Genomic DNA, 47,203 nt, shown 5'->3' on the forward strand with positions numbered 1-47,203 from the left:
GATGGTGGTCAGGAACTTCGTCAGGGTGCGGCGGGCCTCGTCGGCGTGGCGCAGCTCGCGGTCACGATCGATCTCCTCCTCGTAGAGGTACTTGGCGATCTCGAAGACGGCGATGGACAGCACGATCAGCCCCACCCCGTCCAGCAGGGCGGAGGTGAGCTGCTCGGGGTGCATCGACACCGCCCCCTCCACCACGGTCAGCGCCGCCACGCCGATGAACACCAGCGCGAACAGCGCCAACGTCGTGGCCGCCAGCAGATACATCGCCCGCGACGCAATCTGGAACATGCCTGTCCACCCCGCTTCCGCCATCCACGCCGACAGGGAAACGCGCAGGGCGGCGGTTCCGCCCGGCGGAAGCGCGGGAATTCCGGGGCAGGCCGCCCCGCCGATCGGTGGAACCGGCGGGGTTCGCGGGCCCGCTCAGCCCCGGTGCGCGCCGGTGCGGACGATCGTCCCGACATGCTCGCCGCGCAGCGCGGCGGTCAGCCGGCCCGGCACCAGCCCGTTGACGATCTGCACGCGCTCGATGTGGCGGGCGTTCGCCATGATCTCGGGCAGCGAGCGGTCCACCGGCAGCGTGCCGTCGAAGCCGGCGAGATCGGCGGCGGACACCTCGCGGATCAGTTCCGCCGTCTCCCCATCGGGGCCGTTGGGGTCGGCGGTGCAGACGCCGTCGACGTCCTCGACGATCGTCAGCCCGGCCGCGCCGAGCGCGTCGGCCAGCAGGAAGGCGCCGGCGTCGGCCCGGTGCGGCGGGATGCGCGAGCCCGGAAACTCGTGGTGGTGATAGGGCGGGAAGGCGCTGCCCACCACGGCGCGGGCCGCCGCCAGATGGATGGCGAGCTGGCTGGCGATGGTCGGGTGCTCGACGTAGGACACCCCTTCCGGCGCCAGCAGCGAGGCGAGGATGTGGCCGTTCTGCCCGGCCTCGCTGGCGGCGAGCGGCGCCAGCGACCCGACCGGCAGGCCGAGGTCGAGCCCGACGCCGTAGAGATGGCGGGCGCGGATGCCGGCGCCGGTCAGGATGAGCAGACGGTGCTCGGGCAGCAGCCGGCGGATCTCGTCCACGACCGGAAGGATGGCCTCGGCGCCGCGGTCCATGATGGAACGGCCGCCGATCTTGACGACCTGCAACCAGGGCAGCAGCCGGATCGGGCGCACGCCGGCCACCGGGCGGGTCAGGTCGCTGTCGAGCAGCGTCTGGCGCGCGAGCGGCGAGGCCACATGCTTGATGCTGGTGGTGGTGTCGGGCATGGCGATGGTCCCTCAGCTCGCGGTGATGATGGTGCCGACCGGCTCGCCGGCGAGCGCGCGGGTCAGGTTGCCGGGAACGAGGCCGTTCACGATCTGCACCTGACGGACATGGCGCGCCTGCTTCAGCAGGTCGAGCACCGGGAATTCCAGGATCGAATCCTGCAATCCCCTGGCCTTCATCTCGTCGACCGAGATTCGCGGGATGAAGGTGGCGTCCCTGGAGGTCTTCGGGTTGGCGGTGTGGAGACCGTCCTCGTCCTTCACGTAGATCATCGCCTTGCAGCCGAACTGCTCGGCGACCAGGAAGCAGCCGGCGTCGGTGCGGTAGGGCGGGATCACGCTCTCGGCGGACGGGCGGATCCACAGCTTGTACGGGGGCATGCCGCCGAAGACGACGCCGTTCACCTCGGCGAGGTAGAGCGGCACCGCCGAAAGCCCGGCGCTCTCCACCGCGGAGATGCCGTGCCTGGCGAGCAGCTGCCCCAGCATCGCGGCGTTCTGGTCGGCCACCGAGGCGCCGAGCTGCGCCAGCACGCCCGCCGGCAGGTTGAGCCCGGCGGCGATCGAGTAGAGGTGGCGGGCGCGGGTGCCGGCGCCGGTGCCGATCAGCAGCTTGTGCGCCCTGCGCGCGGCGACGATCTCGTCCACCAGCGGGTAGACGGCGGCGCGGCCACGGTCGATGACGCTCTGCCCGCCGATCTTGAGCACCGTCGCGTCGGGCAGGATGCGGAAGTCCGCCGCCGCCTCCGCCGCCGCCTGGAGCTGCGCGTCGGTCAGGGACCGCTGCATGAGGAGCGCTTCGAGCGCCGCTGTCGTCTCGGTCATCCGGGAGCTTCCCTTTCTTCGCTGCGCGCCGGCGCCGTCCGCCACCCCCGCCCAACCTCATAGCGGGACCGGCCTTTCGCCCTAGGCGCTGAAGGGAAAATGCTCCCCTCCCGCTCGCCCGTCAATGGAGAAACGGCCAAACATCGTTGTATTTCATAGCGTTATAAAGACAGACCATATAACGGTCGCGGGGGGCCTCAACCGCTTCGCCCGCCCCGTTGCGTCGGCCTGCATCCGACGCAGGCCGGCGCGGCGGCCCCCGTCAGTTCGCCGCCAGGATGACGTGCGAGGCGTCGATCAGCGCGCAGGCCCGGTCGCCGACCGACAGGCCGAGCTCCTTCGCCGCCGCCAGCGTGACGAGGGCGACCAGCGTCTTGCCGTCGCCGATGTCGAGCGTCACCTCGCTGTTGACGGCGCCGTCCTCGCGGCGGGCGACGACGCCCTCGATGCGGTTGCGCGCCGAGGTGCGGCGCGCCTCGTCGGCCGCCGCGAGGATGACGAAGGAGGCCTTGATCAGCGCCGTCGCCTCGCGGCCGGGGAACAGCCCCAGATCGCGCACGCTGTCGCGGGTGATGACGGCGGTCAGCGCCACCCGGTCCGACAGGGCGAGCGTCACCTCGGCGCTCACCGTCCCGTCGGCGATGGCGGCAACCGTCCCGCCGAGCGCGTTGCGCGCGCTGGTCCGCATGAAGAGCCCCCACATCAGTGTCGCCGCCGACAGGCCGGTCCCGTCCGGTCCCGGCTGCATCGCGCTCAGCGCCCGCGCCATCTCGCCTTCCAGATGATGGAAGACCGCCACCACCCGCGCGCCCTCGGCCGTCAGCACGGCGCCGCCGCCCTTGCGCCCACCGGCCCGGCCGTCGACCAGGGGCCGCCCGAACAGGTTGTTCATGGCGTCGACGGCGTCCCAGGCGGCCTTGTAGGTGATGCCGGCCGCCCGCGCCGCGGCGGAGATGCTGCCCTCCCGCGCCACCGCCTCCAGCAGCCGGATGCGCTCGGCCCCGACCGGCGACCCATTGGCCGCGGCAAAGGAAAGCTGGACGCGAACCGGCATGGCCGACCTCGTGAGCGACGCTGTATGGCAGAACTATATAACCGCTATATTTGCGTGTGTATATCCACCTTTCCCGGCTGTGGACCAGACCGCCGCCGCCCATGGACAATCCGCCGCCGCAAGCTGGGTCGCATGGTGGGTCGCGGGGTGGTTTCCCGGCCCAGGGCGGGCCTGCCGCATTGTGTTCCCATGAATACAAAGGGACTGCGCCCCGATCCTCGCCGATCCCCGCCGGCATTCCGCCGGCGCGGTCGGCCCCCTGCCCTACGTCACGGCCTCCACGGGTCGCGCCGCCGTCGCGGGCGCCGCCGTGGCGGCGTGGCGGCCGGCCAGCCGGCCGGAGGTGAAGGCCCAGGCGAGATGATGGCCGTGCCCCTCCAGCAGCAGCCCGCCCTGCCCGACCGAACCCACCGCGTAGAGCCCCGGAATCACCCCGCCGTCGGCGCGCGTCACCTGATGGTCGCGGTTCACCGTCAGCCCGCCGTCGGTCAGGATGATCCAGCTCTTGACCGGCCCCAGCGCGTGGTACGGCCCCTTGCCCAACGGCGGCCGCCCGCCCGGCGCGGCGTTGTGGGCCTCCACCGCCCCGCGCAGCGCCTGGACCGGCACCCCCATCGAGGCGGCCAGATCCCCGACCGTGGCGCCGCTGTGGTAGAGATCCGGCCGCGTCCGCTTGTAGTCGCCGAGATAGGCGTAGGCGACGCCGGGCGCGGTCGAGATGAAATAGGGCCAGGCGCGGAACTTGCGGGCCACGCTGTCGTCGAACACGATGTAGCCGACCTTGTCGGGCTGGTCGGCCAGCGCGTAGTTGGGCGTGCCGAGTTCGTCGGTGAAACGCTCGCCGCGCTTGTTGACCAGGATGGCGCCCTCGCGGAACAGGCTCGGCTCCGGACTGAGGTAGGTCGTCACGAAGGACAGGATGAAGGGCCGCAGCATCCAGGCCGGCAGCCGTTCCAGGGCGACGCGCATCGCCCCGGTCAGCCAGCGGTGCGGCGGCAGGCGCAGCAGCACGCTGGGCTTGGCCGGCGGCATGAAGCGCAGGTTGGGACCATAGACGATCTCGCCGAACCGCACCTCGGCCCCGAGTTCCTCGCCGAAGCGGTGGCCGTCGCCGACGTTCGTGGTGTTCACCCCGTCCACCGCGGCCACCGCCGGGTTGAAGCGGCGCTTCCAGTCGGGGCTGGAGGAATAGTCGCCGGTCGCCAGGATCACCGCGCGGCGCGCCCGCAGCTCATGCGGCACCCCGCCGATGCGGGCGGCGACGCCGACGACACGGCCGTCCTCGACCAGCAGCCGCTCGACGGCGGCGCCGACCCGCGCATCCACCCCGACCCGGCGCGCCTCGCGCGACACGAAATAGATGTAGGCGCGCGAGTTGGGGAGCACATTGTGCATGCGCGGCTGGCGGTGCGGCGGCTCGGGCATCGGCCCGTGGAAGGTGACGCCCAGCGACATCAGCCACGCCACGCTGTCCGGGACGTTCTCGACCAGGATGCGGCGCAGCTCCTCGTTGTCCTTGGCCGCCAGTTCGCCGGCGAATTTCGCCATGTCCTCGAAATGCGCCTGGGTGTCGTCCTTGATGCCGGCGCGGCGCTGGTGCCAGGTGCCGGTCGATGTGATCGAGCCGATCGACAGGCCGGTGCTGCCGCGCAGCTCCGTGTGCTTTTCCAGAAGGACGACCTTCGCGCCCTCCTGGCGGGCGAAGATGGCGGCGGTCAGGCCGGAGCCGCCGCCGCCCACGACAACGATGTCGGTCTCTTCCCGGACGGTCCGGTCGCGGGTGTCCGTGGTGCTGGTCATGTCACGTCTTCTCCCATGGGGGTGCCGTCCGGCGCGCGGGGTGCGCGCGGCCGGCGGCGAACTCGTCGGTCCGGTCGATAACCCCGGTCAGCCCGCCTTGCGGTCGAGCGTCCGCGCCCGGCGGCTCAGCCACCAGCCGGCCTGCTCGGGCCAGCCGGTGAAATCGCCCTCGCCGGTCAGTTGCTGACGGGCGCGCAGCGGCCAGTTCGGGTCGGCCAGCGCCTCGCGCCCGACGGCGACGAGGTCGGCCTGCCCGTCGCGCAGGATCGCCTCCGCCTGCGCCCCATCCAGGATCAGCCCGACCGCCATCGTCGCCACGCCCGCCTCGCGCCGGATCGTCCCGGCGAAGGGCACCTGGAATCCGGGGTGGCGCGGCACGGCGGCGGCCGTCGCCGACACCCCCACCATCCCACCCGACGAGCAGTCGACGACGTCGACGCCGATCCCGGCCAGCGCTCGGGAGAAGGCGACGCTGTCCTCCAGCGTCCAGCCGCCCTCGATCCAGTCGGTCGCCGAGATGCGGACGAACAGCGGCCTGTCCGCCGGCCACGCCGCGCGCACCGCCGCCGCCACCTCCAGCGGAAAGCGGCAGCGCCCCTCGAAGTCGCCGCCATAGCCGTCGGTCCGCCGGTTGCTCAGCGGCGACAGGAACTGGTGCAGCAGATAGCCGTGGGCGCAATGCAGCTCCGCCACCGCGAAACCGGCGTCGAGCGCCCGCAGCGCCGCCGCCCGCCACGCCTCGACCAGCGCCGCGAGGTCGTCGCGGTCGAGTTCGCGGGGCGTCGGCCAGCCCTCGGCGACGGGGAGCGGGCTCGGCGCCACCACCGGCCAGGGCGGCTCGCCGCGCGCGGCGTCGTCGGGCCCAAGCGGCCCGTGCCCCTGCCAGGGGCGCTGGCTGGCCGCCTTGCGCCCGGCGTGGCCGAGCTGGATGCCGGGCACCGCGCCGAACTCCGCCAGCATCGTCGCGATGGCGCGCAGGCCGGGGATCTGGCGGTCGTCCCACAGGCCGAGGTCGCCCGGCGTGATGCGGCCCTGCTCGGTCACCGCCGTCGCCTCGACGAAGACCAGCCCGGCCCCGCCCATGGCGAAGCGGCCGAGATGGACCCGGTGCCATTCCCCGGCCACGCCATCGACGGCGGAATATTGGCACATCGGCGAGATGACGATGGGGTTGCGCAGCGTCACCGCCCGCAGGGCGAGCGGCGAGGCGATGCGGGGGACGCCCTCTTGCGCGACGGCGCTCACCGGGCGGTGACCTCGCGGCCGAGGGCGCGGGCGGCGGCCTCGGCGGCGCGCAGGCCGGTGACCGCCGACTTGGTCAGGCCGCCGACATAGCCGATGGCGTCGCCGCCCTCCAGCCCGCCGGTGGTCGCTCCCGCCGCGAACAGCCCGTCGATCGGGCTGCCGTCGGCGCGCGTGACCCGGCTGTGGTCGTCGATGGCGATGCCACCCATCGTGTAGGTCATGCCGGCGACCAGCCGGATCGCCTGGAAGGGGCCGGTGCGGATCGGGAAGGGCCGCGCCCGGCCGGTGCCGCGCGGCGGAGCCAGATCCTCCGTGCGGCCCCCGTCCACGGCGGCGTTGTAGGCGGCGACCGTCGCCGCCAGCCGGTCGGGGGGAATCCCGAGCTGGCCCGCCAGCCCCTCCAGCGTGTCGGCCTGGACCACCGTGCCGCCGACGCGCGGCAGGTGCGGGTTGGCCGGGATGATCGATTCGGTGGCCGGCCCGTCCCAGATCGGGCGGTCGAAGATCACGGTGGCGCTCAGCGGGTCGGCGAGCTTGGCGATCCTGTTGGTGACGTAGACGCCGCCCCGCCCCTCGTCGACGAAGCGCTCGCCGTCGCCGTTCACCACGACGCCGGCCATGACGATCTCGTCGAGCCACGGGTAGGGCCAGAGCCTGTCGTTGCGCAGCGCGTCCTGGCAGAGGATGTGGCCGTACACATAGGGCGTGCCGAGCGTCGCCGCCCCGGCCCGCACCGCCATGCGCAGCCCGTCGCCGCCGCCGGTGCCGGCCCCGCGCTGGCGCACGCCGTCGGGCGCCGGGGAGACATGCTCGCGCACCAGCTCCGGGTCGCCCTGGAAACCGCCGTCGGCGATGACCACGCCCGCCGCCTGATAATGGACGCTTCCGCCGTCGCGCTCGGCGCGCAGCCCGACGACACGGCCGTTCTCCACCATCAGCTCGCGGACGCGGACGCCGCGCTGAAGGCTGCCGCCGCGCTTCTCCAGGTTGGCGCCCAGCGTGCGCAGCAGCGTGTCGCCGCCCCGCCCCTCCCAGTTCAGGCCCGGCTGCGGCAGGGCCGGCGGGGCCAGCACGGTGTCCTGCCAGTCGCGCGGGCCGGCCTTCAGGAAGCGGATTCCCTGCTTGCGCAGCCAGTCGACGGCGCGCGGCGCCTCGGTGGCGATCATCGTCACCAGCGGCTCGGCGACGAAGTTGCCGGTCTCATCGCGGATGGTCGCCTTCACCTCCTCCACCGGGCGGTGCAGGCTGCGCATGCCGATGTGGAAGGCGCCGCCGGTGAAGCGCGAGTTGCACAGATAGCGGTCGTCCGTGCCCTTCTCCAGCACCAGCACCTTCAGGCCCAGCTCGGCGGCGCGGTTGGCCGTGACCAGCCCGGCGATGCCGCCGCCGACGACGATCAAGTCGGCGCTCAGATCGGCTTTCATCCTCGTTCCCTCCCAGGGATTTGTTTTTGGGCGATTGCTTGAGCGATTGTTCCCGTGCCCGCCGTGCGGCGGCTATTTCGGCAGCAGCATGTCGGAGATGATGGCGACCAACTCGGCGAAGGCCTTCATCACCAGGAACAGCAGCGGCGCGCTCAGCGCCAGCACCAGGGCGGCGCCGCCGCCCCAGCCGGACAGCAGGGCGACCACGGCGACGAACAGCGGCGCCAGCCCGGCGACGACGGCCAGCCAAAGGCCATATTGGACGACGAAACGAACCGCCGGATAATTCTGCTCTGGCGACATGTCCCTAACCCCGTGTTTGCGGTGATGGCGACGGAAGCGTGGCCCGGCGGCGGAGCGCCCTGTCCCGCGGCGGGTCCCGCGGCGGGTCCGGCCGGGCCGGCAAAACTTCAGACGCCATATTGTTGACAGTTCACAATCATGATGTACACTGATAATACGTATGCTGTCAATATGCGGCGAGAGACGCAAGGCGGGCGCAGCGGGAGGGGACGGGTCGAACCGGCGCCGCTCCCGATCGACGATCCGCCAAGCCGCGGCAGCCTGCGGGCGCCCCACACAACGAACGCGCGACCGCACCAAGCGCGTTCATCCCAAGGGAGGGAAAGCATGAACACCCGCAACTCGGCGCTGGCCCTGGGAACGACCGCCCTCGGCCTGACCCTGCTGGCCGGCGGCCCGGCCTTGGCCGCCTTCACCGACAACGTCGTCCGCATCGGCGTCCTCAACGACCAGTCGGGCCTCTACGTGGACATCATGGGCCACGGCTCGATCGCCGCCGCCCGCATGGCGGTGGAGGATTTCGGCGGCAGGATCGGCGACACGCCCATCGAGGTCGTCGCCGCCGACAACCAGAACAAGGCCGACGTCGGCTCCGCCATCGCCCGGCAATGGTACGACGCCCAGGGCGTCGACATGATCGCGGAGATCGCCAACTCCTCGGTGGCGCTGGCGGTGGTCGACATCGCCAAGCAGAAGAACAAGGTCGCCATCGTCTCCGGCTCCAACACCAACCGGCTGACCGGCGATTCCTGCACGCCCAACCACGTCCACTGGGCCTTCGACAACTACGCGCTGGCCAACGCCACCGCCCGCGCGGTGGTCAAGCAGGGGGGGACCTCCTGGTTCTTCATCACGTCGGACTACGCCTTCGGCCATGACATGGAGAAGCAGGCCGGCGACATCGTGAAGCAGTCGGGCGGCACGGTGGTCGGCTCGGTGCGGGCGCCGCTGAACACGGCCGACTTCGCCTCCTATCTGTTGCAGGCGCAGGGATCGGGGGCCAAGGTGATCGGGCTGGCCAACGCCACCGCCGACTTCACCAACACGGTCAAGCAGGGCAAGGAGTTCGGCATCCTCGACGGCGGCCAGCGCTTCGCCGGCCTGACCGTCTATCTGACCGACATCGACGGGCTGGGGCTGGAGGCGGCGCAGGGAACCCTGCTAAGCGTGCCCTTCTACTGGGACCTGAACGACCGCACCCGCAAATTCTCCAACCGCTTCTTCGAGCGCCACGGCAAGATGCCGACCGCCTATCAGGCGTCGGTCTATTCGCAGGTCACGCATTACCTGAAGGCGGTCAAGGCGCTGGGCAGCGACGGCGACGGCCGCGCGGTCGTCGCCAAGATGAAGGAGCTGCCGACCGACGACGACGCCTACGGCCAGGGCTCGGTCCGCGTCGACGGGCGCAAGCTGCACCCGATGTACCTGTTCCAGGTGAAGACTCCGCAGGAATCGAAGGGGCGCTGGGACTATTACAAGCTGGCCGGAACGATCCCGGTCGAGGAGGCGTGGAAGCCGCTCGACCCCGCCTGCCCGCTCGTCCCCCGCACCTGACCATCCCCATTCGACGGAGGTTCCGTTGGTCGTCGAAGAACGCACCTATGTCCTGCACACCGGCGTCAGCCTCGCCGACTACCTGCGCATCTACGAGACGGAGGGGCTGCCGGCGCAGAAGCCGATCCTCGGCGGCTTCCTCGGCTATTTCGTCACCGAGTTCGGCACCCAGAACCAGCTCGTCCATCTCTGGGCCTACGCCGACCTGGAGGACCGACGGGCGCGCCGGGCGGAGTTGGCGACGAACGCGCAATGGCTGGGCTGCCTGGCAAAGATCCGGCCGATGATCATGACCATGGAGAACCGGATCATGTACCCGACCGGCTTCTCGCCGATCCGCAGCCTGCCGGTGCGGACGGGACAGCCGGACACGGCGCTGGCCTGACCCTTCTTTCGGGGAAAAACGTTGCAGGGGCTCGCCCAGTCCCTGCACGTTCCCGTTGCCGCCGCCGCATCGGATCACTAGGTTACATGAAACCAGCGGAGGGAACGGTGGATGACCGGTCGCCGAACATCGGGCGCCAAGTCGAGCGCCACCACGTCGAACGCCACCACGTCGAACGCCAAGGTGTCTGCGCACCGCAACCGGCTTCGGGCACAGGGGCTCCGCCCGGTCCAATTCTGGGTTCCGGACACCCGCAACGGAAAATTCGTGGCGGAGGCCCATCGGCAATCCCTCAACGTCGCCGCGTCCCACGGTGAGGCCGAGGACCAGGCGTTCATTGATTCCATCTCGATCCTCGACGACGAATGAAGCGGGGAGAGATTTGGACGGTCGCTGGCGGTGGCGGCCCGTATTCCGGCAAGCCGCGTCCCTGCGTGATCGTGCAGAGCGATCTCTTCGACGCCACGACTTCGATCACCGTCTGCCTGCTCACGGGTGAGGACGCCGACGCACCGCTCCTGCGACCGAAGATCGAGCCCGCCTCGGAAAACGGCCTGCGGGAAGCCTCGTGGGTGGAGGTCGACAAGATCGTCACCACGCGGCGCGCTAACCTGGGCAAGCGCATCGGCGTGCTGACGGACAGGAACATGGCGGCCATCGGAACGGCGATGCTGGTTTTTCTTGGAATCGCTTGACGCGGCGCCATCCGCAAGGCGGCGAGCCGGGTGCCCCCCGCAACCGGCGCATGACAGCCACGCCCAACCCCCAACGCCATGGCGCCCGGCTTCGCGGTTAAGCTTCAGGCCCTTAACCGTTCACCGCAACCCTTCACCGCCGAGCCGCCGCCACGCCATGCGCCTGATCCTCCTTCTCGGCCTCGCCGGTTTCGCGAGCGCCTTCTCCCTGCGCACCACCGATCCCATGCTGACGATCATCGCCGCCGACCTCGACGTGTCGGTGCGGCAGGCGGCGCTGCTGGCCTCGGCCTACACGCTGCCCTACGCGCTGATGCAGATCGTGCTGGGGCCGGTCGGCGACGCCATCGGCAAGTCCCGGCTGATCCGGCTGGCGCTGATGGTGCTGACCGTCGGGCTGGCGCTGTCGGCCATCGCGCCCTCCTACGGCACGGTGATGGCCGGGCGCATCCTGGCCGGGGCGTTCGCCGGCGGCATCATCCCGGCCTCGATGGCGCTGATCGGCGACCGCGTCGCCTACGGGGAGCGCCAGATCGCCATCAGCCGCTTCCTGCTGGCGGTCATCCTCGGCCAGATGTCCGGCTCGGTGGTGGCCGGAATCATGGCCGAGGCGTATGGCTGGCGCGCCGTCTTCGGGCTTGCCGCCGGGCTGACCGCGCTGATCTGCGCCGCCGCCCTGGTCGGCCTGCGCGGCGAGGTGGAGGCCCGCTCGCCGCTGTCCGTCGCCGACGCGCGGCGGCGCTACGCCACCGTGCTGACCAACCCGGCCTCGCTGTTCGTCTTCGCCACCGTGGCCGGCGAGGGGCTGCTGATCTTCGGCATCTTCCCCTTCGTCGCCCCGGTCCTGATGGCGCACGGCGCGTCCGGCGCCTTCGAGGCCGGGCTGACCATCGCCGCCTTCGCCATCGGCGGAGTCGCCTACAGCGCGGTGGTGCGGCGGCTGATCGCCTCGCTCGGGCAATGGGGGATGATGCAGGCCGGCGGGCTGCTCGCCGGGCTGGCCTATCTGGTCATCGCCTTCCCGGTGCCCTGGCCGGTGGTCAGCGCCGCCTTCCTGGTCGCCGGCTTCGGATTCTACATGCTGCACAACACCATGCAGACCCAGGCGACGGAGCTGGCGCCGACCGCGCGCGGCTCGGCGCTGGCGCTGTTCGCCTCCTCCTTCTTCCTCGGGCAGGGCATCGGGCCGGTGCTGTACGGCGCCGTCGCCGACCACACCGGCTTCCCGCCGCTGTTCCTGGGCGTGGGGGTGCTGACCGCCCTGCTCGGCTTCGCCTCGGTCCGGCTGATCCGCCGCCCCCGAGCCGCCTGAATCCTCAGGCGGCGTAGTAACGCCCGAAGCGGTTGGCGAGGAACAGGGCGAGCGGCACCTGTTCCTGCCGGACGAAGCCGGCCTGCGGGATCGAGCCCTCGCGCAGCAGGTCGAGGATCGCGCAGATGCCGGCGGCGGTGGTCACCTGGATGGCGCTCCAGGTCTGGCCGCCGCCCATGGGACCCGGGATCACCTTGCTGTAGATCTTGGTCACGAAGGTCTCCTGCCGCAGCTCGCCCTCCTGCATCCCGGTGGCGGTGGCGACGACCAACACGACGTCCTGCAACGTCAGCGGGACCGCCGTCTCCAGAACGTCCTTCAGCAGATGGCGCCGCTCGCCCAGCCGCAGGTCGCGGATCAGCAGGCGGACGATGTCGCGGTGGCCGGGGTAGCGCACCGTCTTGTAGTCGAGGTTGCGCACCTTGCCGGCCAGCGTCGCGCACAGCGAGCCCAACCCGCCCGAGGTGTTGAACGCCTCGTAATCGACTCCGTCCAGGGCGAAGCGCTCGTCGCCCTCCAGCGGCATCACCTCGCGCGGGACGCCGTCGACGATCGCCTCGCACGGGTTGCAGTATTCGTTGATCAGCCCGTCGGTGCTCCAGGTCAGATTGTATTTCAGGGCGTTGGTCGGGTATTGCGGCAAGGCGCCGACCCGCAGATGCAGGTTGTGCAGCTCGTCGAAGCGGCGGGCGAGGTCGTGGCCGACGACCGAGATGAAGCCCGGCGCCAGCCCGCATTGCGGAATCAGCGCGCTGCCGGCGGTCTCGGCCAGCGCCTTGACGGCGCGGGTAGCGGCGACGTCCTCGGTGAGGTCGAGGTAATGGGCGCCGGCGGCAACGGCGGCGGCGGCGATGCGCGGGGTCAGGCTGAAGGGACAGGCGCTGACCACCGCCTGCTGCCCGGCGACGGCGGCGCGCAGCGAGGCGTCGTCCTCGACATCGACGCGCTGAATTCGAAACCCGGACCGCTCGGCGCGGGCCAGCAGCCCTTCGTCGCGGTCGCCGACGGTGACGGCGAAATCGCTGGCGCCGTTGCCGGTCTGCGTCAGCAGCGTGGCGATCATCGAGCCGATCTTGCCGGCGCCCAGAACCAGAACCTTCATCGTGCCCATGGCTTGTGCCCTTCCCTGTTCCCTGGTTGGCGACGGTGACGCCGCACTCCAAAGGTGGCCGGCAGGCACGCCGGGCGACAGCGGGCAAAGCGCCGGATCGCCGGCCGATTTCCGTCGAAATGACGGAACTGCCGACGAATCGCCGGATCATGGTTTCCCCGTCGCGCCGGCCCGGCGGGCGGGTTATGGTTTCAGCCATCCGTTCGGCAACCACGGCACCGGCCATGACCCAGACCGCCCAGACCCGCCAGCTCACCGCCCCGCACGCCGTCCTGCTGGAGGAACCGCGCGACGGCGTTCCCCAGACCAGCGAGATGATCCTCGGCGAGCGCTTCGACGTGCTGGAGGAGTGGGAGGGCTGGCTGCGGGTGGCGAACCGCTTCGACGGCCATGTCGGCTGGTTGCCGCCCGGCACGCCGCACGCAGATCCGGTAACGCCGACCCACCGGGTCCGCGCCCTGCGCGCCGACCTGCACCCGGCGCCGACCCACAAGGCGCCGCCGCTGGCGCCGCTCAGCGTCGGGTCGCTGGTGACGCTGGACGGGCGGGCCGACAATGGCTGGGTCGGCGTCGGCGACGGGCTGTGGCTGTTCGGCAAGGGACTGGAGCCGGTGGAGGCTCCCCCCGTCGCCGACCACGTCGCCACCGCGCTGCGCTTCCTGGAGACCCCTTACGTCTGGGGCGGGCGCAGCGCCTTCGGGATCGACTGCTCCGGGCTGGTGCTGACCGCGATGGCCGCCGCCGGGGTGGTGTCGCACCACAGCAGCGGCAAGCAGCGCCAGGACGGGCGGCTCGGCGCCTGGATCTCCGACGATGGCCGGGACGTCGCCTACGAGCGCGGCGACATCGTCTTCTTCCCCGGCCATGTCGGGATCATGCTGGACGGGACGCGGCTGCTGCACGCCACCGTCTTCACCATGTCGGTGGTGGTCGAGCCGCTAGCCGACGTCGCCGCCCGCGCCGAGAGTATCAACGGCGTGCGCCGCCCCCACGCCCACGCCCACGGTGCCAGCGCCGCGCGGGCGTAGCGCCTCGCCGACCAGCAGCAGCGTCGGCCCCCTCCCGGCGGCGACACCGTCCGCCGCCATGGCGCCGAGCGTGGTCCGGTGTTGGCGCTCGTCGGGGCGGCAGCCGTTCTCCACCGCCAGCACCGGGGTGTCGGGCGGCAGGCCGGCCCCGGTCAGCCCCTGCCCGACCGCGCGGGCCTGCTCGCGCCCCATGTAGATCGCCAGCGTGCCGTTCGGGTCGGCCAGCCGCGCCCAGTCCGGTTCGAACCGCTCGCCGTCCCGTCCATGGGCGGTGACGAAGGTGACGGCCCGCGCGACGCCGCGCCTGGTCAGCGACAGCCCGGTCGAGGCGGCGCAGCCCAGCGCGGCGGTGATGCCGGGGACGACGCGGACCGGGATGCCGAGGCCGTCGAGATGGTCGATCTCCTCGCCGGCCCGGCCGAAGATCATCGGGTCGCCGCCCTTCAGCCGGACGACGCGGCGGCCCATCAGCGCCTGCGCGCCGATCAGCGCGTTGATCTCGTCCTGCGGCAGGGAGTGTCGGCCGGACCGCTTGCCGACGCAGATCCGCTCCGCCTTCGGGTGGGCGAGGTCGAGAATGCCGTCGCTGACGAGGTGGTCGTAGAGCACGACGTCGGCCGCCGCCAGCGCCTTGACCGCCGCGACGGTCAGCAGATCCGGATCGCCCGGCCCGGCGCCGACCAGCGTGACGGAGCCGGTGGCGGGACGGGGCATCCCCTTCCCCACCCGCGCGCTTTCCCCCTCTCCCCCCCGGAGAGAGGGGCGGGGTGAGGGGGAAAACGCCGCCGACAGACGCGCGAAGGTCTGCAACAGGGGGTTCAGCCAGTCCCGCAAAATCCCGCCACGCACCCCCCTCACCCCAACCCTCTCCCCGCCTATCGGCGAAGCGATGCTTCGCCTGTCGGCATCGCAAGCGATGCTTGCGATGGGGGGGAGAGGGAGCGGCTCGCCAAAATGAAGCTCACGCCATTTCGCGCCGATGAGCATGACGAAGCACCTCCTTGAGTTCGGGAACGCAGGATCCGCAGTTGGTGCCGGCCTTCAGGGCGGCGCCGATCTCCTGCACGCTGGTCATGCCCTGGTCGCGGATCGCGGCGATCAGGCGGTTGACGCCGACGCTGAAACAGGAACAGACGATCCGCCCCTCGTCGGCCCTGGCCCCCGGCGCCCGGCCGGCGAGCAGCGCGCCGCGCAGGCCGTCGTCCACCCCGTCCGCCTCCAGCAGCCCGGCCAGCCAGTCGCGGCCCGGCAGGCGGGAGGCGGCGGCCGTGGTGGCGGTGACGAACAGGCAGGCTTCCAAACGGTCGCCGCTCAGCCACGCCTTGCGGTACCCGCCGCGCGCCGCGTCGCTGAATTCGATCACCGCACCGTCAGGCGCGAAGCCCGGCAGCCAGCCCGTATCAAGATCTGCGGGGATCGCGCCGGTGCCGGCCATCTCGATCAGGTGCCCGCCGGCCACCGCGCGCCGCGCCCAATAGCCGCCATGGGCCGGCTCGACCGGCCGGCGGGTCAGCAGGAAGGCGGTCCAGCCGGGCCGGTAAGGCTGGACGGTCGCCGGCATCCGCTTCAGGTCGGGCTGGCCGGATTGCGGATCGACCGCCTCGTCATCGACCAGACGGCCGATCACGCAGGATCCGGTGAAGCGGTCGGTCCAGTGCATCGGCAGGAAGGCGGTGCCCTCCCCCTGCCCGTCGGTGACCCGGACCCGCGCCAGCGCCTCGCCGGCCACGGTGACGACGCGCGCCAGCCCGCCATCCTCCAGCCCGCGCGCGGCGGCGTCGGCCGGGTGGACGTCCAGGCACGGCTCCGGCGCGTGGGCCGACAGGCGCGGCGCCAGCCCGGTGCGGGTCATGGTGTGCCACTGGTCGCGCAGCCGCCCGCTGTTCAGCAGCAGGGCGCCGTCGGGCAGCGAGCGCGGCAGCGCCCGCGTCGTCACCGGGACGAAGCGCGCCCGCCGGTCTTCGGTGAGGAAGCGGCCGTCGGCGAACAGGCGCTGCCGGGGCGCCTCCCCCGCCCGCCACGGCCAGGGGAAGGGGGCGAGCGTTTCAAATTCAGCGTCGCCGATCCCGGCCAGCGCGCCGATGTCGAAGGCGCGCTCGCTCATCCAGTCCGCGCCGTTCTCGAAGGCGGACAGCGCGGCGTGCTCGCGGAACACGCCGGCGGCGCTCTCATAGGCGAAGGCATCCGCGAATCCCATCCGCCGTGCCACCTGGGTGAGGATCCACCAATCCGGCCGCGCCTCGCCCTCGAACGGGCGGAAGGCGCGCTGGCGCGAGATGGTGCGGTCGGAGTTGGTGACGGTGCCGTCCTTCTCGCTCCAGCCCGCCGCCGGCAGGCGGATGTGGGCGAGGCGGCCGGTGTCGGTGTCGCGGATGCAGTCGGAGACGACGACCGTCGGGCAGTTCGCCAGCGCCCGGCGGATCCGGCCGGCGTCGGGCATGCTGACGGCCGGGTTGGTCGCCATGATCCACACCGCCTTGACGCTGCCGCGCTCGATGGCGCGGAACAGGTCGACCGCCTTCAGCCCCGGCTTCACCGCCATGCGCGGCGCGTCCCAGAAGCGGCGGACGCGGTCGACCTCCTCCACCGTGAAGCCCATGTGGGCCGCGAGCTGGTTCGCCAGACCGCCGACCTCGCGCCCGCCCATGGCGTTGGGCTGGCCGGTGACGGAGAAGGGCCCCATCCCCGGCTGGCCGATCCGCCCGGTCAGGAAATGGACGTTCAGGATGGCGTTGACGGTGTCGGTGCCCTGGGACGACTGGTTGACGCCCTGGGAATAGACGGTGACGACCCGCTCGGTCGTTGCAAATTCAGCGTAGAAGGCAGCGACCTCCGCCTCGCTGAGTTTGCAACGCCGCGCGACGGTGGCGATGTCCGGCGCCTCGGCCCTGGCCGCGGCCAGCGCGTCCTCCGATCCGCTGGTGCGGCGGCCGACGAAAACGGCGTCGGTGCGGCCGGTGGCGTGCAGATAGGCCAGCAGCCCGTTGAACAGCACCGAATCCGTGCCGGCGGCCAGCGCCAGATGGCGGTCGGCCCCGTCCACGCTGGCGGTGCGGCGCGGGTCGACGACGACGATCCGCGTCCCCTGCGCCGCCCTGGCGGCCAGCAGACGCTGGTTCAGCACCGGGTGGCACCACGCCAGATTGGACCCGACCAGAACCACGAGCTTGGCCGTTTCAAAATCAGCGTAGGTCCCCGGCACCGCGTCGGCGCCCAGCCCACGCTTGTGCCCGGCCACCGAGGAGGCCATGCAGAGCCGGCTGTTGGTGTCGATGTTGGCGCTGCCGATGAAGCCCTTCATCAGCTTGTTGGCGACGTAGTAGTCCTCGGTCAGCAGCTGGCCGGAGACGTAGAAGGCGACCGAGTCCGGGCCATGCTCGGCGATGGTGTCCTTGAAGCGCGTTGCGACTTCAGCGAGGGCCGTGTCCCAGGCGACGCGCCGCCCGCCGATCTCCGGATGGAGCAGCCGGCCGCCGGCCTCGCCCGGCACCAGCGTGTCGGCCAGCGCCGAGCCCTTGGAGCAGAGACGCCCCCGGTTGGCCGGATGGTCGGAGTCGCCGCGCACGGCAACGCGGCCATCCGCCGCCACGCCGGCGACCACGCCGCAGCCGACCCCGCAATAGGGGCAGGTGGTGCGGACCTCCCGCGCGGCGGCTCCGGAGGCGGCCGGCTCCGCCCCGTCAAACATGGCAGGCGCCCTTGCAGCCGCCGCGCGCCGGCCTGGCGAGGCCGAGCGCGATGGTGATGGTCCGGCCGACCAGCCGCACCGGGATGTGGCCGGCGTTGCCCTCGTCGGGGGCGACGGCCTCGCCGGTCGCCAGCTCGATCACCCAGTTGTGCAGCGGGCAGGTGACGCGGCGGCCGTGGACGATGCCCTGCGACAGCGGGCCGTTCCTGTGCGGGCAGCGGTCCTCCAGCGCGAAGACCTCGTCGGAGGCGGTGCGGAACAGGGCGATGTTGCCGGTGGCGGTGCGGACCACGCGGGATCCCAGCACCGGGATGTCGTCCACCGTGCCCACTTCGGTCCACAGGACGCTCTGGCTGTCGATGTCGGCGATGATCTGATCCATGGTCCTTACCCCACCTCGGCGAGCAGCGAGAATTCGTGACGGTCCTTGCCCTGGGCGGCGCGCTCCGCCCACGGGTCGTCCTGCGAGAAGCTCTGCGAGAAGACGAAGCGCGCGTTCAGCGCCCGGCGCTGCTCGGGGTCGTCGACCAGGACCGCCTTGATGTGGTCGAGCCCGACCCGCTCCAGCCAGGGGGCGGTGCGCTCCAGATAGCGGGCCTCCTCGCGGTAGAGCTGCATGAAGGCGCCGGTGTATTCGAACACCTCCTCCTCGGTCGCCACCTTGACCAGGAAGTCGCAGGCCCGCACATGCAGGCCGCCATTGCCGCCGACATGCAGCTCGTAGCCGCTGTCGACGCAGACGACGCCGAGATCCTTGATGGTCGCCTCGGCGCAGTTGCGCGGGCAGCCCGACACCGCCAGCTTGACCTTGTGCGGCGTCCAGGTGCCCCAGGTCAGCCTCTCCAGCTTGACGCCCAGCCCGGTCGAATCCTGCGTGCCGAAGCGGCACCATTCCGAGCCGACGCAGGTCTTCACCGTGCGCAGCCCCTTGGCGTAGGCGTGGCCGGACACCATGCCGGCGGCGTTCAGGTCGGCCCAGACGGCGGGCAGATCCTCCTTCCTCACGCCGAACAGGTCGATGCGCTGGCCGCCGGTGACCTTCACGGTGGGGATGGCGAACTTGTCGACGACGTCGGCGATGGCGCGCAGCTCCGACGCGCTGGTCAGCCCGCCCCACATGCGCGGCACGACCGAATAGGTGCCGTCCTTCTGGATGTTGGCGTGGGCGCGCTCGTTGATGTAGCGCGACTGGTAATCGTCGGCGTATTCGCCCGGCCAGGCGCACAGCAGGTAATAGTTCAGCGCCGGCCGGCACGAGGCGCAGCCGTCGGGAGTCGTCCATTCCAGCGCCTGGAAAACGTCGGTCATCGTCCGCAGCTCCTGCCCGACGATGGCGGCGCGCACCGCGTCGTGGCCGTGGCTGGTGCATTTGCACATCGGCTTGACCGTCGGGGCCGCCGTGAAGGCGTCGCCGGCGGTCAGCGCCAGCAGCGTCTCCACCGTGCCGGTGCAGGTGCCGCAGGAGGCCGATGCCTTGGTGTGGGCGCGCACCTCGTCCAGGCTGGTCAGGCCCTTTTCGGTGATCGCCTTGACGATGGTGCCCTTGCAGACGCCGTTGCAGCCGCAAATCTCCGCGCTGTCGGGGAGGGCGGCAACGGCGGCCTTAGGGTTTCCGGCGTCGGCCCCCCCGAACCCCTGGCCGAAGATCATGGTGTCGCGCTCGGCCCCCAGCTCGGCGCCGTCCTTGAGCAGCGAGAAGTACCAGCCGCCATCCTTGGTGTCGCCATAGAGCACGGCGCCCAGCAGCCGGCCGTCCTTCAGCACCAGCCGCTTGTAGACACCGCGCGCCGCGTCGCGGAAGACGATGTCCTCGGTCCCCTCGCCGCCGGAGAAGTCGCCGGCCGAGAAGACGTCCACCCCGGTGACCTTCAGCTTGGTCGAGGTGACGGAGCCGGCGTAGCCCCCGCCCCCTTCGCCCTCGGGCCCGGCCGCAAGGTCGCCGGCCAGCACCTTGGCCATCTCGAACAGCGGGGCGACGAGGCCGTAGGTCAGGCCGCGATGCTCGACGCATTCGCCGACCGCGCAAATCGCCGGGTCGCTGGTGCGCATCCGGTCGTCGACGCGGATGCCGCGCCCGCACTCCAGCCCGGCGGCCTTGCCCAGCGCCATGTTGGGGCGGATGCCGACGGCCATGACCACGATGTCGGCGGGCAGCTCGCGCCCGTCCTTCAGGCGGACCGCCTCGGCGCGCTCCGTGCCGACGATCGCGGCGGTGTCGGCGCCGCACAGCACGGTGATGCCGCGCCGCTCCAGCTCGCGTTGCAGCAGGGTGCCGGCCGAGGGGTCGAGCTGGCGTTCCATCAGCGTCGGCATCAGATGGACGACGGTGACGTCCATCCCCTTGACCCGCAGCCCGTTGGCGGCCTCCAGCCCGAGCAGCCCGCCGCCGATGACCACGGCGCGCCCGCCCTTCGCCGCCGCGTCGAGCATGGCGTCGACGTCGGCGAGGTCGCGGAAGCCGATCACCCCCGGCAGGGTCGCGCCCGGCACCGGGATGATGAAGGGCATCGAGCCGGTGGCGAGCAGCAGCCGGTCGTAGGAGAGCGTCCGGCCGCCCATCGAGGTGACGGTGCGGGCGGCGCGGTCGATGCTCTCGACCGGCTCGCCGGTCAGCAGGGTGATGTTGTTCTCCTCGTACCAGGCGCGGCTGTTCAGCACGATCTGGTCGAAGGTCTTCTCGCCGGCCAGCACCGGCGACAGCATGATGCGGTTGTAGTTGGGGTGCGGCTCGGCCCCGAAGACGGTGATCTCGTAACGGCCCGGCGCCTTGGCCAGCAGTTCCTCGACCGTCCGCATCCCGGCCATGCCGTTGCCGACGACGATCAGGCGTTCCCTGGCGGGGGCGCGGGTGTGAGCTTGCGTCTCGTCCTGTCCGACGACTGGCCCGATGGGTGATGAGAGCGGGTGATGCATGTCCATGGCGTCTGCCTCGTCTCGCTGCCGGCCTGCCGAAGGGTCAGGCACGGGGCCAAAAAGAAAGGCGTCCGAACGGGCCCGCAGCCCGCCCGGAAAGAGCGGATGCCAGCCTGTTCGGACGCCGTTGTCCGGGCGGTTCGTCGTCGAACCCTGGCCGAAGTCCGCGCTGCGTCGCCCGGATCCGGCCCTCTCGGCGGGTGTCGGCGACGTTGCCGGCGCCCGCGCTTGTCTCGCCGCTCTCTTCGCAAGCCGCGTGCCAAGCAGGGCGCGATGCGTCCCTTCGGCGGGAACGCCAGCGTTTGCGCCGGGAACGCCGCCGGTTCGGGATCAGCACCTAGGTGCCTGCTTCGGGGCCATACTTAAGTGTTGGTCACAAAACGGACAGGGCGGCCCTTGTGCGCCCCAAAAAACAGCAGTCCGCGCGAACGCCGCAGCGCGGTCAAAGGGTGGGACGGACGCAAGCGGGGTTGCCGTTGCGCTTGGCGCCATCCTGCCTTCCGCGACGGATGCCCGTTCATTGGGCATCTCCCGGTCACACCAAAGGGTCGCGCCGGTCACACCCCCGAGCGTGGTGCCCATCCGAACGCCGGCACGGTGGAGGACGTCGGCACGCCCTGACCACGGGCCCTCTCTCGGGACGTCGGAACGGCTTTTTCTTTTGGCGGAGTCCACGCCGTGCCGCTGGCAATCCCGCCATGTTCCGATTAGCTATAGATACGAACAATTCAGCCGCCCGACCGAAACGAGCGGACAGGAAGGGAGACGCGCCATGTCCAAGGCCATGCGCATCCACCAGGGGCAGTTCGGCCGCGTCGCCCTGCTCGACATGGACAACGCGCTGATCCACCACGCGCATCCCCATTGCCATGTGCTGATCAAGGCGTCGGGGGCCGACACGCAATTCGCCGTGCGCGAGGAGATCCACCCCTTGCTCGACGACACCGCCGTGCTGGTCAACAGTTGGGAGGCGCATTCCTACGCCCACCAGCCGGGCGCGCCGCGCACCGTGATCCTGGCGCTGTACATCGAACCGCGCTGGCTCGGCGAGATGCAGCGGGAATTCACCGCCAGCGGCAGCCCCGGCTTCTTCCCGCAATCCTGCGGCACGCTGACGCCCCGGATCCGCAAGCTCGCCGACCGGATGGCGGAGGAGCTGCTGTACGACGATCCCTCGGGCGACCGGATGGAGCACGCGCTGTTCGAGTTGATGATCGCCATCATCGACCGTTTTTCCGAATGGCGCAGCCTGCGCGGCACGCAGGTGACGATGCCCGCCACGGCCACCGATTTCCGCGTCCGTCAGGCGATCCGCTTCATGGCGGGCACGCTGGGCGAGGAGTTCGACGCCGGCCGGGTCGCAGCCGCCGCCGGCCTGTCGCGCGCCCACATGTTCCGCCTGTTCCAGCAGACCATGGCGATCACCCCGGCGCTCTATTTCAACGTGCTGCGCATGGAGGCCGCCATCGACGCCATGGCCGGCGGCACCGAAAGCGCCACCGAGGTGTCGGGACGCCTCGGTTTCGCGGCGCCCAGCCATTTCAGCCGCTTCTTCCGCAACCACCAGGGCGTGACCCCGACCGAATACCGCCGGGTCGTGACCCTGGTCGGCCGGATGGGGGTGGACCGGGCGCGGCCTCAATAGACACGGCCCCCGCATTCATGAAAATGAGACGCTAGGGTAATTCGCGACACCCCACGGTAAAGGGTCCACGCGCCGTCCGGTCTAGTCTTCCCCCGTAACGGGAGGACAGCATGACGGCAACCCAGACCGTTGAACGAACAGCGGAAAAGTCGCGAACCGGCGACCCCTTCGTCGGCCGCGCCATGCCGCGCGTCGAGGACGCGGCGCTGCTGACCGGCGTGGCGCGCTACGCCGACGATCTGCCGGTGAAACCCGGCACCCTGCATGCGGCGGTCCTGCGCTCGCCCCACGCCCACGCCGAGTTGCTGGGGCTGGACACCGCCGCCGCGCTCGCCATGCCGGGCGTCGCCGCCGTGGTGACGGGCGAGGACGCCAAGCGCTACGCCAGCGCCTTCCTGGTCGGCGTGCGCGCGCCGATGGAGCATTGGTGCCTCGCCGTCGACCGTGTCCGCTACGTCGGCGAGCCGGTCGCCGTGGTGCTGGCCGACGACCGCTACCGGGCGGAGGACGCGCTCGACCACATCCAGGCGCGCTACCGGCCGCTGCCGCCGGTGACCTCCATCGCGCAGGCCCTCTCGCCGGACAGCGAAGCGCTGCACCCGGCGGTCGGCTCCAACATCGTCAACAGCCGCCCGTTCCTCTACGGCGATCCCGACGCGGCCTTCGCCGCGGCGGCCCGCGTGGTGACGGTGGAGGTCGAATACCCGCGCAACTCCTGCACGCCGATGGAGTGCTTCGTCGTGCTGGCCGACTACGACGCGGCGGAGGATTCCTACGAGGTCCTGTCCAACTTCTCCGGCCCCTTCGCGGTGCATCCGGTGATGGCCCGCGCGCTGAACGTTCCGGGATCGCGGCTGCGGCTGAGGACGCCGCCCCATTCCGGCGGCAGCTTTGGCAACAAGCAGGCGGTCTTCCCCTACGTCGTCCTGATGGGCGTCTGCGCGCGGGCCGCCGGACGGCCGGTGAAGTGGGTCGAGGACCGGCTGGAGCATCTGATGGCCGCCACCTCGGCCACCGCGCGGCGGCTGCGGATCGAGGCCGCCGTGGACGCCGGCGGCAAGGTGCTGGCCCTGCGCATGGAGCAGACGGAGGATTGCGGCGCCTATCTGCGGGCGCCCGAGCCGGCCTCGCTCTACCGCAACCACGGCAATCTGACCGGCGCCTACGACATTCCCCATCTGGCCCTGACCAACCGCATCGTCGTCACCAACAAGACGCCGACCGGGCTGAACCGGGGCTTCGGCGGCGGGCAGCTCTATTACGGGCTGGAACGGCTGATGAACCGCGTCGCGGTGGAGCTCGGGCTCGACCCGCTCGACGTCATCCGCCGCAATCTGGTGGCGGCCGAATCGATGCCCCACCGCACCGCGTCCGGCGGGCTGCTCGATTCCGGCGACTACCGCGCGACGCTGGAGGAGGCGGTGCGCGACGGCGCGCTGGACGCGCTGAAGGCCCGGCGCGACGCGCTGCGGGCGGAGGGGCGGCTGTACGGCATCGGCTACGCCGCCGTGGTCGAGCCGTCGATCTCCAACATGGGCTACATCACCACGGTGCTGACCGCCGGGGAGCGCCGCAAGGCCGGTCCCAAGAACGGCGCGCAGGCGACCGCCAGCGTCGCCGTCGATCCGACCGGCGGCGTGTCGGTCAGCGTCGCGTCGGCCCCCCAGGGCCAGGGGCACCGCACGGTGCTGGCCCAGGTGGTCGCCGACGTGTTCGGCCTGCGGTTCGAGGACATCCGCGTCAACACCGACCTCGACACCGGCAAGGACGCGTGGTCGATCGCGTCGGGCAACTATTCCAGCCGCTTCGCCGGGGCCGTCGCCGGGGCGGCCCAGATCGCCGCGACCCGGCTGCGCGACCGGCTGGCGGCGCTCGCCGCCGCCCCGCTGAACACCACGCCCGACGAGGTGCGCTTCGCCGGGGGCAAAATCTTCGCGTCCGGCAACCCGGACAACGCGCTGTCCTTCTCCCGCGTCGCCGCCGCCGGCCATTGGGCGCCCGGCACGCTGCCGGACGGGCAGGAGGCGGCCCTGCGTGAAACCGCCTTCTGGACGCCGGAGCCCCTGAAGGCGCCGACCGAGGCCGATTCCATCAACAGTTCGGCCTGCTACGGCTTCATCTTCGATTTCTGTGGGGTCGAGATCGACCGGACGACCGGGGCGCTGCGCATCGACCGCTACGTCACCATGCACGACGCCGGGCGGCTGCTGAATCCGCTGCTGGTGGAGGGGCAAATCCTCGGCGGCTTCGCCCACGCCGTCGGCACCGCGCTGTACGAGGAATACGCCTACGGCGACGATGGCCGCTTCCTGTCGGGGACCTTCGCCGACTATCTGGTGCCGACCGCCTGCGAGGTGCCGGTGCCGGTGATCCTGCACCGCGAAACCCCGTCGCCTTTCACGCCGCTCGGCGCCAAGGGCGTCGGCGAGGGCAACTGCATGAGCACCCCGGTCTGCCTCGCCAACGCGGCGGCGGACGCGCTGGGCGGCGCCGTGCCGTCCCTGCCGCTGACCCCGGCCAGGCTGGCGACGCTGATCCACCCCGCCGACGAGCCGCCCCGTCCGGCCGGCACCACCCGCTCCCCATCCGCCAAGCAGCCCGTCAAGCCGGGCGGGCGCGGCCTGACCGGCGAGGGCAGCCGCGAGGTTCCGGCGACGCCCGAACAGGTCTGGGCCATCCTGCTCGATCCCAAGGAATTGGCGGCCCTTCTCCCTGGCTGCGAGGCGCTGGAGCGTGCCGGTCCCGACGCCTACCGGGCCGAGGTGGTGGTCGGCATCGGGCCGGTGCGCGGCCGCTACACCGCCGAGGTGGCGCTGTCCGACCTCGACCCGCCCAACGGCCTGACCCTGACCGGCAGCGGGGCGAGCGCGCTCGGCACCGGGCGCGGCACCGGCCATGTCACGCTGGAGCGCACCGACGGCGGCACCCGCGTCACCTACCGCTACAGCGCGGAGGTCGGCGGCAAGGTCGCGGCGGTCGGCGGCCGGATGCTCGACAGCGCGTCGCGCCTGCTGATCGGCCAGTTCTTCGAAAAGCTGGTCGCCCGCGCCGGGGGAGGCGGCGTCGCGACCGAACGCCCCTCCCTGCTCGCCCGCTTGGCAAGCCTTCTGGGAATCCGCCGATGAAGCCCGCTCCCTTCGACTATCTGCGGCCGGCGACGGTCGCCGACGCGCTGGCGGCGCTGGCCGCCGGGGGCGACGACGCCCGCGTGATCGCCGGCGGCCAGTCGCTGATGCCGATGCTGAACATGCGCCTCGTGCAGCCGCGCCTGCTGATCGACCTCGGCGGCCTGTCCGAGTTGCGCACGCTGCGCGCGGAGGACGGCTGGCTGACCATCGGCGCCGCCGTCACGCAGGCGCAGGCGCTGGCCCGCGCCACCTTGAAGGACGAGGTGCCGCTGCTCGCCGCCGCCCTGCCCTGGGTCGGGCATGTCCAGACGCGCAACCGGGGCACGCTCTGCGGATCGGCCGCCCACGCCGATCCCAGCGCCGAGGTGCCGCTCTGCCTCGTCGCGACCGGGGGAGAGGTGGTGCTGCGCAACGCCAGGCGCCGCCGCATCGTCGCCGCCGCCGATTTCTTCCTGGGGCCGCTGACCACGGCGCGCGCCGCCGACGAGATCGTGGAAAGTCTGCGCTTCCCCCTCGCCACGCCCGGTTCCGGGCATGCGTTCCGCGAGATGTCGATGCGCCACGGCGATTTCGCCATCGCCGCCTGCGCCGCCACGGCAACGGCCGAGCGGATCGGCCTCGCCGTCGGCGGGGTCGCCGACCGGCCGACGGCGCGGTCCTGGCCGCTGGCCCCCGGCGGCGCCCTGCCCGCGACGCTCGACACGGATCTCAACGCCTTCGCCTGGGATCTCGGCGGTGACGACGACCAGCACGCCAGCGCCCGCTACCGCCGCGAGCTTGTCCGCCGCATCGGCCGCACCGTTCTTGAGGAAGCCCTGTCATGCCGGTCTTGAACGCCGACGCTCGACACACCGTCACCATCACGCTGAACGGCCGTCCGCGCAGCGGGCAGGCCCACCCACGCCTGCTGCTGAGCGACTTCCTGCGGCATGAGCTGGGCGCCCACGGCACCCGCGTCGGCTGCGAGCATGGCGTCTGCGGCGCCTGCACGGTGCGGCTGGACGGTGTCGCCGTCCGCGCCTGCCTGACGCTGGCGGTGCAGGCCGACGGTCGCCGGGTGGACACGGTGGAGGGGTTGGCCGAGGCCAACCAGGGCCGGATGACCGCCCTTCAGGAGGCTTTCCGCCGCCATCACGCCCTGCAATGCGGCTTCTGCACCGCCGGCATCCTGATGTCGCTGTCGGATTGGCTGGAGCGCACCCCGAACCCCACCGAGGAGGATCTGCGCGACATGTTGAGCGGCCATCTCTGCCGCTGCACCGGCTACGCCGGCATCGTCCGCGCCGTGATGGACGTGACCGGCCAAGCAATCCCCAGCGGGGAGACCGCCCATGTTTGACCTGGGCCGCAGCATCCTCGCCAGCGCCGAACGAAGCCCCGACGCGCTCGCCATCGTCGACGGCGACACCCGCCTGACCTACGCGCAATGGCTGGACCGCATCCGCCGGCTGGTCGGCGCGTTCGACGGCTTCGGGCTCCGTCCCGGCGACCGCATCGCCACCGCCCTGCAAAACACTTGGGAAATGGCGACCATCCATTGGGCCTGCCAACTCGCCGGCATCGCCGTGGTGCCGCTGAACTGGCGGGTGAAGGCGGACGAGCTGGATTACTGCCTGCCCGACGCCGAGGTCCGCCTCCTGGTCTTCCAGGACGTGTCGGCCGAGGCCGTCGCCGCGTCCCCCGCCGCCCTCGCCCTGCCGCGCGTCGCGGTCGGGGACGCGGGACAGGAGTTGGGCGGCGGTTCCCACGCCTTCGCCGACCTGCTGGCCGGCGATCCGGCACCGCCCGTGTCGCGCGCCACGGCCGAGCATGCGTCGCTGTTCCTCTACACCTCCGGCACCACCGGCAAGCCGAAGGGCGTGCCGCGCCGCCACCGCGCCGAACGCGCCGCCGCCATCGCCCATGTCGCGCAGAACTGCTACCGGCGGGGCGAGCGGACGCTCGGCGTGATGCCGCTCTACCACACGATGGGCGTGCGTTCGCTGCTGGCGATGGCGCTGATCGACGGATGCTTCGTCGGCCTGCCGCGCTTCGACACCGCCCGCGCGCTGGAGCTGATCGCGGCGGAACGGCTGACCTGCCTGTATCTGGTGCCGACGCTCTACCATGATTTGCTGGCCGACCCGCGCTTTTCGGCGACCGACCTGTCGTCGGTGCGCAAGCTGGGCTTCGCCGGGGCGTCGATGACCGACGGGCTGCTGAAGCGGCTGGACGCCGCCTTCAAGCCGGAGCTGTTCGTCAATCATTACGGCTCGTCGGAAATCTACACCTTCACCATCGACCAGAACGCCCCGGCCAAGCCGGGCTCGGCCGGCAAGGCGGCGCTGAATCAGCGCATCCGCGTCGTCCGGCTCGGCACCCCCGATCCCGACGCCCTGGCGGCACCGGGCGAGGAGGGCCAGATCGTCGCCGACCTGAGCGGCGACGAATCCTTCGAAGGCTACTGGAAGCGCCCCGACGCCGATGCCAAGGCGCTGCGCGGCGGCTGGTACTTCACCGGCGACACCGGTTTCCTCGACGCCGACGGCGACCTGTTCGTCACCGGCCGGGTCGACGACATGATCATCACCGGCGGCGAGAACGTCTCCCCGGTGGAGATCGAAAGCGTCCTGTCGCTGCACGCGGGCGTGCTGGAGGTCGCCATCGCCGGCCTGCCCGACGAGCGCTGGGGCCAGCGCGTCGTCGCCTTCGTCAAGCGCGCCGAGGGCGTCGGGGCGGCCACGCTGGACGAGCATTGCCGCGCCTCCGGCCTCGCCAACTTCAAGCGTCCGCGCGAGTACGTCTTCCTCGACGAAATCCCGAAATCGCCGGTCGGCAAGATCCTGCGGCGCAAGCTCCAGGCCGGCGAGTTCCAGACCGAACGCCTGCCGGCCGGATCCTGACCCCCCTCATACCATCCATGGAGTGTCTACCGTGACCCCCTACCGCTTCGCCAGCGCCGACAGCCTGCTCGCCGACCTCGACGGCTTCCGCGTGGAGATCGACGAGGCCGTCGAGCGCGCCGACATCGTGCTGGACCGCCCGCCCTTCAACATCGTCAGCATGCGCCAGCGCGAGCAGTTCAGCGCCGCCTTCGCCGCGCTCGACCGCGATCCCAGGGTGCGCGTCATCGTCCTCCGGGCCGAGGGCGAGAATTTCTCGTCCGGCGGCAAGATCACCGGCTTCATGGAAATGACGCCGGAGCATGTGTCCGAGCTGGCGGTCAACATCGCCGCCCCGGAACGCTGCCGCAAGCCGGTGATCGCCCAGGTGCGCGGCTATTGCTTCGGCGTCGGCTTCGAGCTGTCGCTCGCCTGCGACTTCCGCATCGCCTCGGACACCGCGCAGTTCGCCCTGCCGGAGATGCGCATCGGCATGATCCCCGGCTCGGGCGGCTCGGCGCGCCTGCTGCACATGATCGGCATCGCCCGCACCAAGGACATGGTGATGCGCGCCAAGCGCATTCCCGGACGTCAGGCCGCCGACTGGGGCTTCGTCACCGAATGCGTCGCCGATGCCGAGCTGGAAGGCGCCGTCGCGGCGCTGGTGAACGAGCTGCGCGGCTTCTCGCCGCTCGCCCAGCGCACCATCAAGGGCGTGCTGAACAGCGGCAACAACGTCCCGGTCAACGGCGCCATCGAGATCGAGGGCCAGGCCTACGGCCGCCTGCGCGGGTCGGCGGACTTCAAGGAGGGCGTGGAGTCCTTCACCGAAAAGCGCAAGCCGGTCTTCAAGGGCGTCTGACCAGGGGCGTCTGACCAGGGGCGTCTGAAGACCGCCCGTCCAAAGCACAACCGACACAGGGAGGAAACAACAATCATGACCAAAGCCACGCTTCTCGGCACCGCCGCCGCGCTCGCCCTGCTCGGGCTCGCCGGTGGCGCGTCCGCCGCCGACCCGATCCGTATCGGCGTGGTGACGCCGCTGTCGGGCACCTACGCGCCGATCGGCCAGCAGGTCCGCTGGGGGCTGGAACTCGCCCTCAAGGAGGTCAACGCCGCCGGCGGCATCATGGGCCGCCCGGTGGAGCTGCTGTTCGAGGACGAGGAGGCGAACCCGGCGGTCGCCACGCAGAAGGCGGAAAAGCTGTTCCAGGTCAACAAGGTCGATTTCCTGACCGGCACCGTCAATTCCGGATCGACCCTGGCGGTCGGGCAGCTGGCCGAGCGCAACGACCGGCTGATCGCCACGACGGTGTCGTTCTCCGACGCCATCACCACCGACAAATGCTCGCCCAACGTCTTCCGGGTGAACGCGCGGGCGGGGCAGCAGTCGGCGGCGCTGGCGGAATGGCTGGCCAAGGACAAGCCGCAGGCCAAGGTCTACTACCTCGGTCCCGACTACGAGATGGGCCGCTCCACCGTCGCCGCCTTCAAGGCGGCGGCGGAGAAGACCGGCGCCCAATCCACCGGCGAGGTCTTCGCCCCGCTCGACAGCAAGGACTACTCGCAGTATTTCGGCCAGCTCCGCGCCGCCCGGCCGGCCGTGCTCTACACCTCGACCGCCGGCAACGACACGGTGCGGCTGCTGACGCAGATGAGCGAATACGGGCTGCTGCGCAACCTGACCGTGGTCGGCGCCTCGGGCACCGTCACCGCGCAGAACATCGGCGCCATCGGCAAGGCGGCGGACGGCTTCGTCACCGGCGTCGGCTATTCGGCGGAACTCGACACGCCGGAGAACAAGGCCTTCGTCGCCGCCTTCCGCAAGGCCTACAACGCCGCCCCCGACCTGTACGGGGCGGACAGCTACGGCCTGCTCGCCTTCTACAAGGCGGCGGTCGAGAAGGCCGGAACCACCGAGACGGCCAAGCTGCGCGAGGCGATGCGCGGCCTGCAATGGCCGACGCCGCAGGGCCTCAAGACCATGCGCGGCGGCGACCATCAGGCGATCCAGGACATGTACGCGGTGCGCGTCACCGAGGGCCGCTTCACCATCGTCGGCACGGTCCCCGGCGAGGCCGCCATCGGCCCGGACCTCTGCGCGCGGTTCTGACCCCGACCAGTCCTCCCATTCCCGGACACCGACCCATGGCCGAGACCATCGACTATCTGCAATTCATCCTGGCGCCGCAGGCGCTGAACGGGCTGTCGCTCGGCGTCGCCGTCGTGCTGATGGCGTTGGGGCTGACGATCATCTTCGGCCTTCTCGACGTCATCAACATGGCCCATGGCGAGTTCTACGCCATGGGCGCCTTCCTGGCGCTCAGCCTCGCCGGGCTGGGCGTCGGCTTCTGGGCGCTGCTGGTGCTGGTGCCGCTGCTGATGATCCCCATCGGCTGGGCGGCGGAGCGCTGGCTGATCCAGCGGGTCTTCCACAGCCGCGACCGCCACATCCTGACCCTGCTGCTGACCTTCGGGCTGGGCATGATCCTGGAGGACGTGCTGAAGCTGGTCTACGGCCCCAACACGATGCGGCCGGAGACCCCGATCGCGGGCGGCACCGAGATCCTCGGCATGTTCCTGCCCAACTACCGGCTGTTCCTGATCGGCTTCGGGCTGGCGCTGATCGCCGCCGTGTGGGTGGTGGTGTTCCGCACGCGGCTGGGCGCCATGGTGCGGGCGGCGGCCTTCGACAAGGACATGGCGTCGTCGCTGGGGGTGCCGGTGCGCCGGGTCTACGCCGGAACCTTCGCCTTCGGGGTGGCGCTGGCCGGCCTGTCCGGCGTGCTGCTGGCCCCGATCTATTCGGTGTTCCCGACCATGGGCCGCGATTTCATCCTGATGGCCTTCACCGTCGTCATCGTCGGCGGCATGGGGTCGATCCAGGGGGCGGTGGTCGCCGGGCTTCTGCTGACGCAGGTTCAGGCGATCTCCAGCCTCTACATCTCGCCGGTCTGGTCGGATCCCCTGGTGTTCGGGATCATGGTGCTGGTGCTCATGGTCCGGCCGCGGGGCCTGTTCGGGAGGTTGGGCAATGCGTGAGGCCGTCATGACCGCTGTTTCCCTGCCCCGGTCGCCGTCGCGCGGGCCGTTGAACGCCACCCACTGGCTGGCGCTGCTGTTCCTCGCCGCGGCGCTGGTCTTCGCCGCCGTCGCCTGGACGACCGGGAACGGCTTCTACCTGCGGCTGGCGACCGAGGCGCTGATCTTCGCCGGGCTGGCGATGAGCGTCGACCTGCTGCTCGGCTACACCGGCATGCTGTCGCTGGGGCAGGCGCTGTATTTCGGTCTGGGCGCCTACGTGTCGGCGCTGGTGCTGCGCGACGGCGCGCCGAGCTTCTGGCTGGCGACCGGGGCGGCGCTGGCGGCGGGCGCCCTGGCCGGGCTTGTCGGCGGCGTCATCGCCAACCGGGTGAAGGGCGTCTATTTCGCGCTGATCACCTTCGGTCTGGCCCAGGTGGTGGCGAAGGCCGTCTACAACACGCGCGAGCTGGGCGCGTCGGACGGCATCATCGGCATTCCGCAGATCCGCGTCACGCTGGGGCCGCTGGCGCTCGACACCGCCGACCCCTTGTCCTTCTTCCTGTTCGTGCTGGGGCTGACCATGGCGGTCTACGCCGGGCTGGCCTATCTGATGGACGCGCCGTTCGGCCGCACGCTGGCCGCCATCCGCGCCAACGAGAAGCGGGTGCCCTTCCTGGGCTTCAACGCCTGGGGCCACAAGCTGGCGGTCTATGTGCTGGCGGCCTGCGTGGCGGCGCTGTCGGGCGCGCTCTACCCGATGCTGCGCGGCTTCGTCTCGCCCGAGCTTCTGTTCTTCCACACCTCGGGCAACGCGGTGGTGACGGTCATCGTCGGCGGCGTCGGCACCCTGATCGGGCCGATCGCCGGCAGCGTCCTGCTGACCGCGCTGCGCTCCGTCGTCGGGTCCTGGACCGAGCATCACCTGATCGTCGTGGGAGTGATCTTCATGCTGTCCGTCATCTTCCTGCGCAAGGGGCTGGTCGGCGCCCTGCTGCCCTGGCTGGAGCGCCGCGCCGCCGCCAGAGCCCGGCACGGCCGGAGGGCCGCGCCATGACCTCGACCACCGCAACCGCCACACCCGCTCTCAGCGTGCGCGACCTGTCGGTGAATTTCGGCGGGCTCCAGGCGGTCGCCGGCGTCGGCTTCGAGGCCGGGCGGGGCCGCATCACCTCGGTCATCGGCCCCAACGGGGCGGGCAAGAGCACGCTGTTCAACCTGATCAGCGGCGCCATCCGGCCGACCGGCGGACGGGTGACGCTGGACGGCACCGACGTCACCGGCCGGTCGCCCGACCGGATGCTGGCGGGTGGGCTGGCGCGTTCCTTCCAGATCACCAACCTGTTCTTCGAACTGCCGGTGCTGGAAAACCTGCGCATCGCCGCGCAAATCCTGGAAACCCCGTGGCGCGCCATGCTGCCGCTGGGGCGCAGCCGCAAGGCGCTGGTCAAGGCCGACGCCCTGCTGGAGCGTTTCGGCCTGACCGCCAAGGCGGACGCGCTGGCCGGCAACCTGTCGCACGGCGAACAGCGCCGGCTGGAGATCGCGGTGGCGCTGGCCTGCGAGCCGCGCGTCCTGCTGCTCGACGAGCCGACCCAGGGCATGAGCCACGGCGACACCGCCGACACCGGCGACCTCATCAAATCACTGGCCGGCGACCTGACGGTGCTTCTGATCGAACACGACATCGGGCTGGTGATGAGCCTGTCCGACCATGTCGTCGTCATGGCCCAGGGGCGCAAGATCGCCGAGGGCCCCCCCACCGCCGTGCGGGCCAACCCGGCCGTCCAGGCCGCCTATTTCGGACACGCGTGACGCCATGCTGAGCATCGAGAACCTTCACGCGCATTACGGCCTCAGCCATGTCCTGCAAGGCGTCTCGCTGCATGGCGGGCCGGGCGAGGTCGTCGGCCTGTTCGGCCGCAACGGGGTCGGCAAGACCACCATCCTGAAGACCGTCGCCGGCTGGGTGCCCGCCACCTCCGGCAGCGTCCGGCTGGACGGCGCCGATCTGGCCGGGCGGACGCCCGACGCCATCGCCCGGCTCGGCCTGGGTCTGGTGCCCGAGGACCGGCGCATCTTCCCCGGCCTCAGCGTCGAGGAGAATCTGCGGCTCGGCCTGCTGCAATGCCCGGCCCGTTCCCGCCGCGAGAACGAGGCGGCCATCGGCCGGGCCTTCGCCCGCTTTCCCCGGCTGGCGGAACGGCGCCACCAGATGGGCACGACGCTGTCGGGCGGCGAGCAGCAGATGCTGGCGATGGCGCGGGTGATGGTGGGAACGGCGAAGCTGCTGCTGATCGACGAGCCGACCGAGGGGCTCGCCCCGATGATCGTCGACGAGATCTTCGCCATCATCGGCGATTTGAAACGCGCCGGCCTGACCATCCTGCTGGTGGAGCAGAACATCCACCGCGCCCTCGATATCGCCGACCGCTTCTACGCCGTGGAGCGCGGTCGGGTCACCCTGGAAGGCGACGCGGCGTCGCCGAAGGACCGTGCCCGTCTGATGGAGACGGTGTCCGTGTGATCGGGGTTGGGCATCGCCGCTCCGTCACACCACCGCCGCCACCGTGCCGGCGATGGCAAGACCTGCGGTCGTGGGCCTGGGAGGGGACGCCGGAACGCATCCACCATGGCCTCTACCAACGGGTCCGCGAATTGGAAGGCCGCGCGGTCAGCCCGTCCGCCGCCGTGATCGGCAGCCGGAGCGTCCGCGCGGCGGAAAAGGGGGACCGGCGGCGGACCCGGCCGGCTACGGCACGGGCAAGACGATCAAGGGCGTCAAGCACCACATCCTCGTCGACACGCCCGGACCGCTCCTGAACGTCGCCGTTCATCGCGCCGACATCCACGACCGCGACGGCAGTGGCGGCTTGTCGGATACCGCATGGGTAAGTCGAATGACCGCAAGTGGCGTAAAACCGCATCTGTTGAGGCTTCCGACAAGGGCCGCGCTCACTCGGGCAACCCAGCCAGCCGCAGCCCCTCCGCAAACCGCGCGAGATCCTCGGGACGGTGAATCGGCAGCCATTCCTTGAGGGTGGAGACGCGCAGGGACGGGTCGAGCGCGCGCAGCTGCCGCATTGCCTGCCGCGCCTCCTCCGTCCGCCCGGCGAGCGCGTGACCCGCCGCCGCCAAGGCCATGGCCACCAGCAGGCTGGGCAGGTTGCCCAGCGCCTTGTCAGCCCAGGCCGCAGCGCAATCGAAGCGCCCGGCGAAGAAATGCGCCAACGCCGTCCCCGCCTGCATCCGGAACATCTCCGGGTCCAGCGGGCTCAGGCGGGCGGCGTGGGCGAAACGCTCGGCCGCGCTTTCCGTTTCACCGCGGAAGACGCGCAGGTAGCCGCCGAGGAACCAGGCCGGGGCGAAGTTCGGATTGAGCAGCACGGCCCGGTCGATGAGCGCGATGCCGCCGTCGAGATCGCCGACGAAGTGACCGAGCGCGTGCCCGGCTCTCGTCAGCGCGACCGCGTCGTCGCGGCCGAACTCCACCGCCAGCCGCGCCAGCCGCACCCCCTCGGCGATCTCCCGCGGCCGGTCGGTCATCCAGCCGTTCAGCTTGCGCCAGAGATGGCACCAGGCCGCCCCGCCATAGGCCGACGCGAACTCCGGATCGAGGTCCGTCGCCTTGTGGAACAGGGGCAGCGCCGTGTCGATCGCCTCGCGGGTTCCGCTGTGCAGCTTCGCCATGCCGCGGAGATAGTAATCGTAGGCGTCGAGGCTTCCCGTCGGCTTGCGCTTGGCGCGCTCGATCTCCGCCCGCTCCAACTGCGGCGCGATGGCGCCGACGACGCTTTCGGCGATCCGGTCCTGCAACTCGAAGAGGTCGTCGAGCGTGCCCTCGAAACGCTCCGCCCAGAGATGCGTCCCGGTCGTCGCGTCGATCAGCTGCCCGGTGATGCGCACCTTGTTCCCGGACTTGCGGACGCTGCCTTCGAGCACGTAGCGAACGCCCAATTCGCGGCCGACGTCCGTCACGTCCACTGCCCGGCCCTTGTAGGCGAAGCTCGAATTGCGGGCGATGACGAACAGCCAGCGGAGGCGCGACAGGGCGGCGATGATGTCCTCCACCACCCCGTCGGCAAAATACTCCTGCTCCGGATCGCCGCTCAGATTCTGGAAGGGCAGCACGGTGATGGAGGGCTTGTCCGGCAGGACGGGCCTGGACGGCGGCTCCCCCGCTTGGCCGGAGGCGCGGCTGGCGATGCCCGGCCTACCGGGCCGGGGTGTCTCCCCGATCGCGCCGGCCCCGGCCGCCCCGGCTTCGATCGCGCCGGCTTCGATCGCGCCGACGAAGCGGAACCCCTTGCGGGGGACCGTGCGGAGCAGCCGCTGTTCCCCGCCGTTGTCGCCGATGGCCTTGCGGACCGCGTTGATGTGGCTGGTGATGGTCGATTCCGAGACGATCCGCCCGTTCCACACCGCCTCCAGCAGGTCATCCTTGCTGACGACGCGGTCGCGGTTGCGGACGAGATGCAGCAGCAGGTCGAAGACCTGCGGGCCGACGCCCACGGCTTGCCCGCGCAGGGTCAGTTCCCGGCGCTCCTGATCGAGCACGCACTCTCCGAACGTGAACCGCAAGGCCGGCATCTCCCTGGGCCGATCACCCCCGGCTCCCGGTCCGGGTGACGGGCGAACGGTGAGCCCCCTTGATAGCACGGCGGCGCGTGGACGGAAAACCAAGCGTCCTTGGAGGGCAATCCAAGCCCGCCGCAAGGACTTCCCCGGCGCGCGCGGGCACTCTTCCTCCCATCGGCGGCGCTGGTTCGCGTCGAGAAAAGCGGAGAGACCCCATGAAGATCGTCGTCATCGGAGGCACCGGCCTCATCGGAGCGAAGCTGGTCAAGACCCTGCGCGAGCGTGGCCACGAGGCGCTCGCGGCCTCCCCGAAGACGGGCGTGAACACCATCACCCGCGAGGGGCTGGCCCAGGCGATGGACGGTGCCGCCGTCGTCGTCGACGTGGCGAACGCGCCGGTCTGGGAGGACAAGGCCGTCCTCGACTTCTTCGAAACCTCGGGCCGCAACCTGCTGGCCGCCGAAGCGGCGGCCGGCGTCCGCCACCACGTCGCCCTCTCGATCGTCGGCAGCGAACGGCTTCCCGACAACGGCTATTTCCGGGCGAAGGTCGCCCAGGAAGCCCTCATCAAGGCGTCCGGCATCCCCCACAGCATCCTGCGCGCCGCGCAGTTCTTCGAATTCGTCGGCGGCATCGCGCAGTCGGCCACCGTCGGCGAGGAGATCCGCCTGTCGCCGGCGCTGATCCAGCCGATCGCCTCCGACGACGTGGTGGCGGCGCTCGCCGAGGTCGCGCTCGCGCCGCCGGTGAACGGCACGCTCGAGGTCGCCGGTCCGGAGGCGATCCCGCTCGACGAGCTGGTGCGGCGCTTCCTGCGGGCGACGAACGACACGCGCAGGGTCGTGCCGGACATCCACGCGCGCTACTTCGGCGACGTCCTCGACGACCAATCGCTGACCCCCAGCAGGAATGCGCGCCTCGGCGCCATCCGGTTCGAGGACTGGCTCGGCCGGCAGGCCGCGCGCTGAAGGGCTTCGAACACACCCGGCGGCGGCCATGGGCCGGCGAAGCGGGAACCGCACTCTTTTGTTGTCCAAAAAGGCAGACATCATGACACGCATGACTTGGCACGAGGTCGCGCCCGACGGCGCGAAGGCTCTCTTCGGCGTCCATCATTACGTCACGAAGCGCACCGGCCTGCCCGAGGAACTCATTCATCTCGTGTTCCTCCGGGTCTCGCAGATCAACGGCTGCGCCCACTGCATCGACCTGCACAGCCGCGACCTGCGGAAGACCATGTCGGTCGACAAGGTCACGCTGGTGCCGGTGTGGAAGGAGGTGCCGCAGCTGTTCTCCGACACGGAGCGCGCCGCCCTGGCCTGGGCCGAGGAGGTGACCCGCGTCAGCGAAACCCACGCGTCCGACGCCGCCTACGCGGCGGCGGCAGCGGCGTTCGAGCCGAAGGATCTGGTCGATCTCACCATCGCCATCGCCGCGATGAACGCCTTCAACCGGCTGGGCGCGCCCTTCCGCCTCCCGGTGGCCGCCGGGGCCTGAGCCGACGCGACCGACAACGCCCATGTCCGCGGCGATGTGGCCGCGCTGGCGCCCAAGGCCGCCGGCCATGTCACCGCCGTCGAGGTCGAGGTCGAGGCCGCGCGCGACCGCGCGCGGATCGATCTGGAGAGCACCGTGGTGCGCGCGCCGGTCGGCGGCGCCGTCGGCAACCGCCAGGTCCGCGTCGGCCGCCTCGTCGCACCGGGCACCGCCCTGCTCGACATCGCTCCGCTCGACGCTGTGCGGGACGTCATTGGCCCGATGCCGGGCAAGGATGCGCTTCTCAAGCCCCGGCAGCCGACAGCCACGCTGAATTTGAAACAGCTTGCCGGCCCGGCCCGGCGATGCGAGAGTGGCGCAAGCGCTCCGCCCAGCCCAGTTCAGCCCCGGAACGGGCAATCCCCTTCCCGCTCCGGCCGCAAGCTCGCGGAAGCCAACCTCCACTTTCGTATCATTGCGCCCCTCAACCGCTTGGAAAGGCTCGACCGGGGCCGGCGCGCCGGTGGTACAGCCGAATGCGTTCTCGGCCTAAGCCACCCGTCCGAGTCATGAAGGATCCCCCACGATCGCGGTAAGGGAGACCCGATTGCTTCGCGACGCCCGTCATGTTCTGCACGGCACCCATGTCGATTGCGACGTCTGCGTCATTGGCGGCGGCGCCGCCGGCCTGACCATCCTGCGCGAATTGGCGGGAAGCCCGCACAGCGTCGTGCTGCTCGAAGGCGGCGGGCTGGAGGCCGACGGGATTTCCCAGGCGCTCTACGCCGGCCGCAGCGTCGGCCTGCCCTACGAACGGCTGACCACGGCGCGCAGCCGCTACCTTGGCGGCAGCACCAACTGTTGGGGCGGTTTCTCCCGCCCGCTGGAGCCGAACGATTTCCAGCACCGCCCCTGGATCCCCCACAGCGGCTGGCCGCTCGGGCGCGACGGGCTGGAGCCTTTCTACGAGCGCGCCCAGGGCATCCTCGGCCTCGGCCCCTACAATTACGACAACGGCTTCTGGAGCGGGCGCACCGGGTCCGCCCACGCCGCCCTGCTGCCGCTCGACGGGGAGGACGCCGCCTTCGAGAACCGCGTCGCCCAGCTCAGCCCTCCGATCCGCATGGGCGAGGCGTACCGGGCCGACATCGGCCGCGCCGCCAACATCACCGGCTTCCTCAACGCCAACGTCACCGAGCTGGACACCAACGCCGACGCCAGCGCGGTCGAGCGGGTCCGCGTCTCGACGCTCGGCGGCCCGTCCTTCACCGTCGGCGCGCGGATCTTCGTGCTGTGCTGCGGCGGCATCGAGAACGCCCGGCTGCTGCTGCTGTCGAACCGGGTGCAGGCGGCCGGGCTGGGCAACGGCCAGGATCTGGTCGGCCGCTGCTTCGCCGACCACCCGCGTTTCAAGAGCAGCGTGGTGCGGCTGGCCGACCAGCGGCGCCACCGCCCCCTCTACGACGTCAGCCTGTGCCTGTCGCGGCGGCGGCTGAAGCTGCCCCACCCGTCCATCGCGCTGGCGGTGGCGCCGACGGCGGCGCTCCAGGAACGGCGCGGGCTGCCCAATTCCCGCACCTATCTGGTCGCCTCCTACCACGCCAAGGCGCTGGACGCCTTCAAGGCGGTCAACGAGCTGCGCCTGCTGCTGCCGCGCTCGCGCTGCACGCGCTTCGGCCTGCCGGTCGAGAACGCCGCCAGCCTGCTGCGCGACGCGGCGCCGCGCGTGCTGAAGCGGCTGCCGCAACTGGCCCACGCGCTGTTCGACAGCGCGGTGCATCCCGGCTGGTGGCCGCGCGCCTTCACCATGGAAACGGTGCTGGAGCCGATTCCCAACCCCGACAGCCGGGTGACGCTGGACACCGATCGCGACGCCTTCGGCCGCAACCTGCCCCAGGTCGACTGGCGCCTGACCGCGCGCGACCTCGACGCGGCGGCCGAGACCCAGGCTCTGCTGCGCGCCGAACTGAGCCGCCGCGGCCTGATCCTGCCGGACGGTCGGCACGGCTCCGACAGCATCGCCCCGACCGACATCGGCTGGTGCTGGCACCACATGGGCACCACCCGGATGCACGAATCGCCGCGCCAGGGCGTGGTCGACGCCGAGGGCCGGCTGCACGGGGTCGGCAACCTCTACATCGGCGGCAGCTCGGTGTTCCCGACGATGGGCTCCGACCACCCGACCATGACGATCGTGGCGCTGGCGCTCCGGCTGTCCGACCGTATCGCCGGGCTGTTGCAGGATCAGCGTGCCACGCCGCCGCCGCCCGCCATCGCCGCCTCCGGCTGAAGGACGGCCGCCAATTCCGCGCTCTTGCGGCAGCGGCGGCGATGCGCTGAAATCGACACATGGACCGCGACCTTCTTTCCGGCCTTCCGCCGGAAGCCGCCCCCACCCTGCCCGATCCGGAAGGCCCGCTTCCCGACATCCTGGCGCCCGGCCTCGACTGCCTGTTCGTCGGCTTCAACCCCGGCCTGCGCTCGGGCGGGCTCGGCCACCATTACGCCGGGCGCGGCAACCAGTTCTGGCGGCTGCTCGCCGTGTCGGGACTGACGCCGCGCCTGATGCGCGCCGAGGAGGACGCCAGCCTGCCGGCGGTCGGGCTGGGATCGACCAACCTCGTGGCGCGCGCCACCGCGTCGGCCGCCGAACTGAGCCGGGCGGAGCTGCGCGGCGGGGTGCCCCGCCTCGCCCGCATCGTCGCCGCGGTGCGGCCGGCGGTGCTCGCCTACACCGGCAAGGGGGTCTATCTGGCGGCGTCCGGCCGGCCCGACGCGCCCTGGGGCGTGCAGGACTCCGCCCTGTTCGACGGGGTGGCCGACGTCGTCGTGCCCTCGCCCAGCGGCCTCGCCCGCCTGCCCTTCGAGGAGAAGCTGCGCTGGTACAAGGCCGTCAAGAACGCGATCGACCGCCGCCGGTCCTGAGGAATCAGGCCAGAAGCTGGTCGAGCAGCGCGTGCAGCCGCCGCAGTTCCGTCCAGTCCTGGTCGCTCAGCCGGCTGCGGTGGTCGCGCAGGTCGCGGACGTCGACGCTGGAGAAGTCGCGGGCGATCCGCTGCGCCGCCTCGACGAAGCGGATCACCGGCAACGCCGGGGACGGAACAGGGGAAGGGGCGGGGGCGGGCGGTTCGGCGGCGGCCTTGGCGGCGGCGCGCGGGGAGGGTGACTGCTCCCGCTTGGCCTCGCGCAGCGCCTTGACGGTGCCGCCCTCCTTGATGAGGTCCCACAGCTTCTGTTGCGTCGCTTCGTCCTCGACGGCGGCGATCTCCGTCAGGATGCTCTTCGACACGCCGCGATGGCGCGTCTCGTAATCCTCCAGGATGGCGCCCGGCAGCCGCAGCAGCGACAGGGTGCGCGTCACCTCGGCCTGGCTGCGGCCGATGACCTGCCCCAGCGCCTCGTGGGTGTAGTCGTGGCGCTCGATCAGCCGGGCGAAGGCGCGGGCCAGCTCCAGCGCGTCGAGATCGACCCGCTGGATGTTCTCGATCAGCGCCAGCTCGTCCGGATCGCCGTCGGTGGCGATGGCGAAGATGGTCCGCCGGCCAGCCAGCGTGCAGGCGCGCAGACGCCGCTCGCCGGCGACCAGACGGTAGTCGCCGTCGCCCATCTCCTGCACCAGCACCGGCTGCTTCAGCCCGTGCCGCTCGATGGAGGCGGCCAGCTCGCGGAGCTGCTCCTCGTCGAAATGGCGGCGCGGCTGGTCCGGGTTGGGGTGGACGCGGTCGATGTCGATCTCGATCAGGCGCGGAAAATCGGCCGACAGCCCGAACAGCGCGTCGCCGCCGCGCTGCGCCGCCTTGTCGAGAATCTTCGCGCTGGTGCGTTCGAGCTTACGCGGCGCCATGGCGGGCCTCCACCGGGCGGGCGATCAGATGGCCCGCGACCTCGCGCGCCAGTTCGGCGTAGGCCTGGACGCTGGCCGAGTTGGGATCCGCCTCGATGGCCGGGCGGCCGGCGCCCGACGCCTGGGCGAACAGGGTGGCGCGGGGGACCGCCCCCAGCACCCGCGTCCGTCCATCATAATGGGACTGGATTTCCTTCAGGCTGGCCTGGTCCTGGGTGAGGCGCGACGAATACATGGTGGGCAGGATGCCGAAGATGTTGAGGGAGGGGTTGGAGCGCCGCCGGATCTTGGCGATCGTCTCCATCAGCAGCGGCACGCCGAGCCCGGCGAACACCTCGGTCTGCACCGGGATCAGCACGAGGTCGGAGGCGGCCAGCGCGTTGATGGTCAGCAGGCCGAGGTTGGGCGGGCAGTCGATCACCACCACGTCGTAGCGGCTGCGTAGATCGGCCAGCTTCTCCTTGAGCACAAGCGAATTGTCCGGCTCGGCCACCAGCTCTGTTTCCGCCGCCGCCAGCCCGATGCTGCTGGGCGCCAGGGTGAAGGCGCCGTTGCACACCGGCTGGAGAATGCCGTCGAAGGCCGCCCCGCCGCGCAGCACGCTGTAGAGACCCTTGCGCGCGGTCTCGACCTCGCCCGGATCGATGCCGAGATGGACGGTGGCGTTGGCCTGCGGGTCGCTGTCGATCAGCAGCACCGACAGGCCGAGCGTCGCCAGCGCGTAGGACAGGTTGACGGCGGTGGTGGTCTTGCCGACGCCGCCCTTCTGGTTGGCGACGGCGATCACCGCGCGGCGCACCGGCTTCAGATCGGCCGGCAGCGCCGGCTTGTCCGCCGGGGCGCTCTGCTCCTTGAGGAAGCCGGCGACCTGCTGGGGAATGCGTTCCGCGCCGCTTTCCCAGCGGCTGATGCGGGAACGGTCGTAGCGGCGGTTCAGGGCGCCGTTGAGCCATCCGGCGAATCCAAGCTGGTCTTCGCCGCGCCGCTCACGCAGGGCGCGCAGTTCGTCGCCGGTCATGGAGCCTCCGGGGGTGGGTGATGCGCGCAGACTGTACGGATGTGACGCAAGCGGTCAAGCCGAACCGCATCGCTTGCGTCATGCGGGCGCGCCGGTCCGCGTGGAGCCGCTTTCATACGACGTCGTATGAGACAGATTTCCCATACGACGTCGTATGAAGGAAGAGCCTGGAGCCCGGCGGCCGGCGAGTTCCGCCGGGGCCGCGAGACGGGGTGAAGCGGGGTTTCGCCGCGCCGATTCAAATTCAGCGCGGGTCGCGCCGGCCCGTCCCGATTCGGTCATTGATTCATCATGATTCCGCCGTTTCAGAGTCAGCGATGGGCTTTCGAGTCGCTCCGAACGCCGGATGTTTCAAATTCAGCGTGTCTTCCCGAGTCGTTGCCCGAGTCGCAAAAGCTCAATGATGCCAAGGATTTGACGGTCGTTTGTTACCAATTCAGCGTTGGTCGGCGTCGTCGTGGCGCCGACCGGGGAATGGATCCCTCGTATCAATTTCAGCGTCCGGAGAGCCCGGAAAGCCGGCGCGGAGACGCGAATCGGTGGGCGAACGTTGCGACTTCAGCGAGGGGAGGCGTCAATCGTGCCGGGAAAGCCCGAAAAGCCCGGTTTTCCGCGCTCCCGTGCGTGTCGCCAGCGCGCGACCGGACTCTACCGGAGAATCATATAGGGACTCTTATATAGGACATGGTTGCAAATTCAGCGTGGAAAAGCCCGTTTTACGATTCGACTTCAGCGTGGAAACGGCCTTGGGGCGATTCGATTTCAGCGATCGCTCCGTTTCGTTTTCTGCGTGGATTTCCAAGGGCTTCGCCGCCGCCGTTGCGGAGTCAGCGTGGAAAAGCCGGTCGATCTGTGGACAAACCGGCGGGCGGCCGCGGTTCCGCTGGAGTTCCGGCGGACCGGCCAACGCTGAATTTGAAACGCCCGTGTCCGGGGTCCTGTTCCGGTCCCGCCGGGGGCTTCGCTGAATTTGAATCGGAATCGTCGGCGAACGTTTCAAATTCAGCGAATCTGGTATCGACACGGCTTCACAGGGCCCCAGATTTTGTGTTTCCTGGGTTGGTCCGTTGCTGAGCAAGGCCGTGCCGCAAGGCTGCGCCGAGAAGGGAAACAGAGGGTGTCCATGGCCAAGATTCACGAACAACTGTCGCTTGAGGGCTTCGACGCGGTGATGGCGCGGACCGAAGACCCCAAGGAGCGGCGGCGCGTGATGATGGCCCATGAGGCGATCTCGAACGAGATCGACGCCATCGGCTACCTCCACGCCGGCTTCTGCCAGGCCTCGCTTCCCCACCGCAAGCCGAAGGACGAGCAGGCGCCCTGGGTGCGCAACAACGGCCGCTACCAGCTCGTCGTCCGTCCCGGCATCCTGCCGCTGCGCGACGGCACCGTGCTGGACGTCGGGGTTCCCTATGGCGCCAAGGCGCGGCTGATCATGATCTATCTCCAGACCGAGGCGCGCAAGACCCGCACGCCGCACGTCGATCTGGGGCCGAGCATGAGCGCGTGGCTGCGCCGCCTCGGTCTGGCGCCGACCGGCGGCGAGCGCGGCAACTACAAGCCGGTGCGCGAGCAGGTGCTGCGCATCGCCCGCTGCGAATTCACGCTGCGCACCACCACCGGCAGCTCCAGCGCCGAGATCTCCGACCAGCGCCTGATCGACGGCATCAAGCTGTGGCGCGACGACGAGGACGCCCCCGACCTGTTCCGCACCGGCGGCGAGTGGGTGCGCTTCGTCCGCCTGACCAGCTCCTTCTTCGACCATCTGATGGAGCACGCCGTCCCGCTCGACGAGCACGCCATCGCCAAGCTGAAGAACTCGGCCCTGGCGCTCGACGCCTATGTCTGGCTGGTCCACCGCCTGCACCGGCTCGACAAGCAGACCCTGGTGCCCTGGCACGCGCTGTCGCAGCATTTCGGCTCGGTCAGCGAGCACCGCGTCTTGGCCTTCCGCCTGAAGGAAGCCCTGAAGGACGTGATGGCGGTCTATCCCGACGCCAACATCGAGCCGACCTCCAAGGGCCTCGTCCTGCGCCCGTCGGCGCCCGCCGTGCCGTCGAACAAGCACGTGACCCTGCGCCCGGTCGCCCTGCGCGGCTGACCCGGAGGGACGCGGCGCCTCAGGCCTCCGCTCCCTCCAGGCGTTCCGCCGCTCCATCCGCCGTGTCGAGCGTCAGGGCGGCGGAGCGGATCGTCACCCGGCTGCGCCCGCCGCCCAGCGGCACCACCCGGATCTGCACGCCGATCCGCTCGACCAGCGCCGGGACGTGGCTGATGACGCCGACCTGCCGGCCGGCCGCCTGCAAGGCCTCCAGGCAGGACAGCGCCACGTCCAGGCTGTCGGGGTCGAGCGTGCCGAAGCCCTCGTCGATGAACAGCGTGCCGATGCTGCCGGCGGTGCCCGCCGCCATGGCCGACAGGCCGAGCGCCAGCGCCAGCGAGACCAGGAACAGCTCCCCGCCCGACAGGCTGTGGACGCCGCGCCGCTCGTCACCCATCTCGCGGTCGACCACCTGGATTTCCAGGTCGGCCCCCGCCACCCGCTCCAGCCGGTAGCGGCGCGCCAGATCCTCCAGATGCCGGTTGGCGTGGCCCAGCAGCATGTCGAGGCTGAGGCTCTGCGCGAAGTTGCGCATCTTCTGCCCGTTCGCCGAGCCGATCAGCTGGCCCATTCTGGCCCACAGCCCATGCCGGGCCCGCTGCTCCTCGATCGCCGCCGTCAGCCCGGCCAGCCGCGCGCGGTTGCCCTCGTCGGCCTCGCGCCGCCCGCGCGCGCTTCCCGCCCGCAGGCGGTCGGCGGCCAGCGCCTCGCCGATGCGGGCGGCGTCGGCCGCCGCCGCGTCCGCTTCGCGGCCGGGGTGCCCGGCGGCGTGGTGGTCGCCGCGCCGCCGCGTCCGCTCGGCGGCCAGCAGCGCGGCCTCCCGCCGCGCCGTTTCCAATTCTGCGAGCGCCTTCTCCTCGGCGGCCAGCGCGGCTTCCGGTGTCGCCAGCCGCTCTCGCGCTTCCTCCACCGTCACCGCGCAGGTTTCGGCGGCGCGGTCCAGCGCCGCCGCCGCCGCCGCCGCGCGGTCGCCGCAGGCCCGCGCGGTCTCGCCACGGGTTTCGGCGTCGCGCTCGGCGGCCGACAGGCGGGTCAGCGCCTCCTGACGCGCCATCGTCGCCTGCTCCAGACGGGCGCTCGCCTCCTGCCGACGGTCGGCCAGATCCTGGCGCAGCGCCGCGACCGTCCGGCCGTCCAGCAGCCCGGACCGCTCGGCGCGCAAATCGGCCAGCCGCCTGTTCAACCCGTCGGCGCGCTGGAACGCCTCGTCCGCCGCCCGCCGCGCCGCCTCCTGGTCGGCGCCGCGCGAGGCTCGCTCCGTCACCGCCGCGTCGAGGCTCTGCCGAGCCCGTGCCAGCCGGTCTCGCTGATTTTGAAACGCGGCGACCCGTGCGGCGATGTCCGCCCGGAAACGGCCGCCCGCGTCTTCGCCGCTCCCGTCCAACCCGGCCTCCAGCGCCTCGCGCCAGCCGGCCTCGCCGGAAAAGGGTTCCGCCAGCTCCGCCAGCGCCGCGTCCCGCTCCTCGGCCTTGCGGTCGCGCAGGGCCCGCGCCATCGCCTCGGCGTGGCGGGCCTCGCCCAGCCGCGGCAGCAGAGCGTCGAGCGTCCGCGAATGGCGGACCACCTCCTCGTCGCACGCCCGCCGCCCGGCCTGCGCGGCGTCGAGCCGGCGGCGGTGGTCGAGCGCCAACGCTTCGTCCGCCGCCGCCGCCGCCAGCCGCGTTTCAACATCAGCGAGCCGTACCCGCACCGCCTCGGCATCCGGCAGCGCCGGAAGGTCGAAGTTGCCGGCCAGTCCGGCCCAGCGCCCGGCCAGCGCCTCGGCCTCCCGCCGGTCCGTATCCCGCCGTGCGTCGAGCGGTTCCAGCGCCGCGCGCGCCGCGCGCTCTCCGGCCGCGTGGGCCGCGTGGGCCGCCAGCAGAGCGGCGGTCTCGGCTTTCAGTGCGGCGACCCGGTGTTCCTGGTCATGGACGACGCGCAACAGCGGCGCCCGGTCGGCCGGCCCCCAGGGATGCGCGGCGGATCCGCAGACCGGGCAGGGCTCCCCGGCAACCAGCCGGGTCCGCAGCGATTCCACATCCTCCCGCTGGGCCAGACGCAGACGTTGCAACGCCTCCTCCGCCTCGTCCAGCGCCGCCTGCCGCAGCCGCAGGACGGCTTCGGCGTCGCGCGCCGCCGAAGCCTCGCGCTCCGCTTCCGCCGTCAGCCGGCTCCGCTCGGCGTCGGCACCGGCGAGCGCGGCGGTCAACCGCGTCGCGCCGTCGGCGAGCGCGGCCAGGGCCGTCAGCCGGTCGCGCCGCTCCGTCGCCTCGGTCCGTTTCCGCCGCGTCTCCTCCAGCGAGGGCGCCGGCTCCGCCTGCACACGGGCGAGGCCGTCATCGGCGCGGGCCAGCCGGTCGCGCGCGGCGGCACGCTCCGCCTCCGCCCTTGCGGCCTCCGCCGCCAGCCGGTCGGAATCGGCCGCGTGGCGCCGGCTGTCCCCGGCCGCCGTCCGGTGAGTCCGCACGGCCTCGGCATGGCGGGCCAGCAGCGACTCCCAGCGCCCCCACTGCGCGACGACCGGCTCGAACGCCGCCCGCTCCTTCAGCCAGCCCTCCAGCCGGGCGGTCTCGTCGCGGGCGGCGTCCAGGCCGCGTTCGGTGTCGCGCAGCCGCTCCCGGCTGGCGGCGGCACGGCCGGCGGCGGCGGCGCGCTCCCGGTCGGCGGCGTCCAATTCGCCGGCGAGTTCGGTGATCCGTCCGTCGAGATCGGCGGCGCGGGCCAGATCCGGTTCGGCCTCCTGCTGCTCGCGGCAGACGCGCTCGAAGCGCAGCCGGGCATCGGCGTGGCGATTGGTGCCGTCCTCGACCGCCGTCCGGGCGCCGGCCAGCAGCGTCCGCGCCCGCGAGGCGAGGCTTTCGGCCTCCCTGGCCTCGGCGGCGGCACGGTCGGCGTCGGCCAGCAGCGGGCGCAGCGGTTGCAGCCGGCGCAGCGACGCGGCGGCCTCCCGCCGGGGGG

General features: G+C 71.3%; 41 protein-coding genes (2 of these 41 cut by a window edge). 24 read left to right on the forward strand and 17 right to left on the reverse strand.

All coding sequences use genetic code 11. The features are described 5' to 3' along the window. The 8 genes from JN22_RS06450 to JN22_RS06485 all read right to left on the reverse strand — a co-directional run. On the reverse strand, nucleotides 1-288 hold the 5' portion of the coding sequence (locus tag JN22_RS06450) for a hypothetical protein (protein WP_085553115.1). 237 nt of this gene lie to the left of the window's left edge; 288 of the gene's 525 nt are visible here — the first part of the coding sequence; its start codon is at nucleotides 286-288; its stop codon lies beyond the left edge, outside the window. Nucleotides 289-423: 135 nt separating this feature from the next. Then, nucleotides 424-1,257 carry an amino acid kinase family protein gene (locus JN22_RS06455; protein ID WP_085553116.1) on the reverse strand — a complete coding sequence of 278 codons (834 nt, stop codon included), beginning with the start codon at nucleotides 1,255-1,257 and terminating at the stop codon, nucleotides 424-426. A gap of 12 nt (nucleotides 1,258-1,269) precedes the next feature. Continuing rightward, entirely contained in the window at nucleotides 1,270-2,082 is an 813-nt protein-coding gene (locus JN22_RS06460; RefSeq protein ID WP_085553117.1) for an amino acid kinase family protein, read from the reverse strand. A gap of 262 nt (nucleotides 2,083-2,344) precedes the next feature. Beyond that, nucleotides 2,345-3,136 (reverse strand): TOBE domain-containing protein, encoded by a 792-nt coding sequence (locus JN22_RS06465; RefSeq protein WP_085553118.1) that lies wholly within the window; start codon nucleotides 3,134-3,136, stop codon nucleotides 2,345-2,347. 264 nt (nucleotides 3,137-3,400) lie between these two features. After that, nucleotides 3,401-4,936, reverse strand: a complete 1,536-nt coding sequence (locus JN22_RS06470) for an FAD-dependent oxidoreductase (protein ID WP_085553119.1) — start codon at nucleotides 4,934-4,936, stop codon at nucleotides 3,401-3,403. An 87-nt stretch (nucleotides 4,937-5,023) separates the two neighbouring features. Then, entirely contained in the window at nucleotides 5,024-6,181 is a 1,158-nt protein-coding gene (locus tag JN22_RS06475) for an NADH:flavin oxidoreductase/NADH oxidase (protein WP_085553120.1), read from the reverse strand. Continuing rightward, complete coding sequence (locus JN22_RS06480; protein ID WP_085553121.1) at nucleotides 6,178-7,605, reverse strand: FAD-dependent oxidoreductase; 1,428 nt, start codon at nucleotides 7,603-7,605, stop codon at nucleotides 6,178-6,180. Before JN22_RS06480 ends, JN22_RS06475 begins: the two co-directional genes overlap by 4 nt. A gap of 72 nt (nucleotides 7,606-7,677) precedes the next feature. Then, nucleotides 7,678-7,908, reverse strand: a complete 231-nt coding sequence (locus tag JN22_RS06485; RefSeq protein WP_085553122.1) for a hypothetical protein — start codon at nucleotides 7,906-7,908, stop codon at nucleotides 7,678-7,680. Between the two features lie 327 nt (nucleotides 7,909-8,235). Between JN22_RS06485 and JN22_RS06490 the strand changes: the two genes are divergently transcribed. The 5 genes from JN22_RS06490 (at nucleotide 8,236) to JN22_RS06510 (ending at nucleotide 11,854) form a co-directional block, all read left to right on the forward strand. Further along, the gene (locus JN22_RS06490; protein WP_085553123.1) at nucleotides 8,236-9,462 is read left to right on the forward strand and encodes an ABC transporter substrate-binding protein; all 1,227 of its coding nucleotides are present in this window, start codon (nucleotides 8,236-8,238) and stop codon (nucleotides 9,460-9,462) included. Between the two features lie 25 nt (nucleotides 9,463-9,487). Continuing rightward, complete coding sequence (locus JN22_RS06495; RefSeq protein ID WP_085553124.1) at nucleotides 9,488-9,847, forward strand: NIPSNAP family protein; 360 nt, start codon at nucleotides 9,488-9,490, stop codon at nucleotides 9,845-9,847. 111 nt (nucleotides 9,848-9,958) lie between these two features. After that, the gene (locus JN22_RS06500) at nucleotides 9,959-10,216 is read left to right on the forward strand and encodes an antitoxin MazE family protein (RefSeq protein ID WP_085553125.1); all 258 of its coding nucleotides are present in this window, start codon (nucleotides 9,959-9,961) and stop codon (nucleotides 10,214-10,216) included. Next, nucleotides 10,213-10,542: a type II toxin-antitoxin system PemK/MazF family toxin gene (locus JN22_RS06505; protein ID WP_085553126.1), complete on the forward strand. Its 330-nt coding sequence runs from the start codon at nucleotides 10,213-10,215 to the stop codon at nucleotides 10,540-10,542. The genes JN22_RS06500 and JN22_RS06505 overlap by 4 nt, the downstream gene beginning before the upstream one ends. A 157-nt stretch (nucleotides 10,543-10,699) precedes the next feature. After that, nucleotides 10,700-11,854 carry an MFS transporter gene (locus tag JN22_RS06510; RefSeq protein WP_085553127.1) on the forward strand — a complete coding sequence of 385 codons (1,155 nt, stop codon included), beginning with the start codon at nucleotides 10,700-10,702 and terminating at the stop codon, nucleotides 11,852-11,854. 4 nt (nucleotides 11,855-11,858) lie between these two features. Here the strand turns inward: JN22_RS06510 and JN22_RS06515 are convergent, their stop codons facing one another. Continuing rightward, on the reverse strand, nucleotides 11,859-12,965 hold the full coding sequence (locus JN22_RS06515) for a saccharopine dehydrogenase family protein (RefSeq protein ID WP_211099583.1): 1,107 nt from the start codon (nucleotides 12,963-12,965) through the stop codon (nucleotides 11,859-11,861). A gap of 224 nt (nucleotides 12,966-13,189) precedes the next feature. Here JN22_RS06515 and JN22_RS06520 point away from each other — a divergent pair, with 224 nt between their 5' ends. Next, nucleotides 13,190-13,993 (forward strand): C40 family peptidase, encoded by an 804-nt coding sequence (locus JN22_RS06520; protein ID WP_085553128.1) that lies wholly within the window; start codon nucleotides 13,190-13,192, stop codon nucleotides 13,991-13,993. Here the strand turns inward: JN22_RS06520 and cobA are convergent. From cobA to nirB, 4 genes are all read right to left on the reverse strand, one after another. Next, nucleotides 13,904-14,707: a uroporphyrinogen-III C-methyltransferase gene (gene cobA, locus JN22_RS06525; RefSeq protein ID WP_085553129.1), complete on the reverse strand. Its 804-nt coding sequence runs from the start codon at nucleotides 14,705-14,707 to the stop codon at nucleotides 13,904-13,906. The genes JN22_RS06520 and cobA overlap by 90 nt on opposite strands. Before the next feature lie 247 nt (nucleotides 14,708-14,954). After that, nucleotides 14,955-17,681 (reverse strand): nitrate reductase, encoded by a 2,727-nt coding sequence (locus JN22_RS06530; protein ID WP_085553130.1) that lies wholly within the window; start codon nucleotides 17,679-17,681, stop codon nucleotides 14,955-14,957. After that, nucleotides 17,674-18,063: a nitrite reductase small subunit NirD gene (gene nirD / locus JN22_RS06535; RefSeq protein WP_085553131.1), complete on the reverse strand. Its 390-nt coding sequence runs from the start codon at nucleotides 18,061-18,063 to the stop codon at nucleotides 17,674-17,676. The genes JN22_RS06530 and nirD overlap by 8 nt, the downstream gene beginning before the upstream one ends. Nucleotides 18,064-18,068: 5 nt before the next feature. Further along, on the reverse strand, nucleotides 18,069-20,600 hold the full coding sequence (nirB, locus tag JN22_RS06540; RefSeq protein WP_179166061.1) for a nitrite reductase large subunit NirB: 2,532 nt from the start codon (nucleotides 20,598-20,600) through the stop codon (nucleotides 18,069-18,071). Nucleotides 20,601-21,366: 766 nt separating this feature from the next. Here nirB and JN22_RS06545 point away from each other — a divergent pair. The 12 genes from JN22_RS06545 to JN22_RS35335 all read left to right on the forward strand — a co-directional run bounded on the left by JN22_RS06545 (nucleotide 21,367) and on the right by JN22_RS35335 (nucleotide 34,287). Then, on the forward strand, nucleotides 21,367-22,239 hold the full coding sequence (locus JN22_RS06545; protein WP_085553132.1) for an AraC family transcriptional regulator: 873 nt from the start codon (nucleotides 21,367-21,369) through the stop codon (nucleotides 22,237-22,239). Between the two features lie 110 nt (nucleotides 22,240-22,349). Then, a complete protein-coding gene (locus JN22_RS06550) occupies nucleotides 22,350-25,364 on the forward strand; it encodes a xanthine dehydrogenase family protein molybdopterin-binding subunit (protein WP_085553133.1) in 3,015 nt (1,004 codons plus the stop codon). Next, nucleotides 25,361-26,200 carry an FAD binding domain-containing protein gene (locus JN22_RS06555; RefSeq protein WP_085553134.1) on the forward strand — a complete coding sequence of 280 codons (840 nt, stop codon included), beginning with the start codon at nucleotides 25,361-25,363 and terminating at the stop codon, nucleotides 26,198-26,200. The genes JN22_RS06550 and JN22_RS06555 overlap by 4 nt, the downstream gene beginning before the upstream one ends. Beyond that, a complete protein-coding gene (locus tag JN22_RS06560) occupies nucleotides 26,188-26,706 on the forward strand; it encodes a (2Fe-2S)-binding protein (RefSeq protein WP_085553135.1) in 519 nt (172 codons plus the stop codon). Before JN22_RS06555 ends, JN22_RS06560 begins: the two co-directional genes overlap by 13 nt. Continuing rightward, complete coding sequence (locus JN22_RS06565) at nucleotides 26,699-28,249, forward strand: AMP-binding protein (protein ID WP_085553136.1); 1,551 nt, start codon at nucleotides 26,699-26,701, stop codon at nucleotides 28,247-28,249. The genes JN22_RS06560 and JN22_RS06565 overlap by 8 nt, the downstream gene beginning before the upstream one ends. A 31-nt stretch (nucleotides 28,250-28,280) precedes the next feature. Then, on the forward strand, nucleotides 28,281-29,090 hold the full coding sequence (locus JN22_RS06570) for an enoyl-CoA hydratase/isomerase family protein (protein ID WP_085553137.1): 810 nt from the start codon (nucleotides 28,281-28,283) through the stop codon (nucleotides 29,088-29,090). A 75-nt stretch (nucleotides 29,091-29,165) separates the two neighbouring features. After that, a complete protein-coding gene (locus JN22_RS06575) occupies nucleotides 29,166-30,341 on the forward strand; it encodes an ABC transporter substrate-binding protein (protein WP_085553138.1) in 1,176 nt (391 codons plus the stop codon). Between the two features lie 35 nt (nucleotides 30,342-30,376). Beyond that, the gene (locus JN22_RS06580) at nucleotides 30,377-31,270 is read left to right on the forward strand and encodes a branched-chain amino acid ABC transporter permease (RefSeq protein WP_085553139.1); all 894 of its coding nucleotides are present in this window, start codon (nucleotides 30,377-30,379) and stop codon (nucleotides 31,268-31,270) included. A gap of 7 nt (nucleotides 31,271-31,277) precedes the next feature. Next, nucleotides 31,278-32,306: a branched-chain amino acid ABC transporter permease gene (locus tag JN22_RS06585; protein WP_143268162.1), complete on the forward strand. Its 1,029-nt coding sequence runs from the start codon at nucleotides 31,278-31,280 to the stop codon at nucleotides 32,304-32,306. After that, nucleotides 32,303-33,064 (forward strand): ABC transporter ATP-binding protein, encoded by a 762-nt coding sequence (locus tag JN22_RS06590; RefSeq protein WP_085553141.1) that lies wholly within the window; start codon nucleotides 32,303-32,305, stop codon nucleotides 33,062-33,064. The genes JN22_RS06585 and JN22_RS06590 overlap by 4 nt, the downstream gene beginning before the upstream one ends. A 4-nt stretch (nucleotides 33,065-33,068) precedes the next feature. Further along, complete coding sequence (locus tag JN22_RS06595) at nucleotides 33,069-33,776, forward strand: ABC transporter ATP-binding protein (protein ID WP_085553142.1); 708 nt, start codon at nucleotides 33,069-33,071, stop codon at nucleotides 33,774-33,776. A gap of 52 nt (nucleotides 33,777-33,828) precedes the next feature. After that, nucleotides 33,829-34,287, forward strand: coding sequence for a transposase (locus tag JN22_RS35335; protein WP_396021893.1), 459 nt, complete (start codon nucleotides 33,829-33,831; stop codon nucleotides 34,285-34,287). On the opposite strand, the gene JN22_RS06600 is transcribed toward JN22_RS35335, so the two are convergent. Then, nucleotides 34,205-35,830: a winged helix-turn-helix domain-containing tetratricopeptide repeat protein gene (locus tag JN22_RS06600; RefSeq protein ID WP_085553462.1), complete on the reverse strand. Its 1,626-nt coding sequence runs from the start codon at nucleotides 35,828-35,830 to the stop codon at nucleotides 34,205-34,207. The genes JN22_RS35335 and JN22_RS06600 overlap by 83 nt on opposite strands. Nucleotides 35,831-36,042: 212 nt before the next feature. On the opposite strand from JN22_RS06600, the gene JN22_RS06605 reads away from it, so the two are divergent. The 5 genes from JN22_RS06605 to JN22_RS06625 all read left to right on the forward strand — a co-directional run bounded on the left by JN22_RS06605 (nucleotide 36,043) and on the right by JN22_RS06625 (nucleotide 40,228). Continuing rightward, nucleotides 36,043-36,795, forward strand: coding sequence for an SDR family oxidoreductase (locus JN22_RS06605; RefSeq protein WP_085553143.1), 753 nt, complete (start codon nucleotides 36,043-36,045; stop codon nucleotides 36,793-36,795). Between the two features lie 82 nt (nucleotides 36,796-36,877). Continuing rightward, nucleotides 36,878-37,324: a carboxymuconolactone decarboxylase family protein gene (locus JN22_RS06610; RefSeq protein ID WP_085553144.1), complete on the forward strand. Its 447-nt coding sequence runs from the start codon at nucleotides 36,878-36,880 to the stop codon at nucleotides 37,322-37,324. Between the two features lie 36 nt (nucleotides 37,325-37,360). Next, on the forward strand, nucleotides 37,361-37,876 hold the full coding sequence (locus JN22_RS06615) for an HlyD family efflux transporter periplasmic adaptor subunit (RefSeq protein WP_085553145.1): 516 nt from the start codon (nucleotides 37,361-37,363) through the stop codon (nucleotides 37,874-37,876). Nucleotides 37,877-37,910: 34 nt separating this feature from the next. Then, nucleotides 37,911-39,593, forward strand: coding sequence for an FAD-dependent oxidoreductase (locus tag JN22_RS06620; protein WP_085553146.1), 1,683 nt, complete (start codon nucleotides 37,911-37,913; stop codon nucleotides 39,591-39,593). 59 nt (nucleotides 39,594-39,652) lie between these two features. Next, nucleotides 39,653-40,228: a mismatch-specific DNA-glycosylase gene (locus JN22_RS06625; protein ID WP_085553147.1), complete on the forward strand. Its 576-nt coding sequence runs from the start codon at nucleotides 39,653-39,655 to the stop codon at nucleotides 40,226-40,228. Nucleotides 40,229-40,232: 4 nt separating this feature from the next. Here the strand turns inward: JN22_RS06625 and JN22_RS06630 are convergent, their stop codons facing one another. Beyond that, nucleotides 40,233-41,147, reverse strand: a complete 915-nt coding sequence (locus JN22_RS06630; protein WP_085553148.1) for a ParB/RepB/Spo0J family partition protein — start codon at nucleotides 41,145-41,147, stop codon at nucleotides 40,233-40,235. After that, nucleotides 41,134-42,165: an AAA family ATPase gene (locus tag JN22_RS06635; RefSeq protein WP_085553149.1), complete on the reverse strand. Its 1,032-nt coding sequence runs from the start codon at nucleotides 42,163-42,165 to the stop codon at nucleotides 41,134-41,136. Before JN22_RS06635 ends, JN22_RS06630 begins: the two co-directional genes overlap by 14 nt. A gap of 1,123 nt (nucleotides 42,166-43,288) precedes the next feature. Here JN22_RS06635 and JN22_RS06640 point away from each other — a divergent pair. Beyond that, a complete protein-coding gene (locus JN22_RS06640) occupies nucleotides 43,289-44,266 on the forward strand; it encodes a replication protein RepA (protein WP_085553150.1) in 978 nt (325 codons plus the stop codon). Nucleotides 44,267-44,285: 19 nt separating this feature from the next. Here the strand turns inward: JN22_RS06640 and JN22_RS06645 are convergent, their stop codons facing one another. Next, nucleotides 44,286-47,203, reverse strand: the 3' portion of a protein-coding gene (locus tag JN22_RS06645) for an AAA family ATPase (protein WP_085553151.1). It continues 877 nt past the right edge of the window; only the last 2,918 of its 3,795 coding nucleotides appear in the window; its start codon lies beyond the right edge, outside the window; its stop codon occupies nucleotides 44,286-44,288.

This window comes from Azospirillum agricola (genome assembly GCF_020005195.1).
GTDB classification, from domain to species: Bacteria; Pseudomonadota; Alphaproteobacteria; order Azospirillales; family Azospirillaceae; genus Azospirillum; species Azospirillum agricola.

Excerpts from the sequence above, each read along its gene's own strand:
- JN22_RS06455 (WP_085553116.1), bottom strand. The coding sequence starts at position 1,257 with ATGCCCGACACCACCACCAGCATCAAGCATGTGGCCTCGCCGCTCGCG.
- JN22_RS06460 (WP_085553117.1), bottom strand. The coding sequence starts at position 2,082 with ATGACCGAGACGACAGCGGCGCTCGAAGCGCTCCTCATGCAGCGGTCC.
- JN22_RS06465 (WP_085553118.1), bottom strand. The coding sequence starts at position 3,136 with ATGCCGGTTCGCGTCCAGCTTTCCTTTGCCGCGGCCAATGGGTCGCCG.
- JN22_RS06470 (WP_085553119.1), bottom strand. The coding sequence starts at position 4,936 with ATGACCAGCACCACGGACACCCGCGACCGGACCGTCCGGGAAGAGACC.
- JN22_RS06480 (WP_085553121.1), bottom strand. The coding sequence starts at position 7,605 with ATGAAAGCCGATCTGAGCGCCGACTTGATCGTCGTCGGCGGCGGCATC.
- JN22_RS06485 (WP_085553122.1), bottom strand. The coding sequence starts at position 7,908 with ATGTCGCCAGAGCAGAATTATCCGGCGGTTCGTTTCGTCGTCCAATAT.
- JN22_RS06490 (WP_085553123.1), top strand. The coding sequence starts at position 8,236 with ATGAACACCCGCAACTCGGCGCTGGCCCTGGGAACGACCGCCCTCGGC.
- JN22_RS06500 (WP_085553125.1), top strand. The coding sequence starts at position 9,959 with ATGACCGGTCGCCGAACATCGGGCGCCAAGTCGAGCGCCACCACGTCG.
- JN22_RS06505 (WP_085553126.1), top strand. The coding sequence starts at position 10,213 with ATGAAGCGGGGAGAGATTTGGACGGTCGCTGGCGGTGGCGGCCCGTAT.
- JN22_RS06510 (WP_085553127.1), top strand. The coding sequence starts at position 10,700 with ATGCGCCTGATCCTCCTTCTCGGCCTCGCCGGTTTCGCGAGCGCCTTC.
- JN22_RS06515 (WP_211099583.1), bottom strand. The coding sequence starts at position 12,965 with ATGGGCACGATGAAGGTTCTGGTTCTGGGCGCCGGCAAGATCGGCTCG.
- JN22_RS06520 (WP_085553128.1), top strand. The coding sequence starts at position 13,190 with ATGACCCAGACCGCCCAGACCCGCCAGCTCACCGCCCCGCACGCCGTC.
- cobA (WP_085553129.1), bottom strand. The coding sequence starts at position 14,707 with ATGCCCCGTCCCGCCACCGGCTCCGTCACGCTGGTCGGCGCCGGGCCG.
- JN22_RS06530 (WP_085553130.1), bottom strand. The coding sequence starts at position 17,681 with ATGTTTGACGGGGCGGAGCCGGCCGCCTCCGGAGCCGCCGCGCGGGAG.
- nirD (WP_085553131.1), bottom strand. The coding sequence starts at position 18,063 with ATGGATCAGATCATCGCCGACATCGACAGCCAGAGCGTCCTGTGGACC.
- nirB (WP_179166061.1), bottom strand. The coding sequence starts at position 20,600 with ATGGACATGCATCACCCGCTCTCATCACCCATCGGGCCAGTCGTCGGA.
- JN22_RS06545 (WP_085553132.1), top strand. The coding sequence starts at position 21,367 with ATGTCCAAGGCCATGCGCATCCACCAGGGGCAGTTCGGCCGCGTCGCC.
- JN22_RS06550 (WP_085553133.1), top strand. The coding sequence starts at position 22,350 with ATGACGGCAACCCAGACCGTTGAACGAACAGCGGAAAAGTCGCGAACC.
- JN22_RS06555 (WP_085553134.1), top strand. The coding sequence starts at position 25,361 with ATGAAGCCCGCTCCCTTCGACTATCTGCGGCCGGCGACGGTCGCCGAC.
- JN22_RS06560 (WP_085553135.1), top strand. The coding sequence starts at position 26,188 with ATGCCGGTCTTGAACGCCGACGCTCGACACACCGTCACCATCACGCTG.
- JN22_RS06565 (WP_085553136.1), top strand. The coding sequence starts at position 26,699 with ATGTTTGACCTGGGCCGCAGCATCCTCGCCAGCGCCGAACGAAGCCCC.
- JN22_RS06575 (WP_085553138.1), top strand. The coding sequence starts at position 29,166 with ATGACCAAAGCCACGCTTCTCGGCACCGCCGCCGCGCTCGCCCTGCTC.
- JN22_RS06580 (WP_085553139.1), top strand. The coding sequence starts at position 30,377 with ATGGCCGAGACCATCGACTATCTGCAATTCATCCTGGCGCCGCAGGCG.
- JN22_RS06585 (WP_143268162.1), top strand. The coding sequence starts at position 31,278 with ATGACCGCTGTTTCCCTGCCCCGGTCGCCGTCGCGCGGGCCGTTGAAC.
- JN22_RS06590 (WP_085553141.1), top strand. The coding sequence starts at position 32,303 with ATGACCTCGACCACCGCAACCGCCACACCCGCTCTCAGCGTGCGCGAC.
- JN22_RS06595 (WP_085553142.1), top strand. The coding sequence starts at position 33,069 with ATGCTGAGCATCGAGAACCTTCACGCGCATTACGGCCTCAGCCATGTC.
- JN22_RS35335 (WP_396021893.1), top strand. The coding sequence starts at position 33,829 with ATGGCAAGACCTGCGGTCGTGGGCCTGGGAGGGGACGCCGGAACGCAT.
- JN22_RS06605 (WP_085553143.1), top strand. The coding sequence starts at position 36,043 with ATGAAGATCGTCGTCATCGGAGGCACCGGCCTCATCGGAGCGAAGCTG.
- JN22_RS06610 (WP_085553144.1), top strand. The coding sequence starts at position 36,878 with ATGACACGCATGACTTGGCACGAGGTCGCGCCCGACGGCGCGAAGGCT.
- JN22_RS06625 (WP_085553147.1), top strand. The coding sequence starts at position 39,653 with ATGGACCGCGACCTTCTTTCCGGCCTTCCGCCGGAAGCCGCCCCCACC.
- JN22_RS06630 (WP_085553148.1), bottom strand. The coding sequence starts at position 41,147 with ATGGCGCCGCGTAAGCTCGAACGCACCAGCGCGAAGATTCTCGACAAG.
- JN22_RS06635 (WP_085553149.1), bottom strand. The coding sequence starts at position 42,165 with ATGACCGGCGACGAACTGCGCGCCCTGCGTGAGCGGCGCGGCGAAGAC.
- JN22_RS06640 (WP_085553150.1), top strand. The coding sequence starts at position 43,289 with ATGGCCAAGATTCACGAACAACTGTCGCTTGAGGGCTTCGACGCGGTG.